The organism is Kribbella sp. NPDC104218, assembly GCF_055584105.1.
Genome location: NZ_JBVJMQ010000005.1, coordinates 297,322 through 352,037 on the forward strand (window position 1 = coordinate 297,322; position 54,716 = coordinate 352,037).

Consider the following 54,716-nt stretch of genomic DNA (forward strand, 5'->3'; position numbering starts at 1 on the left):
TTCTCCAATCCAGCGACGCACCCCCCCCCCCCCCCCCCCCACCCCCTCCCCCCCCCCCCCCCCCCCCCCCCCCCCCCCCCCCCCCCCCCCCCCCCCCCCCCCCCCCGCGGCCATGACGGCGGGGGCGTGCATGCGGCCCGGCTGGCGGGACAGGCGCTCGATCGGGCCGGAGACCGAGACGGCGGCGATGACCTTGCCGCTGGGGGAGCGGACGGGCGCCGAGACCGAGGCGACGCCCTGTTCACGTTCGCCGACCGAGTGCGCCCAGCCGCGGCGGCGGACACCGGCCAGGGCGGCGGCGTTGAACGTCGCGTTGTGCAGACCGCGGTGCATGCGCTCCGGGTCCTCCCACGCAAGCAGTATTTGGGCAGCCGACCCGGCCGCCATGGTCAGCTGACTGCCGACCGGGACGGTGTCGCGCAGACCGGACGGCCGCTCGGCGGCGGCGACGCAGACGCGGTACTCACCCTGCCGGCGGAACAGCTGCGCCGATTCGCCGGTGATGTCACGCAGCCGCGCGAGCACCGGGCCGGCGGTGGCGAGCAGCCGGTCCTCGCCGGCGGCGGAGGCCAACTCGCTCAGTCGCGGGCCGAGCACGAAGCGTCCCTGCATGTCGCGACCGACGAGCCGGTGGTGCTCGAGAGCGACCGCCAGCCGGTGTGCCGTCGGGCGCGCGAGCCCCGTCGCCGCCACGAGTCCGGCCAGGGTCGCCGGCCCGGATTCGAGTGCGGACAGAACGAGAGCTGCTTTGTCGAGCACGCCGACTCCGCTAGAGTTGTCCATGAGACGATATTGCCGTCTCGAATCGTGGAACGCAAGTCGCTCGTGAGCCTCGATCGGGCGCACTGTGAGCGAGAGCACTCACACCACAGCAAACCTCAAAGGAGAGTCTGATGGGTAGGACGTTGTCGGAAAAGGTCTGGGATGCGCATGTGGTGCGCCAAGCAGACGGTGAGCCCGACCTCCTTTACATCGACCTCCACCTGGTGCATGAAGTCACCAGTCCACAGGCTTTCGACGGGCTTCGCCTGGCGAACCGGCAAGTCCGTCGTCCCGATCTGACGATCGCGACCGAGGATCACAACGTCCCGACGTTCGACGTGGACAAGCCGATCGCGGACCCGGTGTCGCGGACGCAGGTCGACACCCTGCGCAAGAACGCCCAGGAGTTCGGGATCCGGATCCACACCCTCGGCGACCCCGACCAGGGCGTCGTCCACGTGATCGGCCCGCAGCTCGGCCTGACCCAGCCGGGGATGACCGTGGTCTGCGGTGACAGCCACACCTCCACGCACGGCGCGTTCGGCGCGATCGCCTTCGGCATCGGCACCAGCGAGGTCGAGCACGTACTGGCCACCCAGACGCTGATGCAGGCCCGCCCGAAGACGATGGCCGTCACCGTCGACGGCGTCCTGCCGGACGGCGTCTCGGCCAAGGACCTGGTGCTCGCGCTGATCGCGCAGGTCGGCACCGGCGGCGGCCAGGGTTACATCGTCGAGTACCGCGGCGAGGCGATCCGCGCGCTGTCGATGGAAGCCCGGATGACGATCTGCAACATGTCGATCGAGTGGGGCGCGAAGGCCGGCATGATCGCGCCGGACCAGACGACGTTCGACTACCTGCAGGACAAGCCGCACGCGCCGCAGGGCGCAGACTGGGAAGCCGCCGTCGAGTACTGGAAGAGCCTGGCCACCGACGCCGACGCGACGTTCGACCGTGAGGTCGTCATCCGCGCCGAGTCGATCGCGCCGTTCGTGACCTGGGGCACCAACCCGGGGCAGGGGCTGCCGCTGTCGGCGAACGTCCCGTCGCCGGACGACTTCGAGACCGAGACCGACAAGGTCGCGGCCGAGCGCGCGCTGGAGTACATGGGGCTGACCGCCGGGACGCCGTTGCGCGAGATCAAGGTCGACACCGTCTTCCTGGGCTCGTGCACCAACGGCCGGATCGAGGACCTGCGCGCCGCCGCCGGCGTGCTGGCCGGGCGGAAGGTTGCCGAGGGCACCCGGATGCTCGTCGTCCCGGGCTCGGGCCGGGTCCGGCTGCAGGCCGAGGCCGAGGGCCTGGACGCGATCTTCAAGGACGCCGGCGCCGAGTGGCGCGGTGCGGGCTGCTCGATGTGCCTGGGGATGAACCCGGACACGCTGGCCCCCGGCGAGCGCAGCGCCTCGACCTCGAACCGCAACTTCGAAGGCCGGCAGGGCAAGGGCGGCCGGACCCACCTGGTCTCGCCGCTGGTCGCCGCGGCCACCGCGGTCACCGGGACGCTCGCCGCGCCCGCCGACCTGCAGCCGCTGGACGTCGCCGTCCCCGAGAACGTCTGAGGAGCTCGACAATCATGGATGCCTTCACCCAGCACATCGGTACGGCGGCCCCGCTGCGGCGCAGCAACGTCGACACCGACCAGATCATCCCGGCCGTGTACCTGAAGCGGGTCACCCGGACCGGTTTCGAGGATGGCCTGTTCGCTGCCTGGCGCAACGACCCCGAGTTCGTCCTGAACCAGCCGGAGTACGACGGCGTCTCGATACTCGTCGCCGGGCCGGACTTCGGCACCGGATCGTCGCGTGAGCACGCGGTCTGGGCCCTGCTCGACTACGGCTTCCGCGTCGTCGTCTCGGCCCGTTTCGGTGACATCTTCCGCGGTAACTCCGGGAAGGCCGGCCTGCTGGCCGCGCTCGTCACCGAAGAGGTCGTCGAGCAGCTGTGGGCCACCGTCGAGAAGGACCCGGGCACCAAGGTGACCGTGGACCTGGAGGCCAAGACGATCTCGGCCGGCGAGCTCTCCGCGCCGTTCGAGATCGACGACTACACGCGCTACCGGCTGCTGAACGGCCTGGACGACATCAGCATCACGCTGACCAACGAGGCCGATATCGCTGCCTACGAAGCGACTCGGCCGGCCTTCAAACCGGCCACGCTGCCGGCGAAAGCCTGAACAACCGGAGTGATCGCCCCCGTAACGCCGACGGCGCCGGGGGCGATAACCCTGGTGTTACCCTTACGTGGTTGTCAGAACAAGGCTTGCGAGACCGAGGAGGTGAGGCGCTGATGAACAGCGATCCCTCCAGACATACCGGTCTCGCTCGACCCTTGTGAGGCTGACCTAGCTTTCCTCCTCCAGTAGTAGCGGTCGGGCAGACGTGTGCCGTCACCTCACCCGTACCACCGCACCTGGAGGACCCATGTCCGACCTTCGCCTGCGCACTTTGCGCGCCTTCACCGGCGCTGCCCGTAAGCACGCCGCCGCCTCGCCGCCGACACCGCCGCCGGCCGACCAGCCGCGCGAGCAGCACGCCGACGCGCTGCCCAAGGGGCACAGCGTCGTCGACAGCGCGATCTACTGCGGCGGCCGTCGTGTCGCCTCACCCGACTCCCTCGCCGAGACGTATCGCGTCCTGCGCAAGGCGCCGCGGGGGATGGCCTGGATCGGCCTGTACCGCCCGGACCGGCGCGAGCTGTCCTCCCTGGCCCAGGAGTTCGACCTGCACGAGCTGGCCGTCGAGGACGCCATCCAGGCCCATCAGCGGCCGAAACTCGAGCGGTACGGCGAGACGTTGTTCGTCGTCCTCAAAGCGGCTCGGTACCGGGACGCGACCGAGGAGGTCGAGTTCGGCGAGGTGCACCTGTTCGTCGGCCCGGACTTCGTGGTGACGGTCCGGCACGCCGAGGCGCCCAACCTGGCCGCGGTCCGGCGCCGCGTCGAACACGATCCCGACCTGCTGAACCTCGGCACCGAGGCCGTGCTCTACGCGATCCTGGACAAGGTCGTCGACGGTTACGCACCGGTGGTCGCCGGTCTCGAGAACGACATCGACGAGATCGAGACCGAGGTCTTCCGCAACGACCCCAAGGTGTCGCGACGGATCTACGAACTGTCGCGTGAGGTGATCGAGTTCCAGCGCGCGACCCGGCCGCTGGCCGGCATCCTCGAGGCGTTGCGCGGCGGTTTCGACAAGTACGGCGTCGACGAGGAACTGCAGCGGTACCTGCGCGACGTGGCCGACCACGTCACCGAGGTGGTCGAGAAGGTCGACGGATTCCGCGAGCTGCTGCGCGACATCCTGACCGTCAACGCGACGCTGGTGGCCCAGCAGCAGAACGAGGAGATGAAGTCGCTCGCACTGGCCGGCAGTGAGCAGAACGAAGAGGTGAAGCGGATCTCTGCCTGGGCGGCGATCCTGTTCGCGCCGACCCTGATCGGCACCGTCTACGGGATGAACTTCGACACCATGCCGGAGCTGCACTGGCAGTTCGGATACCCCTTCGCGATCGGCCTGATGGGCTTGGTGTGCGTGGGTCTGCATCAGGTCTTCAAACGCCGCGGATGGCTCTGAAACCCCGCTGGAACACCGATTCGGGCGAAATTGTGGCCCGAATCGCCCAAAAACAAGCCGAATTGCCGCGTTGGTGTTTGGCAACGGCCTGTTCAGTCCATAACGTTCCTGTGAGATCGAGCGCTGTGCTCGACGCCTAGTTCACGGAGGGAAGCAGTGAACAAGAGCCAGTTGGTCGAAGCGCTCGCAGTGCACTTCGACGGAAACCGCCGCCAGGCTCAGCACGCGCTGGAATCGGTGATCGACACCGTCCAGCGTGAGCTGACCAAAAAGGGTGGCAAGGTCGCCATCACCGGTTTCGGTGCCTTCGAGGCCATCGAGCGTGGGGCGCGCGTCGTGCGCAACCCGCGCACCGGCGAGCGTATTCGGGCCAAGAAGACGGTCATCCCCAAGTTCCGCGCGGGTGCGGAGCTGAAGGCTGTCGTCTCCGGTGCGAAGAAGCTGCCGAAGCTGGTTGCGCCGAAGGCCACCGCGACCGCCACCAAGGCGGCCGCCCCGGCCAAGAAGGCTGCTCCGGCCAAGGCCGCGGCGACCAAGACCGCCGCCGCCAAGAAGGCGACGCCGGCCAAGACCGTGGCGAAGAAGGCCCCGGCCAAGACCGTGGCCAAGAAGGCCGCTCCGGTCAAGACGGTCGCCAAGAAGGCGCCGGCCAAGAAGGCCCCCGCCAAGAAGGCCGCTCCGGTCAAGACCGTGGCCAAGAAGGCGCCGGCCAAGAAGGCCCCCGCCAAGAAGGCTCCGGCCAAGCGCGCCGCGCGCTGATCGAAGCACTGCAGCACCAGTAACACAGCGAAGGCCGGTTACTCCACTCCAGGAGTGACCGGCCTTCGCTTGTGCCCGGCAACTGCTCTACAGCACGGTGCCGAAGTCCACCTCGGTGATGGTCAGGCTCGCGCCGGAGCCGGTGGTCTCGATGCGGACGCGCTGGCCGACGCGGAAGTGCCGGACCGGAGTGTCCGCGATCGCATGCACGCTGAAGGGCAGCTCGATCCCGGTGTCGGTCAGCACCGACCCGGAGAAGTTGTCGCCGTCGTACTTGCTCACAGTGGCTTGCACGCAACCACCGTACTTCAGCAGGCGAGGCCCTCGGAGCCGGTCGCGGCGCCGAGTACCAGCGACATCACGTCGGCCGTCGCGGGGCCGACACCGAGCTGGACGGCGTGCGCGAGATCGGCTGCCGTGTCGACGTCTCGGCGGACGGAGTCGATGCCGGCCAGGCCGATCGGAATCGCGCCGGACGCCTGGTGCGCCAGCGCGGAGCCGACGCCGAACCGTGGATCGAGCGGGACGCCGGGCGCCGCCGCGAGCAACGTCGTACCGGTACCGGGCAGGTCGACCACGAACGAACGCGGCGCCGTACAGGCAGCGAGGACGGCGGTCAGCTCGGCCGGCCGCAACGCCGGCAGGTCAGCCGACAGCGCCGCCACACCATGCCCGGGGAACTCCTGGGCGGCCACGGACGCGCCGTGCAGCAAGGCCTCGTTGAGCCCGGCCGCGGGCAGATCCGGGACGGCGTGCGCGCCGGCGGCGGTCACGTCCGCGGCGACGACCGGGTCGTCGGTGACGACCAGAACCGCGCGGACGAGCCCCGACTCCAGGGCGGCCGCAGTAGTGTCGACGGCGAAGGCGCGCGCGAGCTCCGGGCGATGCTGCGGGTAGGCCGCAGCGAGCCGGCTCTTCGCGATCGCCGTACGCTTCACCGGGATCGCCAGGATCCAGGGAACGACCTGTAGGTCTGCCATCAGGCAGGATTCTCCCATGACGCACGGCAGTGAGCAGCACCAGGAGGTAGCAGTGGACGACCCCAGGCCACGTCGGGGTTTCTGGTTCGGCGTGATCGTCATTCTCGTGAAGCCGTTCATGCTGACCTTCACCAAACCGCGGTTCACCGGCCGGGAGAACATGCCCCGCACCGGCGGCGTGGTCTTCGTGCCGAACCACATCTCGCATTTCGACCCGTTCGTCCTCGGCTTCTTCATCTGGGAATGCCGCCGGATCCCGCGGCTGCTCGGCAAGGCGTCGCTGTTCAAACTGCCGATCCTGGGCCGGATCATCACCAGCGCGGGGCAGATCCCGGTGCACCGCGGCTCGGCCCTGGCCGCGGACGCCTTTCGGGACGCCGTCGCCGCGGTCGAGGCGGGTGAGTGCGTGGGCGTCTACCCCGAGGGCACGATCACCCGTGATCCCGACCTGTGGCCGATGACCGGTAAGACCGGCGCGGCCCGGATCGCGTTGATGACCGGCGCTCCGGTGATCCCGGTCGCGAACTGGGGCGCCCAGGAGGTGCTGCAGTCCTACACCGGCAAGTTGCGGATCCGCCTGCTGCCGCGCAAGGTCGTGCAGGCCCGGGCCGGTCGGCCGGTCGACCTGAGCGCCTTCGAGGGTAAGCCGATCACCAACGAGCTGTTGCACGAGGCAACCGAGGTGATCATGGCCGCGCTGGCCGAGACGCTCGGCGAGCTGCGCGGTGAGACCCCGCCCAAGGAGTTGTTCGATCCCCGCAAGGCCAGGAGTGAGGAGAAGGAATGACGACGAAGGTCGCGGTGTTCGGTGCGGGTTCCTGGGGGACGGCGTTCGCCACCGTGCTCGCGGGCGCGGGCAATCAGGTGTCGGTGTGGGGCCGGCGGGAGTCGTTGTGCGAGGCGATCAACACGCAGCACGAGAATCCTGATTACCTGCCGGGGATCCGGCTCGCCGACTCGATCACCGCGACCCACGATCCGGCCGCCGCGGCCGACGGCGCCGAGGCCGTCGTACTGGCTGTGCCCAGTCAGTCACTGCGGGAGAACCTGCGGGACTGGGCCGATGTGCTGCCGAGCGCCGTCCCGCTGGTGAGTTTGATGAAGGGCGTCGAGGTCGGGACGACGTTGCGGATGTCCGAGGTGATCGCGGAGCTGACCGGCGCCGGGCCGGAGCGGATCGCCGTCGTCTCCGGGCCGAACCTCGCGCGCGAGATCGCCGAGGGCCAGCCGGCCGCCGCGGTGGTCGCCTGTGCTGACGAGGGGACGGCGAACCGGCTGCAGAAACTGTGTCACTCGGGCGCGTTCCGTCCCTACACGAACACGGACGTGATCGGCTGCGAGCTCGGCGGCGCGACGAAGAACGTGATCGCGCTCGCGGTCGGGATGGCGGTCGGCTTCGGGTTCGGCGACAACGCCCGGGCCTCGGTGATCACGCGCGGCCTGGCCGAGACCGCGCGGCTGGGCGCGGCGCTGGGCGCCGACGAGCACACGTTCTCCGGCCTGGCCGGCCTCGGCGACCTGGTCGCCACGTGTTCGTCGCCGCTGTCGCGGAACCGGACGTTCGGCGAGAAACTCGGTCAGGGGATGACGGTCGCCGAGATCGCCGGCGCGACGCGACAGGTCGCCGAGGGCGTGAAGTCCTGTTCGTCGATCAGTGAGCTGGCGCACCGGCATGATGTCGAGATGCCGATCGCAGAGCACGTGACGAAGGTCGTAGCCGGAGAGATGACTCCGAAGGACATGTTGTTCAGTCTGGTCTCACGCTCGGCCAAGGCGGAGCGCTGGTGATCCCCGCGGCCTTCGCGACGGCGACTGCCGAGCGCGAAGGCGAACGTGGGGTGGTCTGGCTGGATCGTCTGCCCGGCATCGTGGCCGGGCTGATCGACCGCTGGGGCTGCGTGCCGGACGGCGAGTGGATGCATGGCGGGGTCGGCGTGATCGTGCCGGTCCGCCGGGCCGGTGCGGCGCTGGTGCTGAAGGTCTCGTTCACGCATCCGGGTAACGTGCACGAGCCCGATGCGTACGCCGCTTGGGCCGGGCGGGGCGCCGTCCACCTGTACGAACGGTCGGACGCCGATTACGCGATGCTGCTGGAGCGCACGCACCGGACGACGTTGTGCGACTCCGGCGCCGAGGTCGCGGTGATCGGCGGGCAGCTGAGCCGCCGGTTGGCCATCCCGGCGGTCGACGGGCTGCCGCGGTTACAGGACCGGGCCGACGAGTGGGCCGCGGAGCTGCAGCAGAACGCCGCGGAGTTCGCGGGCGTGCTGCCGGATGCGGTGGTCGGCGGCGCGCTCGCGGCGATCGACGACGTGGTCCGGGTCCAGCCCGATGTCGTGATCCACGGCGATCTGCACCATCGCAACATCCTGCGCGCGGATCGCGAGCCGTGGCTGGCCGTCGACCCGAAGGGCCTGGTCGGCGATCCGGCGTACGACGCGGTCACGTTCCTGAAGGCCCGGACGCTGGTGCTGGTCCACGGGGATCTGAAGGCGGGCCTGCTGCGCGAGCTGGCGGCATACTGCGAGGCGGCGGAGCTCGACCCGGCGCGGGCGGGCCGGTGGATCCAGCTCGAGCTGGTGCGGGCGACGTACTGGGGCCGGCGGTTCGGGCCGGGTGCGAGCCGCCGCGGGCAGCCGCTGGACCCGATCCTGCGGACGCTCGAGGAGCTGGCCGTCAGCTGGCGCTGATGGTGGCCGAAGGCAACGACCAGGGACTTCCGCCGTCAGCGGCTGGACTTTTGCTTGACAGGGTTCAAAAGTGTCACATAGCGTCCTGCGACGTGGCCACCAGTGCGGAAAAGCTCAAGGTCGGGATCGTCGGCGGCGGTTTCATGGGCCGGGTGCACGGGCGGTCGGCGCTCGTCGCCGGCGCCCGGATCGTCGGTGCGGTCGGCTCCAGCCCGGCCCGCGCCGAAGCGGCGGCGGAGGCCTCCGGGGCCGAGCGCGGGTTCGGCACGCTCGAGGAGCTGTTACCCGAGGTCGACGTCATCCATGTCTGTACGCCGAACAACACGCACCGTGAGGTGACGTTGCAGGCGCTTGCCGCCGGCAAACACGTCGTCTGCGAGAAGCCGTTGGCGACGTCAGTGGCGGATGCGACCGGTCTGCAGGCCGCTGCCCATGAGGCCGGTCTGGTCGGCGCGGTGCCGTTCGTCTACCGCTACCACCCGATGGTGCGCGAGCTGCGGGCCCGGATCGCCGCGGGTGAGGCCGGAGTGATCACCAGCCTGCACGGCTCCTACCTGCAGGACTGGCTGGCCGGCGAAGACGACCAGAACTGGCGCGTCGATGACGAGACCGGTGGCCCGTCGCGGACCTTTGCCGACATCGGCTCGCACTGGTGCGACCTGACCGAGTTCGTCACCGGCGACCGGATCAGCGCGATCAGCGCCCAGCTGCGGACCGTCCGTTCCGAGCGTGGCGGCAAGGCCGTCCGGACCGAGGACTTGGCGACCGCGCAGTTCCGCACCGAAGCTGGTGTCGTGGGCACCATCGTCGTCAGCCAGGTTGCCGCCGGGCGGAAGAACCGCCTCTACCTGGAGGTCTCCGGGACGGAGTCGAGCTTCGGTTTCGACCAGGAGGACCCGGACCGCTTGTGGCTCGGCAGGCGCGCCGCCGCGCAGCTGCTGACCCGCGACCCCGACACCCTCAGCCCGGACGCCGCCCGCGTGAACCGGCTGCCCGCCGGGCATGCGCAGGGCTACCAGGACGCGTTCGACTCGTTCGTGGCCGACAGCTACGCCGCCGTCCAGGGGGACCGCCCGGACGGCCTGCCCGATTTCGCCGCCGGTGCGCGCTCAGCGCAGCTGGTCGACGCCGTACTGCGCTCGGCCGCCGCCGACAGCGCCTGGATCACTGTTTAACAAGGAGCCGTCATGCCACGCCCGATCACGTTGTTCACCGGTCAGTGGGCCGACCTGCCGTTCGAGGAGGTCTGTCAGTTCGCGTCGGAGGCCGGCTACGACGGGGTGGAGATCGCCTGCTCCGGCGACCACTTCGACGTCCAGCAGGCGATCGACGACGAGTCGTACGTGCAGACCCGCAAGGACATCCTGGCCAAGTACAACCTGGAGGTCTTCGCGATCTCCAACCACCTGGTCGGCCAGGCGGTCTGCGACAACCCGATCGACTTCCGGCACCAGGCGATCGTCCCGTCCCGGATCTGGGGCGACGGCGACGGCGAGGGCGTCCGGCAGCGTGCCGCCGAGGACCTGAAGAACACCGCCCGGGCCGCGCGCAAACTCGGCGTGGACACCGTCATCGGGTTCACCGGCTCCTCGATCTGGCAGTACGTCGCGATGTTCCCGCCGGTCCCGGCGGAGACGATCGCGGCCGGCTACCAGGACTTCGCCGACCGGTGGAACCCGATCCTCGACGTCTTCGACGCCGAGGGCGTCCGGTTCGCGCACGAGGTGCACCCGTCCGAGATCGCCTACGACTACTGGACGACGACACTCGCGCTGGAGGCCGTCGACCACCGCCCGGCGTTCGGCCTGAACTGGGACCCGTCGCACATGGTCTGGCAGGACATCGACCCGGCCGCCTTCCTGTGGGACTTCAAGGACCGGATCTACCACGTCGACTGCAAGGACACCCGGATGCGCGTCGGCGGCGGCCGCAACGGCCGCCTGGGCTCGCACCTGCCCTGGGGCGACCCGCGCCGCGGCTGGGACTTCTACTCCACCGGCCACGGCGACGTGCAGTGGGAGGACTGCTTCCGCGTGCTGAACTCGATCGGCTACACCGGCCCGATCTCGGTCGAGTGGGAGGACGCCGGCATGGAGCGCAAGGTCGGCGCCGCCGAGGCCGTCAACGTCATCCGCGCGCTGGCCTTCGACAAGCCCGCCGCCGCCTTCGACGCGGCCTTCGCGACCGACAAGTAGATACTTGGTCGCATGACCGACTTCGAGACACTCCGGGCGCTGGCCGACGAGGGCAACGAGCAGGCGATGGACAAGCTTGCCGACCTGGCCGACCAGCGTTCGGATCTCGACACCCTGAACGAGTTGCTCGACGAGGGCAACGACCGCGCGGGCGAGCACCTGACCCGCCGCGCGGCCGCCGCCAAGGACCTGCTGGAGCTCCAGCGGATCAGCGACGCCGGCTACGACGAAGCGGCCGACGTCCTGGCCAAGCTCCTGTAGTCGCGCCCGGCCGCGATGCCGATCCCGATCTGGACGGCGGACAGGGTCGCGAACACGAGCAGCGTCGTCCGCCACGAGCCCGTCTGCTCGGTGAGGAAGCCGGCCAGGACCGGGCCGCCGGCGGCGAGCAGGTAGCCGACCGACTGCGCCATGCCGGACAGCTGGGTCGTCTCGTGGTGCGTGCGGCCGCGCAGGCTGATCAGGGTGAGGGCCGCGACGAGGGCCGCGCCTTGGCCGAGGCCGGCGATCATCGCCCAGCCGACGGCCAGCTCCGGCGCGATCAGCAGACCGAGCAGCGCGACCAGGATCGGGACGCTGGCGGTGACGGCGCCCGCTCGCTGGCTGACCGGGTTCTTCATCAGCCGCGGGATCGTCAGGCCGCCGATCAGGCCGAAGCCCTGGAACAGGAACAAGTGGACGCCGGCCGTCCGCTCCGAGACTCCGGTCGAGATCTCGATGGTCGGCAGCCAGTTCACGAGCAGGTAGAAGCTGGTCGACTGCAGGCCCATGAAGCCCGTCACGAGCCAGGCCATCGGCTGCCGCCAGACGCTGACTGGCGCCGCTTCGTCGTCCACTCGCGTGGGCGGGACGGGCTCGGGGTGCAGTGAGCGGGGAAGCCAGACGAGCGCGATCAGGACGGCGAAACCGCCCCAGATCGCCAGCGAGAGTCGCCAGTCGGCGGCGTCCGCGATCGGGACCGCGACGATCGACGCGATCGCCGCGCCGCCGGTGATGAAGGCCGTGTAGACGCCGGTCGCGCGCGAGACGTGGGCGGCGTAGTCCCGCTTGATGATCACCGGGACGAGGACGTTGCCGACGGCGATCGCGGCGCCGACCACGGCCGTCCCGATCCACAGCCCGGCCACGCCCGTGTAGGGCCGCGCGGCGGCAGCGACGGCGAGGACCAGCAGCGAGACCAGAACCGCGCGTTCCATGCCGAACCGCTTGGACGCGAGGTGCACCAGCGGTGAGGCGACTGCGAAGGCGAGCAGCGGCAAGGTGCCGAGCAGGCCCTGGGCCGCCTCGCCGAGGTTCTCGTCCAGGCCGATCCGGGGCAGCAGCGGCCCGACCGCGGTCAGCGCGGGCCGCAGACTGAGCGCGACCAGGAACGCGGTCGCGGTGATCAGCGCCGTCCGGGTGAGCTTGGTCATGCGGACGTCTTCGTCGCCTCGCGGGGGCGCAGGACCGGTGCGAACAGGATCAGCGCGATCGCGAGCACGGTGACGATCAGGAACGAGACGGTCAGGTTGCTGGCCTCGGCGATCCCGCCGATGATCGACGGCGCGACCAGCCCGGAGGCGTAGGTGATCGTCGCGACGCCCGCGATCGCCTGGCTGGCGGTCGAGCCGCTGCGCGCCGCGGCCACGAAGGCGAGCGGGACGACGACCGCGACGCCGATGCCGATCAGCCCGAACCCGGCCATCGCGGTGACCGCGTTCGGCGCGAGGACGACGAGCGCCCCGCCGGCGACCGCGATCACGCCGCTGGTCCGGACGGTCCGGACGGCGCCGAACCGGTCGATGATCGCGTCCCCGGAGATCCGCGCGATCGCCATCGTCAGCGCGAACCCGGTCGTCGCGCCGGCCGCGACGCCGGGTGAGCTGTCCAGGACGTCGCGCAGGTAGACGGCCGACCAGTCCAGGCTCGCGCCCTCGGCGAAGACCGCGCAGAACCCGACCGCGCCGATCAGCAACGCCGAGCGCGGCGGCAGCGCGAAGCGCGCGGGCGGCTCCTCGTCCTCCTCGGGATGAATGTTCAGCACGAACTGGCAGACCGCGAGACCGGCGACGGTGAGCACGATCGCCGCGGCCAGATGGTGGACCTGGGCGCTCACGTCGGCGTGCGCCGCGACCGTTCCGATCGCGGAGCCGAGCAGGGCGCCGACGCTCCACATGCCGTGCAGGCCGGACATGATCGATTTCCGGAGCCGATGTTCGACCTCGACGCCGAGCGCGTTCATCGCGACGTCGGACATCCCGGCGGTGCCGCCGTACACGAGCAGCGCGGCGCAGAGCGTCAGCAGGTTGGGCGCCAGCGACGGCAGGATCAGGCTGAGCGTCCAGAGCGCGAGCAGGCCGCGCAACGCCGTCCGCGTCCCGAGCCGGTGGCTGACGCGGGCGGCCAGCGGCATCATCAGCGCCGCGCCCAGCGCGGGGAACGCGAGCGCCAAGCCGAGCTGGCCGGCCGAGACGCCGGAGTGCTCCTGGATCCAGGGCACGCGGGTCGCGAACGACCCGGTCACCGATCCGTGGACCAGGAAGACGGCGGCCACGGCGTACCGGGACCGGGTGATCAGGCGGGTGTCGTCAGCCACAAGTAAACAATCAATCTGTTCGAACGATCAGATGGATGGTAGTTTTTTGCACGTGAGAAGTGCAGAACGGCATCAAGTGATCGTAGAACGCCTACGGGGCGCACAACGAATCACTGTCCAGGAGCTGGTGGAGGTGACGGAGTCGTCGGATATGACGATCCGCCGCGACCTCGACTTCCTGGCCGCGCAGGGCGTCCTCAAGCGGGTCCACGGCGGCGCCGTCCCCGCGATGCCGTCCGGCGTCGAGCCGCCGTACTCGCTGCGCGCCCAGGCCGCGCTCGCCGCCAAACAGGCGATCGCCCGGGCCGCGGCGGCGCAGATCGAGGACGGCCAGACGATCGTGCTGGACAGCGGGACGACGGCGCTCGAAGTCGCCCGGCTGCTGCATCAGCGCGCGGTGACGGTGATGCCGCTGTCGCTGCGCGTCGCGCACGAGCTGGCCGACGGCCCGCGGGTCCGGCTGCTGATGCCCGGCGGCGAGGCGCGTAAGGGCGAGCTGTCGCTGGTCGGTCCGCTGACGGTCGCCTCGCTGCGGGCGCTGCGCTTCGACATCGCCGTCCTCAGTCCCTGCGCGCTCAGCCTGGAGGCCGGGCTCACCGCGTTCGACCTCGGTGACGCCGAGGTCAAGCAGACCGCGATGGCCGTCGCGACCCGCTCGATCGTGCTCGCCGACGGCGCCAAGTGGGACCGCGCCGCGCTCGCCCACGTCTGCGCGGCCGACCGGCCCGACCTGATCATCACCGACCCGTCCGCCCCCGAGGACCAGCGCACGCTGCTCAGGCAGCGCGGCGCGCTGGTCGACGTTGTGGAGCTTTCTTGACCGCCATTGATCTGCCCACCGCACCACCCCGCGCCGCGCGCGTCGCCACCTGGCTGTACTTCGGCCTGAACGGTTTCGCCGTCGGCATGTGGGTCGTCCACATCCCCAGCATCGAGCACGCCACCGGCATCACGCACAGCACGCTCGGCCTGCTGTTGCTCGTCCTCGGCGGCGCGGCCTTCATCGGCATGCAGGTCGCCGGTCCGCTCGTCGACCGGATCGGCCAGCGCCGGCTGGTGCCCGCGGCCGGCGTCCTGCTCGGGATCGCGTTGTTCGCGCCCGGCCTGGCGAACAGCTGGTGGACGCTCGGGCTCGCGCTGATCGCGCTCGGCTTCGGCAACGGCTCGATCGACGTCGGCATGAACGCCCAGGCCGTCGTCGTCGAACGCGGCTACCCGCGCCCGATCATGGCCTCGTTCCACGCGGTCTGGTCGATCGGCGGCGCGATCGCCGCGCTGATCGGCGCGGCCACGCTGCACGCCGAGATCCCGACGCAGGTCACGCTGAGCGCGGCCGGCGTCCTGTGCATCGTGATCGCTCTGGCGGCCGGGCGGTTCCTGCTGGAAGCCGATGAGCCGGCTGCCGAGGAGGAAGCGCAGGAGGAGCGGGCCAAGCCGCCCGCCAAGCTGGTCTGGGCGCTCGGCGGGCTCGCGTTCGGCCTGATGCTCTCCGAGGGCGTCGCGAACGACTGGGCCGCGCTGCACTTCCGCGACGTCCTCGGCACCTCGGTCAGTACGGCGGCCTACGCGTACGGCGCGTTCGCGGTCGCGATGACCGTCGGCCGGTTCCTCACCGACCGGGTCGCGGCCGTCGTCGGCCCGGCCGCCATCGTCCGGTACGGCGCCGCGCTGGCCGCGGTCGGTCTGACCGTCGTCATCGTCGTCCCGTGGGTCTCGGTCGCGCTAGTCGGCTGGGCGCTGTTCGGCCTCGGCCTGGCGGGCGGCGTCCCGCAGCTGTTCACCGCGGCCGGCAATCTGGACCCGCGAGCCGCCGGCGCGCTGATGGCGCGCGTCGTCGGTCTCGGGTACGTCGGCCTGCTCGCCGGCCCGGCGGTGATCGGAGGCCTCGCGCACTGGATGCCGCTGAACCTCGCGTTCATCCTGCCGCTCGCGCTGTGCGTGCTGACGTTCCTCGGCGGGAACATCCTCAAACAGCGGTCTTGAGCGCCCGCTCCAGATCGGCCCACAGATCCGCCGGGTGCTCGATCCCGACCGACAACCGGATCAGATCCTCCGGGATCGACGGCACCTCGATCGGCCAGCGGCGGCGTCGCTCCAGCAGCGACTCGACGCCGCCCAGGCTGGTCGCGTGCACCCACAGCTCGGTGCGCTCGCACACCCGCTGCGCGTACTCGGCATCGCCGCCGAGCTCGAAGGACAGGATCGCGCCGAAGCCGGACATCTGCGCCTTGGCGCGGGCATGGCCCGGATCGTCGGGCAGACCGGGGTAGCGCACCCGGCTGACCCGCGGATGGTCGAGCAGCCGCTCGGCCAGGAAGGCCGCGTTGGCCTGCGCGCGCTCCAGCCGCAGCGCGAGCGTGCGCAGCCCGCGAAGGCCGAGCCAGGCCTCCATCGGCCCGGGAATCGCGCCGAGGCTGCGGCGCCGCAGCTCGAGCGCCGACCACAGCTCGTCGTCCGCGGTGAGGACCGCGCCGAGGACGACGTCCGAGTGGCCGGAGATGAACTTGGTCGCCGAGTGCATCACGATGTCCGCGCCCATCCGCAGCGGCTGCTGCAACAGGGGAGTGGCGAACGTGTTGTCGACGACCACGGTCGCTCCGGCCGCCCGCCCAGCCGCCGCGATCGCGGGCAGATCCGCGACCTCCATCGCCGGGTTGGTCGGGGACTCGACCCAGAGCAGGTCGGCCCCGGCCACAGCCTGGACGACGGCGTCCGTATTCGCGATGTCCACCCGATCGACCACGACCCGCCCGGTCGCCGCCTGCTGATCGAGCAGCGCGAGCACACCGGAGTACGCGTGAATCGGCGCCACCACCCGCCCACCAACCGGCACCAGATCGCACACCGCCGCCACCGCCGCCATCCCGGACGCAAACGTCAACCCACGCCCACCCTCCAGCGCACCCAGCGTCTCCTCCAGCGCCGTCCACGCGTCGTTTCCGAACCGCCCATACCCACGATCGCCCCCAGCGACGTACGTTGCGCTGAACACCGGCGAATCGCTCACCGGCGCATTCGGCGTCCGCTCCGGGCGACCGGCATGGACAACAACAGTGGACGGATCGAGTTCAGGGGCCATGACGCCATTCTCGCCCGGCCGGCTCAGCGCCGGGCGAACGTGCCCACGCCGCCGCCGGGCAGACCGGCCGTGATGGCGTCCGCGGCCGGGTCGTAGGTCAGCTGAAAGGCTTCCTGGTAAGGCCCGGCGCGGAACTCGTAGGTGTTCGCCCGGCGGCTCCGGGTGAGCCGGTGCTGCCCGGAGTACGTCACGGCCTTTCCGTCGAGCGTCATCTCGAGATCGGCCGTCACGGTCATCGCCGGCGTCGCCGGGTCATCGGCCCGGTGCCGGCCGGCGCCGCCGAAGTTGTCGGCCGCCAGGTACCAGGCGCCGGTGATCCCGCGCGGCGGCTCTGGCCGGGGCGACGGCGACGGCCAGGCCCGGCGATCGTCGTACGACCACTCGCGGCTGAACCAGTCCCAGTTCACCGGTTTCCAGGTCTTGGTCGCGGGGTTCTTGCCGAGTTTGTCGAGGATCGGGTTCCGGACGCCGAACGCGACGTCCGCTCCGAGTCCCGCGGTGTAGGTGATGGTTCGGCGCCGGAGGTCGTTGGTGACCTCGTGGCGGACGTAGAGGAAGTCGTCGACCGCGATCGACACATCGGTCGGCGATCGGCCGGAGCCGATCCCGATCTCGGCCTGCGTGGTGAGGCCGATCTTCAGCTGGACGCCGACACTGCCCTGACCCAGGTCGAACTGCGGCGGCCGGACGTCGCCCTGATCGAGCCGGACCGCCGGTTTGGTCCAGTCCCCGTTGTCGAAACCGGTCGTGAGCGTCGCCTTGGTCGTCTGGTAGGCGCCGAGGTCGAGCGCGGTGTGCGCCTTGACGTCGAGGGTGAGCTCAGGCCCGGTGTAGCACTTCGCGAACACCTGCATGCTCTTGGCGACGCCCTTGATCGCGGCGTCGCAGATCGCGTCGGTCGCGGGCGCGACGTTCAGCGTGATCGGCGTGCACACCATGCCGACCTTGTCGCCCCAGATCCGCCACCCGGCGTCGAAACTTGCGGTGATGGTCGGCTTCACCTCGATCCGCAGCGGTTTGCGGAAGTTGATCCGGGGCAGCTGCGCCCAGCGGACGTCATCGGCCGACACCGGGCTCTGGGCGTCGATGTGCAGGACAACGCGTGCGTCGACCTTCGGATTGCCGACACCGGCGAGGATCTCGGGCGGCTTGCCCTCCGCGCAGTTCATCGCGCTGGTGTCGAGCCGGGTCATCGAGGGCGCTGCCTGAGCGCCGGTCCGGGTGGGCCGGGTGCTGCTGTTGGTGACCACGACCATCCGGGGAATGGCTGTGGTCATCGGAGCGGGCTCCACCTGCGCGGTGACCACGCCGTTGCCGGTCCGGACGGCGGTGATCCGGACGGAGAGCGTGTCCGGCGTCGTCGGCGTCCGCCCGGCCACGACGAACATCCCTGGCGCCAGACCACGTGCATAGGCACCGTCGCGCAGTACCACGGTCCGGTCCGTGACAGCGAGGACTGTGCGGTCGTCAGGCACGATTCGGGTGTCGTCCGGGATCGTGGCGAAGTAGTCGACCGTCACCACCTTCCGCTCCCCGGGTGCGACCGTGACGGTCTGGACGTCGTCAGTGGGTGCATGCGTCGCGTGCGTCGTTTTCACCGGCCGCGCCGTGATCGTGTAAGTCCCGGGCTCGGACAGCGTCGTGGCCTCGTCGAGCTCCCGCCGTCCGCCCGGTCCGTCGACCGACGTCTCTGGCGGCGTACCAGCCGGCAGCCCAACGACCCGCAGCCGTAGCTCGGCATCCGGCTCGTCGAGTGCCTGCTGCCGACTTGCGACCACCGCAATCACCGCCACAACGCCCACGGCCGCACCGAAGACCTGCCACCGCTTCACGCCGCCCCCATCCGCCCGGCCTGCAGCCACACCCGCCCCGCCTGGGTGAGCTCAAGGCGATCCGATTCGACCGTCAGGAGTCGCCACGCGACAGCAATCAGCACGGCAGTCTCCAGCCCGGGACGTGCGACGGGCTGGGCCAAGAGATCCGGCAGCAGACGCGACTCCGGCTCGGCCGGACACGGTCCGGACGGGTTGGTGCAGAACGGCCGCTCCGGTGCGTCGTACGGCAGGTACGTCCGCTCCCGCTCGGACTGCGGCGCCTGCCGACGGGTGTGCAGGATTCGGCGGCGCTCCGCGATCGGCCAGGCCGCCGTCCCGCCGTCCGCAGCAGCGGCGACGAAGCGCGGGACCAGGGCCTGGGTCTCGAGGTAGCGCGCAACCAGCAGGAAGTCGGACCAGGTGGTCCGGGCGCCGATCAGCTCGCCGGGCACGCTGGCCAGGACCGGGTCGGTGCCGACGTACCCGACGACGGCGCCGCGCGCATCGGTCCGGAAACTGGTGTCACGGGTCGTGACGTCGACGTAGTCGCCCGGGACGATGTCTTCGGGGTAGGCGAGCCGGACGTTCGGGCTTGGGCTGTGGGAGTGCTCGGTGTAGGCGTAGCCGGTGGGGATCTCGACCGGGTCGGGGGTGCGGACGCGGGTTCGGCGCCGGGTGAAGAGGCGCGTCTCGCGGGTGTTCTGTTGCTGGTCGAGGGCCTGCCACCAGCAGGCTAGGTCGGCGGCCGGTAGCCGCGCTGCTTTCGTCACTGGCGCAGCGTCGCCGGAGTTGTGCGCAGGTGTTGTCCAGGTTGTGCAGCGGGATGTTCAAGTGTCGGTCTGACCTGCGGAAATGGTAGTTTCCCGGGCCGTGGACCCCAGTGGTATCCGGACCAAGGCCGACCTGGCGGAGCAGCTGACGGCGTTGCGGCAGCTGGCCGGAAACCCGAGTTATGACCGGCTCGCCTACCTTGCGTACCCGCGGCCGGGGACGGGCCGGCATCCGAGCCACAACACCGTCCGCAACTGGTTCACCGGAACGCACGCCCCTCGCGACGGCAGCGAGCCGGTACGCCGGTTGACGCAGCGGCTGGCCGAGCGCGCCGGACTGGAGGACCCGGCCGCGATCGCTGCGGGCTTTGTCGAGGCGTTCGAGCGTATTGCCGACACCCGTGAGCAGGGCCGCCGTGAACAGCTTGCCGGACTCCGTACCGCTCCCGAGTCGGACCAGACCGACGTACCGCCGGTCCCGGAGCCGGTGCGCCGCCGGAAGTACTTGCCGTATGCCCTCATCGCGGTCGCCGTGGTCATCGGAGTGCTCGCCGGGATTGCGCTCTCGCGCCAGTTCCTGCGGCCGCCGTCGGTCAGCGCGTTTCCGCCGTGCGCCGACGGAGTCCGCGCGGATCACGCGCATGGGACCGTCGTCCTGAACACCGGCTACGGCCCGCCCGGCGTACCGCGACCGGGTCAGGAGGTCGAGCTGCGCATGCAGCAGGACTCACAGCGCGGTCTGATCCTGTTCGCCTATCTGAACAAGGCGATGTCGGCCGAGGACACGGTGTGGCTCGAATGGGGTTATCAGCAGGACCCGCCGGATGCGTCGCAGTACCGGACCTGTCCGGGTGAGCTGGTCAATAAGGTCGCTCAGAGCGCCGGAGTCCCAGCTCGCGATGCCGACGGCTGGCCCCGGTGGTTCCGGGCCTGTGCGCAGGTGCCGCAGCAGTTCCAGGTCCCCGGTCGCAGTGCCGGCAACTGCACGAGCTGGAACCGGCCCGATGACTAAACGCCGACTGGGACTCGGCTGTGCGCTCGGCCTGGTTCTCGGGTTGTGCGTCGGCGTCGGCGTCCACTACCTCTTGCGGGGGCCGCACCAGTCGCGCACTGATTCTCCGCTGCTTGCCTACGACCGCTGTGCGGAGGCGCTGACACCCGACCGCGCAGGCGAGTTCTCCGTGCTGGCGTGGTCCGAAGCAGCTCGGACGCCGATCCGGAACCGCCGTGTGGAGCTGCGGCTGCAGCAGCACCCTGTGCACGGCCGCCTGGTGTGGACGCAGCTGGCCGCATCGACGTCCGACCTGGATCGCCTCTGGATCGACTGGAGCTACCGGAGTCACCCCGGCAACGACCCCGAATGGCGCGAATGTTCGCAACCCGTCACCGCTGGGCGCGGCGGGCTCGCTCTCAAGGTGGTTGACGATTCCGGCCGACGCCGGACGTTCCGCGCCTGTGCGATCGTTCCGCCACTGGACCGCGGTCCGCGCCAGAAGGGGACGTTCTGCACGGACTGGGTCCGCCCGTAGCGGCGGTCAGCTGCCGGTAGGGAGCGGGACGCCGCCACCGCGCAACAGACCCATGGCCCGGCGGGCCAGGTCGGCCGGGTCGGTGCCGGTCGGGTCGTCGACCCACAGATGGACGACGGTCTCGATGATGTTCATCGTCGTGCCGGCCGACAGAGCCGCGGTGAACTTGACGCAGTGCGGGTCGGCGCCGGGCAGGCGCTTGACCAGCTCGTCGGCGAGCTCGTTGCGGAACTGCCAGATCAGCTCGTTGAGGTGCGCGCTGACCGAGGCGGTCTGACCGGCCAGGTCGAAGACGGCGCGGACTCGGTCGGGGTTGCGTTCGAGCTCGGCGAGGACGCGTTCGATGACGGCTTGGAGGGCGTCGGGGAGGTCGCGTTCGGGTTGGTCGCGGAACCAGGCGACGGCGCCCATCAGGCAGTCCTCGACGAACTCGAGGACGAGCGTCTCCTTGGTCGGGAAGTAGCGGTAGAGCGTGCTCGGGCCGACCTCCGCGGCGGCGGCGATCTGCTCGACCGTGGTTCGGCCGAAGCCGTGGTCGGTGAACAGCTCGAACGCCTTGTCCGCGATCAACCGGCGGGTGCGCTCCCGCTTCAGCTCACGCAGTCCCATCAGCCACCTCCGCGGGCAGAGTACCGGGTCGCGACTCTCCGGTAGTCGCTGCTGAACGGCAACTGCAGTCATATGGTAGTGACTACCAGATTCGATCGAAAGGGTGCGTGTATGACCGAGACCTCGAAGCCGGCCTTCCCGACGGAGCGACCGGCGGGCTGCCCCTTCGATCCGGCCACCGGTTACGCCGCGCTCCGCGACCATGCGGCGCCCGCGAAGGTCTCCACGCCGGTCGGCGTCGACGCGTGGGTTTTCGCTCGTTATGACGACGTCAAGACGGTGCTGCGCGACGGCCGGCTCAGCTCGCGGCTGGCGCCGTCCGATCACGTTGTGGTGGACGCCGATCTGGACCGGGTCGCCGAGAGCGGCTCGATCCTGCAGGTCGACGGCCAGGCGCACCGGCGGTTGCGGCGGCTGCTGGCGACCGAGTTCGCGGTCAAGCGGATGGAGGCGATGCGGCCGCGGATCGCGAAGCTGGTCGACGAGCACCTCGACGCGATGCTGGCCGCCGGGGGACCGGTCGACCTGGTGGAGATGTTCGCGCTGCCGATCCCGTCGCTGGTGATCTGCGAGCTGCTCGGCGTCCCGTACGCCGATCGTGCGGTGTTCCAGGAGCGCGGTGCGGTCCTGGTCGCGATCAACACCGACCCTGCGGTGATGGAGAAGGTTTCCGGTGAGCTGACCGAGTACATCGCCGGTCTGGTGCTGGCCAAGCAGGCCAAGCGTGAGGACGACCTGCTGTCCCGCGTGATCACCCGCGGCGAGGAGCTGGGCGAGAACGTCACCGTCGAGGAGCTGGTCTCGATCGGCTTCACACTGCTGATCGCCGGGCACGAGACGACGGCGAACATGATCGCGCTCAGCACGCTCGCACTGCTCCGCGAGCCCGGTCAGCTGGCCGCGCTGCGCGACCGGCCCGAGCTGGCGGCCGCTGCGGTCGAGGAGCTGCTGCGCTACCTGTCCGTCGTCCAGTTCGGGCTCTTCCGGCACGTGACCGAGGACATCCCGGCCGGGCCGGCGGCCGGTGAGTATCTGGTGGCGGCGCTGTCGGCGGCGAACCGGGACGAGTCCGTCTTCGAGAACCCCGACGAGCTGGATCTGGATCGGACCGGCGCGGCCCACGTCGCCTTCGGCTTCGGCCCGCACCAGTGCATCGGCCAGCAACTCGCCCGGGTCGAGCTGCAGGAGGTCTTCAGCCGGCTCTACACCCGCATCCCGACTCTGCGCCTGGCGGTGCCGTTCGAAGAGATCGAGTTCAAGAACAACAGCCTGGTGTACGGCGTCACCGCCCTCCCCGTCACCTGGAGCTGACGCTACAGTCGAGCGGGTGAGTGAACAGCGCAAGCCCCGGGTCGCGGTCGTTTTCGGCGGCCGGTCGAGTGAGCACGCCATCTCCTGCGTGACGGCCGCGAACGTGTTGCAGGCGATCGATCGGGACAAGTACGACGTCATCCCGATCGGCATCAGCACCAGCGGCCACTGGGTGCTGGAGAGCGGCGACCCGGACCGGCTGTCGATCACCGACGGCAAACTGCCGGAGGTCGACGTGACCGCGCTGCCGGTGTTGTTCGGCGCGAACCGCGAGCTGGTGGTCAACGACCCGGGCTCGGTGCCGGGCACGCTCGGCGAGGTGGACGTCGTCTTCCCGCTGCTGCACGGCCCGTGGGGTGAGGACGGCACGATCCAGGGCCTGCTGGAGATGTCCGACATCCGGTACGTCGGCTCCGGCGTCCTGGCCAGCGCGGTCGGGATGGACAAGCACTTCATGAAGGTGGTGCTGCAGGCCGCGGGGCTGGAGATCACGCCGTACGTCGTGATCCGGGACCGGGATTGGGCGCGCGACCCGCAGCCGCGCCGGGACGCCGTCGCCGCGCTCGGCTACCCGGTGTTCGTGAAGCCGGCCCGGGGCGGCTCGAGCCTCGGGATCAGCAAGGTGAACGGCGCCGACGAGCTGGACGCCGCGATCGCGGCCGCGCAGGTCCACGATCCGAAGGTGCTCGTCGAGGCGGCGGCCCGGAGTCCGCGCGAGATCGAGGTCGCCGTCCTGGACGGACCGGCCGGGCCCGAGGCGAGTATCTGCGGCGAGATCACGGTCTCCGGCGGCGGGCACGAGTTCTACGACTTCGAGACCAAGTACCTGCCCGAGGGTGACGATTTCGCCGCGCTGTCGATCCCGGCCGAGCTGCCCGCGGAGGTCGCGGCCAGGATCCGGGCGCAGGCGCTGACCGCGTTCGCGGCGATCGAGGGTGAAGGGCTGGCCCGGGTCGACTTCTTCCTCGAGCCCGACGGGCGGATCGTCGTGAACGAGATCAACACGATGCCGGGCTTCACACCGAAGAGCATGTTCCCGCTGCTCTGGGCGGCGTCCGGGCTCGACTACCCGGCGCTCGTCGACCGGCTGATCACGCTCGCGACGACCCGGCGTACCGGCCTGCGTTGACCTTGCGCAGCGCCTGTTGCAGGCGCTGCAGGGCCGCGCAGGCGGCCTGACGCGCGTCCTCCGAGCTCGGGCGCGTCGAGTAGCGCGCCTCGCGGTAGAGCGCGGCCAGGGTGTCCAGGTCGTCGTGGGAGACGTTGGCCGCGCCGAACACGCGGGCAGTGAACTCGGCCGGCGTCTCGGCGGGCCGCCGGTCCAGCTCGACCGCCGCGGCAGCTTGTTCGAGCGCGACCCAACAGGCGATCACGGCGTCGTCCGGACTGCCGGTCTCGACCCGCGTCAGGCCGGTCTCGACTGCTTCGGCGAGGCGCTCGGCCCGGACCCGCTCGACCTCGGCGACCTTGGCGGTGTCGCGGCGCCGGCGCAGCCCGGCGTACAGGGCCCAGCTGAGGAGCAGGCCGAACAGGACGGCGATCATCACCAGCCCAACGGTGATGACCAGGTTGAACCACTCCGGCATCGCGGCCGCGGTTTCCCGCGGCGGTGGGGTCGCCCGGTCCAGCGGCGTCCGGGGCGGCAGCGGTGGGCGCGGCGGACGCTCGTCGAGCGGATCGACCGAACCACTGGACGCGGCGAGGACGACGATCGCGGCCACGGCGATGCCCGCGGCGAGCACGGCGGCGCCCTTCCCCCTCATGCAGGCAGGGTAAGAGCTGGGTGGAGCATCCGCGGGCGGCTTGGCCGCAAGCTGCCTTTAGGTGCAGGGGAAGACGATGGCGTTGTGTTTCTGGACGACGTCGGAGACATCGGTGAGGGCGTTCGCTTCGGGGGCGTACTTGGTGGGGACGGCGATCTCGACGTTGAGCTTGCGGCCGACCGTGGTGAAGATGACCCCGTTCCCGACCTGCTTGGCGTACCAGCCGACGCCGTTCACCTCGAAACACTGCGACTGGGCGTCGGCCATCTCGGCCGGCTGGGCGACGCCGCAGGTCACCTCGATCGCCGGATCGCCGTACGCCGTGGTCAGCGGGCTGACGGGCTCGGTCGCGCGGCGCTGCGCGTCGAGGACCTTCGGCGGCATCGCCTTGACCAGCGAGTCACAGGCGGCCGCGACCTCGGGGCCGGGCGACGGCACCGGAACCGGTGCGGGGCCCGGGCTGCACCCGGCCAGCAGGAGCAGGCCGAGTGCAGCGGGGAAGAGCTTGGGCATGCGGACCGGCGACGCGTCCCTCAGATGTGGACGACCGGGCAGGTCAGCGTCCGGGTGATCCCCGGCACGTTCTGCACCTTGGCGACCACCAGCTTGCCGAGTTCGTCGACGTTGCGGGCCTCCGCGCGGACGATCACGTCGTACGGGCCGGTGACGTCCTCGGCCAGGGTGACGCCCTGGACCTCGGCGATCTGGGCAGCGACGTCGGCTGCTTTGCCGACCTCGGTCTGGATCAGGATGTAGGCCTGGACCACCACGTCGTTCTCCACTCAGTCGTCCTCAGCTGGGGCACCGGCCAACACGGTACTGCACGGCGGCCGGGCGTACTCTTCGTTGCCGTGTCACGGTACCGCCTAGACTCCCTGTGGCGATATGGGAGGTCTTGTTGACGTGACAGAGACGTTGGGGAGCACGGGTGAGTTCGGCCTGATCGAGGCCGTCACCAAGACGCTGTCCACCAGTGAGGACGTCTTGGTCGGGCCAGGTGACGACGCCGCCGTCGTTGCGGTGCCCGACGGCCGGATGGTGATCACGACGGACCTGCTGGTGGAGGGCCGCCACTTCCGCCAGGACTGGTCGTCCGCGTACGACGTGGGCCGCAAGGCCGCCGCGCAGAACCTGGCCGACGTCGCGGCGATGGGTGCGCGGCCGACCTCGCTGGTGATCGGTTTCGGCGGTCCGGCGGAGCTGACGGTCGCGTGGGTGCAGGAGTTCTACCAAGGGCTGGCCGACGAGTGCGAGCTGGTCGGTGCGGCGATCGTCGGCGGCGACACCGTCCAGTCGGACAAGATCGTCATCGCGGTGACGGCGTTCGGCTCGCTGGACGGCCGCTCGCCGGTGCTGCGGTCTGGCGCGCGGCCCGGTGACGAGGTGGCCGTGGCCGGCCGGCTCGGGTGGGCCGAGGCCGGCTACACCGTGCTGACCAGGGGTTTCCGGTCGCCGCGGACAGTTGTCGACGCGCATCGGCGTCCGCAACCGCCGTACGCCGAGGGGCCGCGGGCCGCTGCCGCCGGGGCGTCGTCGATGTGCGATGTCAGCGACGGGCTGCTGTCCGACCTCGGGCATCTCGCGGTCGCGAGTCAGGTCGTCATCGACGTCCACACGCAGGCGCTGGTGGTGCCGGAGCCGCTGCAGGCGGTGGCGGCCGCGACCGGCGCCGACGCGTTGAGTTTCGTGCTGACCGGCGGCGAGGACCACGCGCTGGTGGGCACGTTCGAGCCGGCCGACGTCCCGGAGGGCTGGACCGTCATCGGTTCGGTTGCCGAAGGCAATGAGGATCGTCCGGCCGGTACCGTCACCGTCGACGGCGCGCTGTACGCCGCCGCGACCGGCCACGCCCACTTCAGGAGCTGAGGATGAGTCGACCGCCACGAGTGCTCACCATCGCCGGATCGGACTCCGGCGGTGGCGCCGGGATCCAGGCCGATCTGAAGGCGATGCTGGCCAACGGCGTCCACGGGATGAGCGTCATCACCGCGATCACCGCGCAGAACAGCCTCGGCGTCCAGGGGGCCTGGGAGCTGCCGGAGGAGCAGGTGCGGGCGCAGTTCCGCAGTGTTGTGGACGACATCGGGGTGGATGCGGTCAAGACGGGCATGCTGGCGTCGGCGTCCATGGTGCGGGTCGTTGCGTCGCTGCTGCTGACGCTACCGCCGTCCGTGCCGGTGGTGGTCGACCCGGTGTCGGTGTCGAAGCATGGTGACTCGCTACTGGCTGCGGACGCGATGGAGGCGGTGCGGGCGGAGATCGTGCCGCTGGCGACCGTGCTGACGCCGAACCTGACAGAGCTCGGTCCGGTGGCCGGTGTGGAGCTGGAAACGGTGGAGGACCGCGATCGGGCCGCCAAGACGCTGCTGGCGGCCGGTGCGTCCTGGGTGCTGGTCAAAGGCGGGCATGATCTGGGGGCGGCGTCGGTTGATGTCTTGCACGGCCCCGGCGTCCGTCGGGCCTACAGTGCGGTGCGAGCCGACAATCGGCACACGCACGGCACTGGTTGTACGTTGGCCAGCGCGATCGCGTCGTACTTGGCCCGCGGGCACGACATGGAGAGCGCGGTCGGCGCCGCGAAGGAGTACGTGACCGGTGCGATCGCGGCCGGGTTCGCACTCGGCGGCGGGATCGGACCGGTCGACCACGCGTGGAGATTTCGAGGGAGTGGCAGTTGACGAAGCAGCAGCCCCCGGTTGACGGGTACTGCGAGCAGTGCGGCTTCAACTACGACACGGGTGATCTGCAGGGCACCGTGACCCTGCTCGTCCGGCAGTCGGCCGAATGCAGCATGGCGCTCACCAAGGCGGCCGCCGGGCCGGACGCGAGCGTCGTCCGCCTGCGTCCCGAGCCGGACGTCTGGTCGGCCATCGAGTACGCGTGCCACGTGCGCGACGTCCTCGAGGTCCAGCGGCTGCGGATCGCCCAGTGCCTGGCCGAGGACCGCCCGGTCTACGCCCCGATGGACCGCACCGGCCGGGTCAAACAGGCCAAGTACGAGGACCAGGACCCGATGGAGGTCGCCGCCGCGCTCGTCGGCTTCGCCCGCGAGTTCGGCGCCGCCGCCCGCGTCCTCACCCCGCCCCAGCTGGGCAAACTCGGCCTCTACAACTATCCCGTCCGGATGCCGCGCACCCTGGGCTGGGTCATCCGCCACACCGCCCACGAGATCCAGCACCACAAACACGACATCGTCACGATCCTGGCGAAGGTCGAGCCGCCCATCGTCCCCAAGCCCAAACCGGAGCCGGTCGAGGACGAGGCGGAAACGGCAACGGAAGAAGTAGCTACTGAGCAGCTGCCCACGTAGCGACCGTCTGCTCGCTCGTCAGGTGGTCGAGGGCCAGGGCGGCGGCTCCGCGGAGGGGCCCGTCGGCTTGGTGGGCTGCGGTGAGGACGGGTGGGGGAGTGGGGCGGCGGAAGGTCATGAGGCCGTCGAGGTAGGTGTGGTCGAAGGCGTGCGGAGCGGCGGCGCGGAGGGGGACTGCGAGGCCGCCGAGCGTTACGACGTCGGGGTCGTGGGAGTTGACGAGGCCCGCGATACCGGCGGCCAGGGCGGTCGCTACTTTTTCCACCGCGCGGCGGGCTGCTGGGTCGGTGCGGTCGAGGGTCGACCGGGTGTAGGCGTGCGGGTCGTCCGGGGCTGGGTCACCGAGGTGGTGGGCCAGGGCGTTGCCGTCGATTTCGAGGTTCCAGCAGCCGCGGGCGCCGCAGATGCAGTGGCGGGCGCGGTCACCGAAGGGGGTGTGGCCGAACTCGCCGGCCGCGCCTGAGGCGCCCAGAACGGGGACGCCGTCGATGAGAAGCGTTCCGCCGATCCCGGCCTCGATGATGAGGTGCAGCGCGGTTCCGGCGCCTACTGCGGCTCCGGTGCGGGCTTCGGCCACCCCGCTGAGCGTTGCGTCGTTTCCAGCGAGCAGGGGGACGCCGGTGCCTGATGTGACGGTTTGCAGGTCCATCTCGAACCACTCCGGTGCCGAGGCTTGCAGCAGTAGGCGGTTGTCCCGCAGCGTGCCCGGAACGGCCAGACCGACCGCCTGCAGCCGGTCGCCGTACTGATCCTGCGCCTCCAGCACGGAGCGGTGCAGATGGTCGAGTACGACCTCGGCCCGCCGAGTCCGGTGCCGCCGGTCCGTCTGGCTCAGGAAGGTCCCGTCCAGCGCCACGACCGCGCTACGCCAGTTGCTCTGCCGCAGATCGAGTGCGAGCGCGACCGGGCCCTGCGGATGGGCGCGGAGCAGCGTCGTCGGTCGGCCCCGGCCGTGACTCGGCGCCGGGACTTCCGCGAGCAGCCGCACGTCCCGCAGTTTCGCGGTCACCTCGGTCGCCGAGCTCGTGCTCAGCCGCAGCTCGCGCGCGACCGCGGCGCGCGTCAGCCCCGGCCGGCGACTCACCTGGGTGAGGATCTCGGCGGCCGTCTGCCATTGTCCGCGGCGGGCTGGAGTCATACGATCCTTCTATCTTATGCTCGGAGTACGAGTTTAATGGGAGGTGCTGTGAACGTCCGGGACATCCGCGCCGTGCTGTTCGACATGGACGGGACGCTGGTCGACTCCGACGGCGTCGTCGATCGGAGCTGGAGCACGTGGGGGACGGAGTACGGCGTACCGGTCGCCGAGGTGCTCGCGGTCGCCCACGGCAACCCGGCCGCCGCGACGATCGCGCAACTGCGGCCGGATCTGTCGGAGGCCGAGCGGGCCGCGGCCAACGCCCGGGTCCTGCAGCTCGAGGTGGACGACGTGTCGGACGTCGTCCCGACCGCGGGCGCGCTGGAGCTGATCGCGACGCTGGAGCGGATCGGTGTGCCCTGGGCGATCTACACGAGCGCCCCCGCGCAGCTGGCGAAGGTCCGGCTCGACGCGGCCGGGATCGCGCCGTCGATTCTGGTCACGATCGACGACGTCCGCCACGGCAAGCCCGACCCGGAGGGGTACCTGCGGGCGGCCGAGCTGCTGAGCATCCCGATCGCCGACTGCCTGGTCGTTGAGGACACCCCCGTCGGCCTGGCCGCGGGTAAGGCCTCGGGCGCCACCACTGCCGGTGTGAAGGGCATCCCGGCCGACATCCGGCTCCCGGACCTGCACCGGCTCGTCCAGCTGTTCAGCGAATGAGCGCCCGGGCCGAGGCGACCCAGATCGGGATCAGCCTGTCCGCGCTCGGCTACCTGCTCGCCGGGCTCGGCGCCTGCGTCGCGATCCTGGCCCGGGACCTGGACGAGCCGACCGGTCGGCTGGCTCTGCTGTCATCGGCGTTCGCGGTCGGCCTGGTCGTGATTGCAGTCGTCGGCCCGATGCTGCTGCGGACCCGGTCGATCTCCGTCGTCCTGCGGATCGGGTCGGTCATCTGCGCGGCCGGCGGCGCGCTGATCGCGCTGGCGCCGGCGTACCCGCTTGTAGTCGTTGGCGGGCTGTGCGTCGGTCTGGGCGGTGCGCTGCTGGTGCTGGTCGCGCCGCTGATGCTGCACGGCGCGACCGCCGCGGCCCGGCTCAGCCGGGTCAACGCCGTCGCCAGCGCGGCCGGCATCCTCGCGCCGCTGACGATCGGCGTCGTCGACGCACTCGGCGTCACAGGCCGGGTGGCGATGGTGGTTGCGGTACCGCCGCTGCTTGCGCTCGCCTTTTTCAAAGGTGCGGACAGCAAGCCGCCGGCGCTGGCCGAGGCGCCGACCGGACACCCGGTCGGGCGGACAGTCTTCCTGGCCTGGCTCCGGGTCGTGCTGGCTGTCGGCGTCGAGTTCTGCTTCGTCGTCTGGGCGGTCGCGCGGCTGGCCGCCTCCGGTCTGTCGCTTCCGGTCGCTGCACTGCTCGGGACGTCGTTTCCGGTCGGAATGGCCGTCGGACGGGCGATCGGGCCGATTCACTACCGCTCGCTGCCGCCCGTCGTCCCCAGTGGGGTTGTTGCCGTCGTCGGCACGCTGCTGGTCAGCCTGCCCAACACGCCGGTGGTCATCGCCGCCGGACTGGTCATCGCGGGCATCGGCGTCGCGCCCCTCTACCCGGTCACGCTCGCGGCCTTGGTGGCCACGCCGGGGCTCAACCCGACCCGGCTGGCCGCGCTGGGCGCGCTGGCATCCGGCACGGCCATCCTGATCACCCCGGCCGCTTTGGCCGGCCTGGCTCGGGTCGTCGACCTGCGGACGGCGTACCTGATCACCATCCCGTTGCTGGTGGTGCTGTTCGCGTTGAGTCGGCGTCCGGCGCCGGTACGGACACCTACCTTGGCAAGGTGAGGATCTCGGCGCCGTCGTCCGTGATGGCGATGGTGTGCTCGGTGTGCGCGGTCAGACAGCCGGTCGCGCTGCGCAGCGTCCAGCCGTCCTGGTCGGTGACGAGCTTGTCGGTGTCGGCCATCACCCACGGCTCCAGCGCCAGTAGCAGACCCGGCCGCAGCTGGTAGCCGCGCCCGGCCCGGCCGGTGTTCGACACGTGCGGATCCTGATGCATGGTCGACCCGATCCCGTGCCCGCCGAACTCGGTGTTGATCGGATAGCCGGCCGCACTCAGCACCGCACCGATCGCGGCCGAGAGGTCGCCGATCCGCGCGCCCGGGCCCGCGGCCGCGATCCCCGCCGCCAGCGCGCGCTCGGTCGCGTCGATCAACGCGAGACTCTCCGCGGACTGCGTCGGGCCGACCACGAAGCTGATCGCCGCATCCGCCGCGACGCCGTCCTTCAGCACGGCCAGATCCAGCGTCAGCAGATCGCCGTCGGCCAGCGCGTAGTCGAACGGCTTCCCGTGCAGGACGGCGTCGTTCACCGCCGTACAGATGTAGTGCCCGAAGGGCCCCTTCCCGAACGACGCCTCGTAGTCCACGTAACACGACGTCGCCCCCGCCGCCTCGATCAGCTCCCGCGTCCAGCGATCGACGTCCAGCAGGTTCACCCCCACCGCACACCGCTCCCGCAGCGTCGCCAGGATCCCGCCGACCACCCCGCCGGTCACCCGCCCCCGGTCCACTTCATGCGGACTCAGAATCTCGATCATGCCAACCCTCCGCCAATAACTATACCGGCCAAACTATACCGGTACTATAATTGGCCGCATGGTCCGGCTCCCCCTCACCCCCGCCGAGCTCGAACGCGGCCACCGCCTCGGCGCGCTGCTCCGCGAGGCCCGCGGCGCACGCTCGATACTCGACGTCGCCCTGGCCGCCGAGATCTCGCCCGAAACCCTGCGCAAGATCGAGTCCGGCCGCATCTCCACCCCGGCGTTCCCGACCATCGCCGCGCTCGCCGAGGTCCTCGACCTCTCCCTGGACGCCCTCTGGGCCCAGATCAACCAGCCGGCCGCCGTCGCGACCTGAACCGCCAGGCCATCACAACTGGCCTGAGCCGCGGTGTCCCCGCCTGGCGGGCGGGTGGCCGCGCGATTGTGATGGCCTGGGCGTTCGGGGCCTACGGCAGCGGGAGGCCGTGGTCGCGGAGGAGTGCCGCGAGGGTGGCCGCGTCGGCGGCGACGAGGTCGAAGACCTCGGCGTGGATGCCGACGGAGCGGGCGCCTTCGACGTTCGCGGGGACGTCGTCGATGAACAGGACCGAGGTGGCCGGTGCGCCGGTCGCCGCGAGGATGGCCTGGAAGTACGCCGGGTCGGGTTTCTTGAGGCCGAGGTCGCAGGAGTAGAAGCTCTGGTCGAAGAAGGCGTCGTACCCGCGTTCGACGGCCATGATCTCGCGCCGGTAGGCGTGCTGGTTGGTGGCCAGGTGGCAGGCGATGCCGGCGGCCCGGAGGCGCTGGATCAGGTCGAGCACCTCAGGATCGGCGGCGAACCAGTGCCACGGCTCCATCGCCGACTCCAGCGACTCGGTCACCTGCCAGCGCTCGAGGACGGCGGCCATCGCGTCCGCGAACTCCTCCTTGCCGACCAGAGCGGGCTGCTCGGAGGCCATCAGATCGTTGACGAAGGCCTCGCCGTCGGCCGGGACCATGGCGTGCAGGCGGGCGGCCCAGTCCTGCGTTCCGCGCTGGAGTACGCCGTCGGCGTCGAACAGGACCGTGGTGATCGCGGGCGTCATGCGCCCATCCTGTCAGCCCGCACCCCTTGACCGGTTCAGTCGGCATGCGCTTACCTAATGGCTACGTAAACATATCTGGACACCTTCCGGCGAAATCCAACAAGAAAGCGCCAGGTGAGGCGTATGCCGCTGAGCAGAAGGACGCTCCTCGCAGCCGGAACCGGCGCCGCCGTCGCCGGGCTGACCGGGTGTGGATCGCGCAGTTCGCTCGGGACCGCGAGTGAGCTGACCATGTGGACCTGGGTCGGGTCCGTGAACGACGACCTGATCGCCGAGGCCGAGAAGTCGATCCCGGGCCACGCCGGGCTGAAACTGTCGATGACCCGGATCGGCAGCAACTACAAGACCAAGGTGCTGACCGCGCTGGCCGGTAAGTCACTGGTCCCGGACATCGTCGCGATCAACGACGACGTCGCGACGTACTTCCCGAACTCCGACCAGTTCCACGACCTGTACGAGCTCGGCGCGAAGGAGCGCGAGAACGACTTCCTGCCCTGGAAGTGGAAACTCGGCGTCACCCCGCAGGGCAAGATGATGGCCTACCCGATGGACACCGGCCCGACCGCGCTCTTCTACCGCAGCGACATCCTCGCCAAGGCCGGGATCGACGTCGATCCGGCCGCCGTCGCGCAGCAGGCGCCGGACTGGGACAGCTACATCGCGCTCGGCAAGAAGATTCAGCAGGCCGTCCCCGGCGCCTCGATCACCGACAACGTGAACAGCGTCTTCGCCTACCGGATGGCGCAGCAACCCCAGCGGTACATGACCGCCGACGGCCGGTACATCGGCGACCAGGACCACGTCCGGGAGGCGTTCGACCTGGCCATCCGCGTGGTCAAGGAGGGCCTGTCGGCCAACGCGCAGGACGGTTCGACGGACGCCGACGCCGTCGTCACCAACGGGAAGCTGGTCGCGTTCAACGCTGCGGTCTGGTGGGCGCAGCTCGGACCGAAGAACGCGGCCCCGAAGACCAAGGGCAACTGGCGGGTGGCGGCGGCTCCCGGCGGCGCCGGCAACCGCGGCGGCTCGTTCCTCGCGATCACCAAGTACTGCAAGAACCCCGAGGCGGCGTTCGCGTTCATCAGCTGGCTGGAGTCCGCGCAGAACCAGGCCCAGGCCTTCCTCGATCCGGTGCTGTTCCCGTCGACGCCGGCGTCCTACACCGATCCGCGGCTGACCGCGCCGGACGAGTTCTTCGGCGGGCAGCGGATCGTCGACGTGTTCGCGGAGTCGGCCAAGAAGTACCCGGGCGCGTACTTCTCGCCGTACGACTCGATCGTCGGCGACCAGCTCAGCGCGCAGCTCGTCAACGTCGAGACCGGCGGCAAGGCGCCGGACCAGGCCTGGAACGACGCCCAGCAACAGATCGACCGCGAACTGACCCGGGCGGGAGCGATCTGAGATGGCTGTCAGCAAAGCGCTGCCCGCGGCCGCGCGCCCGGCCACGGCGTCCGCGGAGAAGCCGCCGAGCCGGTTCCGGCAGGCGTTCCCGCAGTACGCGGCGATCTCGCCGTTCTTCATCCTGTTCGCGATCTTCGGCGCGTTCCCGGTGCTGTTCTCGATCTGGATCTCGTTCCACTCCTGGGACGGCATCGGCCCGATGACCTGGGTCGGCCTGGAGCAGTACCACTACCTGTTCACGGATCCGAAGTTCTGGCAGACCATCGGCAACACGATGATCATCTGGCTGCTGTCGACGGTCCCGATGCTGCTGCTGGCGCTGGTGATCGCGAACGCGCTGCACAACGCGACCCGGTTCCGCACCTTCTACCGGATCGCCTACTTCATCCCGAACGTCACCTCGGTGGTCGCCGTCACGCTCGTGTTCGGTTCGATCTTCAGCAACAACTTCGGCCTGCTGAACGCGTTCCTGCAGTCGATCGGCCTGGGCAAGGTCGAGTGGCTGACCCAGCCGTGGGGGATCAAGATCGCGATCGCGACGATCGTCACCTGGCGCTGGGTCGGCTACAACGCGATCATCTTCCTGGCCGGTCTGCAGGCGATCTCGGCCGATGTCTACGAGGCCGCCAAGGTGGACGGCGCCAGCGCGCGGCAGACCTTCTGGCGGATCACCGTCCCGATGCTGCGCCCGGTGATCCTGTTCACCGCGGTCACCTCGACGATCGGCGGGCTGCAGATCTTCACCGAGTCCCGGGTGCTGTTCGGCGACACCAGCAACATCGGCGGTCCGGGCGACGCCGGGATGACGATCGTGTCGTACCTGTACCAGAGCGCGTTCATCAAGAACCAGTTCGGGTACGGCGCCGCGATCGGCTGGGCGCTGTTCATCCTGATCGTGCTGTTCAGCATCATCAACTGGCGGCTGATCGGCGGTAACGACGACGAACGCGTCACCAGCCGGGCCAAACGCCGGGTGGAGCGCCGGATCAAGCAGCAGAAGGAGAACGCCGATGTCCGTTGAGCGCATCCGCACCATCACCGGCCACATCGTCCTGATGCTCGGCGTCGCGGTCTCGCTGTTCCCGTTCTACTGGATGGTGGTGATGGCCTCCAACACCACGCCCGACATCTTCGCCTACCCGCCGAAACTGCTGATCGGCTCGCACCTGTTCGAGAACATGGGCAAGGTACTCGACAACGTCGACTTCTTCGGCTCGATGCTGCTCACGCTGGTGGCCGCGCTGTCGGTCACCGTGCTGGTGCTGTTCTTCGACTCGCTGGCCGCGTTCGCGTTCGCGAAGTACGAGTTCCCCGGCCGCAACGTGCTGTTCGGGCTGTTGCTGGCGACCTTCATGATCCCGGCCCAGCTGTCGCTGGTCCCGCAGTTCGTGACGCTGGCCCAGTTCGGCTGGATCGGCTCGCTGAAGGCGCTCATCATCCCCGGCGCCGCGAACGCGTTCGGCATCTTCTGGATGCGCCAGTACGCCAAGGGCGCGATCCCGGACGAGCTGATCTCGGCCGCCAAGGTGGACGGCGCCGGCTTCTTCCGCCAGTACCTGACCGTCGGCCTGCCGGTACTGCGGCCCGGCCTCGCCTTCCTCGGCATCTTCACCTTCATCAACGTCTGGAACGACTACCTCTGGCCGCTGATCGTGATGACGGACCCGAACCGTCTCACCCTCCAGGTCGCGCTCGACCAGCTGAACGGCATCTACGGCACCGATTACTCGATGGTGATGGCGGGCGCCCTGATGAGCGTGATCCCCTTGATCGGGGTCTTCCTGATCGGAGCCCGCTCGTTCATCGCGGACCTCGCGGCCGGCGCGATGAAATTCTGACCTCACAACCTGTGAAGAGGACTTGTTTTGACTGACAGCAAACTCCGCTGGGGCATCCTCGGGACCGGAAACATCGCGTCCCGGTTCGCCGACCAGGTGCCGACGTCGCCGGCCAACGAGGTCGTCGCCGTCGGCAGCCGATCGCTCGCCTCGGCCGAAGACTTCGGCAACCGCTTCGACATCCCCAACCGCCACGGCTCGTACGACGCGCTGCTCGCCGACAAGACCGTCGACGCCGTCTACGTCGCCACTCCGCACCCGATGCACCCCGAGTGGGCGATCAAGGCCGCGGACGCCGGTAAGCACGTGCTCTGCGAGAAGCCGCTGGCCATCAACCGGGACTGGGCGGAGGCGATCATTGAGGCCGCCGTCCGCAACGACGTCTTCCTGATGGAGGCGTACATGTACCGCTGCCTCCCGCAGACCAAGCTGGTCGCCCAGCTGGTCCGCGACGGAGAGCTCGGCAAGGTGCACCAGATCGAGGCGACGTTCGCCTTCAACGCCTCCTTCAACCCCACCAGCCGCATCTACGCCGACGAGCTGGCCGGCGGCGGCATCCTGGACGTCGGCGGCTACCCGGTTTCCTACGCCCGCTTGATCGCCGGCGCCGCCACCGGTCTCCCGTACGCCGAACCGGCCGCCGTCAACGCGGTTGGGACGGTCGGCGAGACCGGTGCCGACGAGTGGACCGCCGCGACGCTGTTCTTCGACGGTGGCGTCACCGCGCACGTCACCACCGGCGTCCGCCTCGGCGACCAGAACCAGTTGCGCATCGTCGGCAGCAAGGGCTACCTGATCGTCGAGGACCCGTGGTTCGGCGGCGACGGCAAGCCGACGCACGTCACGCTGCACCGGGTTGGCGAGGACGTGCGGGAGATCTCCGCCGAGCCCGCGCTGATCTACGCCGCCGAGGCCGAGGCCGTCGCGGCCGCGATCGCCGACCGTCAGGCCCCGGAGATGAGCTGGGCCGACACCCTCGGCAACCTGACCGTCCAGGACCAGTGGCGGGCCGCGATCGGTCAGCAGTACGCGATCGAGCGCGACGACGCCGCGATCCCGACCGCGAGCGGCCGCCCGCTGGCCAAACGGGCCGGCGCCCCGATGAAGTACGGGACCGTCCCCGGGCTCGACAAGCAGGTCTCCCGGCTCGTGATGGGCGTCGACAACCAGCACAGCCTGACCCACGCGGCCACGGTCTTCGACGACTTCGTCGAACGCGGCGGCACGACGTTCGACACGGCGTACATCTACAGCGGCGGGTACGGCGAGAAGCTGCTCGGGCAGTGGATGAAGACCCGCGGCAACCGCGACGACGTCGTCGTCATCGGCAAGGGCGCGCACACCCCGCATTGCGACCCCGAATCCATCACCCGGCAGCTGCACGAGAGCCTCGACCGGCTCCAGACCGACCATGTCGACCTCTACCTGATGCACCGCGACAACGAGGAGATTCCGGTCGGGGAGTTCGTCGACGTCCTCGACGAGCACTTCGCGGCCGGCCGGATCAAGGCGTTCGGCGGCTCCAACTGGACCACCGGCCGCTTCGACGAGGCCAACGCGTACGCCGCGGCGCACGGCAAGCAGCCGCTCACGCTGCTCAGCAACCACCTCAGCCTCGCCCGGGCGTACGACGTCCCGTGGGCCGGCTGCCGGCACGTGGCGGACGACGAGTCGCAGGCGTGGCTGCGGGAGCGGCAGGTCGCGCTGTTCCCGTGGTCGAGCCAGGCCCGCGGATTCTTCACCGGACGGGCGAAACCGGAGGACCGGTCCGACGAGGAGCTGGTCCGCTGTTTCTACTCCGACGAGAACTTCCGTAGGCTGGACCGGGCCCGGGAGCTCGCGACCGCCAAGGGAGTCGAGCCGACGGCGATCGCACTGGCCTGGCTGTTGCACCAGCCGTACCCGGTGTTCCCGCTGATCGGGCCTCGGCACCTCAGCGAGACGCGGACCTCCACCCCCGGTCTGAGCGTCGAGCTGAGCGACGAAGAAGTGGCGTACCTCACGGCCTGAGCTGAGCCGGTTGACCGAATTGGTCGAGCAGTGACACCCATGTAACATGGTCTGTCGGTGTCAAGACCCTGAACACGGAGAATCATGTCTAAGATTTGCGATGTCTGCGGCAAGCAGCCGAAGTTCGGCAACAGCGTTGCCCGCCTGGGTAAGGGCGCGATGATCCGGCGCGTGAAGGCTCGTACGCCGCGTCGTTTCAACCCCAACATCCAGCCGGTCCGGGCGATCATCAAGGGCACCCCGACCCGCATGAAGGTCTGCACGTCCTGCATCAAGGCCGGCAAGGTCCAGCGCGTCGTCGGCTAAGGCCTGCTCGCACCACCTTTCCGTGTAGGGCCTGACACAGGCGCCTCGGTCTCGTACCGAGGCGCCTTGTCGCGTTTCACCGCCGCTTGGCGACGACCGTGATCTCGTTCCGGTTGTGATGCAGCTGGCGGGCGTGCCGGACGTCGTACGCCGGGCGCAGCTCGGCGATCCCGCGGCGGGCGCCGTCCAGGGGGTTCTTGCCGCCGCCCTTGAGCGTGACGATCGCGAGGCCGCCGCGCCGGACGTGCTCGGCGGCGTCCACCATCATCCGCGCGCTCAGCACCTGATCCATCCGCATGTCGTTCACGACCACGTCGAAGCGGACGCGGTTGTCCGCGAAGAAGCGCCCGGCCGTGGTCGCCGCGTGATGGATGCCGCGGTCGCGGTGCAGCCGGTCGTCCAGGTAGCCGGGGTCGACCGACCAGACCTCCTGGCCGTGCAGGCGCAGGATCCGCGTCCAGCCGCCCGGTGAGGCGCCCAGGTCGACGGCCTTGCCGCCGGTCGGCAGCTTCAGCCCGAAGGTCGCGATCGCCTCCTCGAGCTTGAACTCCGACCGGGAGACCCGCTCCTCGCCGCGGGCCAGCCGCATCCGCCCGCCCGGCCAGTCCGACAGGCTGTCCGCGAGCCGGTTCACGCCGAGCAGGACCGCCCGCGGTCCCTCGAAACACGAGACGACCCACTCCTGCCCCGACCGCGTCACCTCTACGCCGCGCTCGGCCAGCGCTTCGGAGATCCGGTGGAAGTACGACCCGCCCGTCCCGGCCCGATCCGTCCACGCCTGTACCGCCAGCGCCTTCGGATACTCCGGCAACTCACCCAGGATCAGCTCCGCCAGCTCGTATGACGGCGGCAGCTCGTCGAACCCGCCGATCTCCCGGGTCAGATGCCGAACGAACATGATCCGCCCGTCACCACAAGCCGCCGCCAGCTCGGAGACGTCCGGCCCGCTCACCCGCCCGATATCCGCGCCCACCCGCTGCACAGGCACTTTCCCGAACTCGCTCCGGATCTCCCGAACGGCCCACTCATAACTGTCGGCCGCCGCCGAGAACAACACGCTCACACCGCTGACCGTATCGCGAGGCACTAACCTTCCCGAGGTGGAGGAACTGACGGTCGAGGTGTTGCGGGCCTGGGCGCGGACCGCGCTGGCGGAGCTCGGGCGGGCGCGCAGCGAGATCGACGAGCTGAACGTGTACCCGGTCCCGGACGGCGACACCGGCACCAACCTCTACCTGACCTGGGAGGCCGCCTGCGAGGCGCTGCCCAAGGGTGAGCTGACGTTCGCCGAGGCGGTCCAGGCCTTCGGCCGGGGCGCGCTGCTCGGCGCCCGCGGCAACTCGGGCGTCATCACCTCCCAGCTCGTCCGCGCCTGCGGCATGCGCCTGTCCGAGAACCTGCCCCGCGAGCAGGCGGACGGCGTCCTCGCAGACCCCCGGATGAGCGAGGCCGCGGCCTTCGCCGATGCCCTCACCTACGCCGCCGACGCCGCGTACGGCGCGGTCGCCGAGCCCGTCGAGGGCACCATGCTCACCGTCGCCCGGGCCGCCGCCACCGGCGCGATGACGGCCGCGAACGACGGCAAGAGCCTCGCCGACGTCTGCCTGGCCGCTGTCGCCTCCGCCCGGCACGCGCTCACCAAGACGACCGAGCAGCTCGACGTCCTCCGCCGCGCGGGTGTCGTGGACGCCGGGGGAGCGGGCCTGGTCGTGATCCTCGGCGCGATGGAGTCCGTCCTGACCGGCCGGACCGTGCACGTCGACGTACCGGCTCGTGTGCAGCCCCAGGACGCCGCTGGAGACCTCAGCGCGGACGGACCGGCGTACGAGGTCATGTACCTGCTGGATGCGCCGGACGACGCCATCGGCGCGTTCCGGCAGCAGCTGACCGGCCTGGGCGACTCGGTCGTCGTGGTCGGTGGTGACGGCTTGTGGAACGTGCACGTGCACACCGACGACATCGGCGCCGCGGTCGAGCGCGGGATCGAGATCGGCCGGCCGCACCGGATCCGCGTCACCCACTTCGAGGACCAGCACCACCACGAGACGCCGCCCGGCCGCGCGGTGATCGCCGTCGTCGCGGGCGAGGGCCTGGCCGGGTTGTTCACCGAGTCCGGCGCGCAGGTCGTCGTCGGCGGGCCGGGACGGCGTTGCTCGACCGGCGAGCTGCTGACCGCGATCGAGAAGTCGCAGGCGCTCGAGATCGTGCTGCTGCCGAACGACAAGGACACCATCGCGGTCGCCGAGGCCGCCGCCACCGCCGCCCGTCAGGACGGCCGCCGGGTCGCGGTGATCCCGACCCGGGCCCAGGTCCAGGGGCTGGCCGCGATCGCCGTCCACGACCCCGCCAGCAGCTTCGACGACGACGTCGTCCACCAGTCGGCGGCCGCCGGGCAGACCCGGCACGGCGCGGTCACGGTCGCGGTCAAGGACGCCTGGACGATGGCCGGCCGCTGCCGGATCGGCGACGCGCTGGGCGTGGTGGACGGCGATTTCGCGCTGATCACCGAGGAGCTGTCCGACGCCGCGATCGGCGTCGTCGACCGGCTGCTGGGCGGTGGCGGCGAGCTGCTGACGATCGTCACCGGCCGCGACGCGGACCCCGAGCTGGCCGCGACACTGGAGCGTCATGTCCGGCGGCAGCGCAAAGATGTCGATGTCGTGGTGTACGACGGTGGCCAGGAAAGGTACCCGTTGCTGATCGGGGTGGAATGAAAATCGACATGGACCGTAAGCTCCGCGACCTGGTCGGAGCCAAGACGGCCAAGACGTTCGCGGACGTGCTCGCCCTCGAGACCGTCGGCGACCTGCTGCGGCACTACCCGCGCCGGTACCTCAAGAAGGGTGAGCTGACGCCGTTCCGCGACCTCGAGGTCGGCGACCAGGCCACGGTCAACGGCCGGGTCAAGAAGGTCACCGTGCGCTCACTCGACACCAAGGCCGAGATCCCGCTCACCGACGTCCAGAAATGGAGCCGGCGCAAGACGCTGACCAAGGTCGTGGTCACCGACGGCGAACGCGACCTGGAGCTGGCGTTCTTCAACCAGCCCTGGCTCGCGACCAAGCTGACGCCGGGGACGGCCGCCCTGTTCTGGGGCGAGGTGACGATGTTCCGCGACATCATGCAGCTCAAGGGCCCGGGCACCGAGATCCTGGACGACGAGGACCTCACCGAGGCCGAGATCGAACGCCGCGCCCGCCCGTTCCGGCCGCTCTACCCGGCGACCGCGAAGTTGCCGACCGCAACGATCGAGCGCAGTGTGAAGATCGTCCTGGACAGTCTGGAGGACGAGCTCGACGACCCGATCCCGGAGCTGATCCGCCGGCAGGAGAAGCTGCTCGGCCTGGTCGACGCGCTGCGCAAGGTGCACCTGCCGGACACCGAGAAGGACATCGACGCCGCGCAGCAGCGCTTCCGGTTCGAGGAGGCGCTGGTGATGCAGACGATCCTCGCCCAGCGCCGCGCGGTCACCGACGCGCTGAACGCCGTCCCCCGGCCGCGCTCGGCCGGCGGCCTGCTCGACGAGTTCGACGCTCGGCTGCCGTTCGCGCTGACCGAGGGCCAGGCCGAGGTGGGCGAGGAGATCTTCGCCGACCTGGCCCGGCCGCACCCGATGCACCGGCTGCTGCAGGGCGAGGTCGGCTCCGGCAAGACCGTGGTCGCGTTGCGGGCGATGCTGTCGGTCGTCGACAACGGCGGCCAGGCCGTCCTGCTCGCGCCGACCGAGGTGCTCGCGACCCAGCACCACAAGACGCTGTCCAAGATGCTCGGCGACCTCGCCGAGGAGGGCATGCTCGGCGGCGCGGACCGCGCGACCAAGGTCGGCCTGCTGACCGGCTCGCTGAACGCGGCGTCCCGGCGGACGGCGATGCTCGACGCGGCCAGCGGCGCCGCGGGGATCGTCGTCGGCACGCACGCCCTGCTCGAGGACAAGGTCCAGTTCGCCGATCTCGGGCTGGTCGTGGTCGACGAGCAGCACCGGTTCGGCGTCGAGCAGCGGGCCGCGCTGAGCGCGAAGTCCGGGGAGAACACCCCGCACGTGCTGGTGATGACCGCGACCCCGATCCCGCGGACGGTCGCGATGACGGTGTTCGGCGATCTGGCCGTCTCGACGCTGACCCAGCTGCCGGCCGGCCGCTCGCCGATCCAGTCCTCGGTCGTCCCGGCCAAGGAGAAGCCGGACTGGTTGCAGCGCGCCTGGGCGCGGGTCCGCGAGGAGGTCGGCAAGGGCCACCAGGCGTACGTCGTCTGCCCGCGGATCGGCGACGACGTCAAGAACGCCGCTGACGAGGAGGGCGAGTTCGTCGCCGGGGACGACGAGGGCCCGAAGAAGCAATCCCGGCCGCCGATCTCGGTCCTGCAGGTCTCCGAGGCGCTGGCCGAGATCTTGCACGACCTGAAGGTCGAGATCCTGCACGGGCGGCTCCCGGCCGACGAGAAGGACGCCGTGATGACGCGGTTCGCGGCCGGTGAGGTCGACGTGCTGATCGCCACGACGGTGATCGAGGTCGGCGTCGACGTCCCGAACGCGTCCACGATGGTGATCATGGACGCCGACCGCTTCGGCATCTCCCAGCTGCACCAGCTCCGCGGGCGGGTCGGCCGGGGCAAGGTGCCCGGGCTCTGTCTGCTCGTCACCGACCTCTGGGCGGGTTCGAAGTCCTACGAGCGGCTCGACGCGGTCGCCTCCACGACGGACGGGTTCGAGCTGTCCCGGATCGACCTGGAGACGCGCCGCGAGGGCGACGTCCTCGGCGTCGCGCAGTCCGGCCGGCGGACCAGCCTGAAACTGCTCAGCGTGCTCCGCGACGAGGACGTCATCTTCGCCGCCCGCCACGTGGCGAACTCGATCGTCTCGGTCGACGCCGAGCTGGTCGAGTACCCAGCGCTGCGCGCCGTCGTCCGCCAGGCCCTGGAGTCCGCCTCGACCGAGTACCTGGAGAAGACATGAGTCGGATCATCGGGGGAGTGGCGGGCGGACGGCGGATCGCCGTCCCGCCGGGGACGGGGACGCGCCCGACGACCGATCGGGTCCGGGAGGCGCTGTTCTCGTCGCTGGAGACCGAGTTCGGCAGCTTCGACGGGTTGGCGGTGCTCGATCTGTACTCCGGGTCCGGGGCGATCGGGCTCGAAGCGCTGTCGCGCGGCGCGGCCCGGGTGCTGCTGGTCGAGTCGGATCGCAAGGCGGTCGACGTGATCACGGCCAATCTGAAGGTGGTCGGCCTGCCCGGGGCGAGCGTCGTCCTGCGGCCGGCCGAGAAGCTGGCGGCCGGCGAAGCCACGGCGCCGTTCGACCTGCTGTACGCCGACCCGCCGTACCAGCTGGAGACCGCCGAGCTCCAGGACATCCTGGTCGCGCTCACGGCCGCGGGCTGGCTCGCCGAGGACGCGATCGTCGTCGTCGAGCGCGGTAAACGGGAGCCGTGGGAGTGGCCCGAGGGCTTCGCGGCGCTCCGCGACCGCAAGTACGGCGAGGCCCGCCTTTGGTACGGTCACCGGCATGGCTAAGGCGGTTTTCCCGGGCTCCTTCGACCCGCCGACGATCGGGCACCTGGACGTCATCGAGCGGGCCGCCGCGGCGTACGAGGAGGTCGTCGTCGCCGCCGGAGTGAACTCGGCCAAGCGCCGGCTGTTCAGCGACGCCGAGCGGGTCGAGATGCTGACCGAGCTGGCCGCGCCGTTCGCCAACGTCACCGTCGGGACCTTCGAGGGGCTGCTGGTCGACTACTGCCGGGCGCAGGGCGCGAGCGTGATCGTGAAGGGCCTGCGGACGGCCGCCGACTACGACTACGAGCTGCAGATGGCGCACCTGAACCGCCGGCTGACCGGCGTCGACACGGTCTTCCTGCCGGCCGCCGCCGAGCACAGTTTCATCTCGTCGAGCTGGGTCAAGGAGATCGCCGGGCTCGGCGGCGACGTCACGTCCTTTGTGACGCCGGAGGTTCACGCACGGTTACGGGAGAAACACCGGTAAGGCCCCGAATTGGGTGTCGGGCCGGGTAGTTGATAATGTGGTCTACCGGTCTCGACGAGATCGATTTCTGCCTGCCCACGCCTGAAAGGGAAGCCCTGAGCGTCTTGGACCCGCGGTCCCCACTCGTGATCGATACCCACGAGCTGTCACGCCGCGCCGGGTCCCAGCGCGAAGTCTCCTTCCAGGCCGCGGCGCCGGCGGATCTCGGTATCGACGTGATCGGCGTCCCCGAAGGTGATCCGATCCAGTTCGATCTACGGCTGGAAGCGGTTGTCGAAGGGGTGCTCGTCACCGGAACGGCCAGTGGCCGGCTGGTCGGGGAGTGCGCGCGGTGCCTGGTCGATATCGAGGACGAGTTCCTCGCTGACGTCCAGGAGCTGTACGTCTACCCGGAAAGCGATGCCGAACCGGACGAGGCCAGCCGGATGGAGGGCGATCTGATCGACCTCGAGCCGGCGCTGAGGGACCAGGTGGTGCTCGCGCTACCGTTCCAGCCCTTGTGTACCGACGACTGCGCCGGTCTGTGCCCCGAGTGTGGGGTCCGACTGGCGGACGAGCCCGGTCACAAGCACGAGGACGGGGCCGATCCCCGCTGGGCCGCCCTCGGCGGACTGCTCCAGAACGACCAGCAGGACAACTGAAGACCGAACCACCCGTACACCAGCCGGCCGGGTCATCCAGCCCCCGGCCGAACCGAGGAGTCATAACCGTGGCCGTTCCGAAGCGGAAGATGTCGCGCAGCAACACCCGCAACCGCCGGGCCCAGTGGAAGACCACTGCCCCGTCGCTGGTGACCTGCGTGAACCCCGCCTGCCGCGCCAAGCACCTGCAGCACACCGTTTGCCCGACCTGCGGCCAGTACGGCGCCAAGGGCGAGCGTCGCCAGGTCGTCGAGAGCTAAGCGGCGCCCATCAGTGAATTCATCAGTCGACGAGACGGGGCTCTACGCCGAGCTGAACCAGCGGCTCGGCGTATCGCTGGCTGACAATTTGCTGGAGCACGCCTTCACCCACCGTTCGTTCGCGTACGAGAACGGTGGGTTGCCGACCAATGAGCGGCTGGAGTTCCTCGGGGACTCCGTGCTCGGCGTCATCGTCACGGAGTCGCTGTTCCGAAACCACCCGGACCTCTCCGAGGGCCGGCTGGCCAAGTTGCGCGCCGCGGTGGTCAACATGCGCGCCCTGGCCGGGGTCGCCCGCGACCTCAAGCTGGGCAAGTACCTGCGGCTGGGCCGCGGTGAAGAGGCCACCGGCGGCCGGGACAAGTCGTCGATCCTGGCCGACTGCGTCGAGGCGCTGATCGGCGCCGTCTACCTGGACCGCGGGTTCGAGGTGGCCGGCGGCGTCGTCCACACGCTGTTCGACGACCTGATGGAGTCCTCGGCCCGGCTCGGCGCCGGCCTGGACTGGAAGACCTCGCTGCAGGAGCTGGTCGCGCAGCTGGGCGTCGGCGTCCCGGAGTACGTGATCGCCGAATCGGGGCCGGACCACGCCAAGACCTTCGAGGCGCGGGTCCGGATCGGTTCCGACACCTACGGGCACGGCATCGGCCGGAGCAAGAAGGAAGCCGAGCAGCAGGCCGCCGAAACCGCCTGGAAGGCTCTGCGCGCCGCGCACCCCGACAGCACGGATCCCTCGCAGCAGCCGTAAGGTGCCCGAGCTTCCCGAAGTAGAGGTCGTCCGCCGCGGGCTCGCGGATTTCACCACCGGGCGGACGATCGACGCCGTCGAGGTGCTGCACCCGCGGCCGGTGCGCCGGCATCTGGCCGGTCCGGAGGACTTCGTCTCCCGGCTCAAGGGGCAGGTGTTCGCCGAGCCGGCCCGGCGCGGGAAGTACCTCTGGCTGCCGCTGACGTCGGGTGACGCGGTGCTCACCCACCTCGGAATGAGCGGCCAGTTCCGGGTCCAGCCGGTCGGCGGGCCCGACGAGGCGCACCTGCGGGTCCGGTTCCGGTTCGCCGACGGCGGCGGAGAGGTCCGCTTTGTGGACCAGCGGATGTTCGGTGGTCTGTCGTACGCCGAGGGCGGGGCCGAGTTACCCGCCGAGATCGCCCATATCGCCCGGGACCCGTTCGATCCTTTGTTCGATCCGGACGCCGCCGCCGCCAAACTCCGCCGCCGCAAGACCGGTCTCAAGCGGGCGCTGCTCGATCAGACCGTCGTCAGCGGGATCGGCAACATCTACGCCGACGAGGCCTTGTGGCGCGCCAAACTGCACTACGCGCGGGCCACCGAATCGCTGAAACCCCAGCAGGCCAAGGAGATTCTCCGGCACGCCCATGAGGTGATGGCCGAAGCGCTGGACGTCGGCGGCACCAGTTTCGACGCCCTGTACGTCAACGTGAACGGCGAGTCGGGCTACTTCGAACGCGGCCTGAACGTCTACGGGCAAGAGGATTCGCCGTGTCCGCGGGACGGCCGGCCGATCCGCCGGGAGCCGTTCATGAACCGTTCCTCGTTCCGCTGCCCGCGCTGCCAGCCGGTGCCCCGGCTGGTCCGCTGGTGAGCGAGGTATTGTTAATAAGTGTGGCCCAGGTTGACCGGCGGCGCTGCCGGTGTCACCCTGAAAGACGGTACACATTTTCAGCGCTCCCCATTGCGATCTGAGCTCACGGGGTGCGCACACCCGGCCAGAACCCTTCCGGAGGACAGCACAATGGCCAAGGCTCTTTTAGGGCACCTTGGAGGCACTGACCCGCGCATGCTCGAGCAGGTTCGTCTGCTCAACCGGCGTGTCGCCGATCTGGAGGCGCACGTGATGCGCCTGCAGGCAGAGAACGACCATCTCGTCGCACAGGTCCACGAGGGCCGGCTGCTGACAGTCGACGAGGCTCTGCGCGCCCCCGCTTCGGTCTGAGGACCCTAGCCGCGACCGCCTGGTCGCAGTAACTACCGACCGCACTACCACGGCGGCGGCCCCCGTCCGGGCCTCCGCCGGTTGTCTTTCTCCCGACATCTCCGTCCGCCTGCGCGGGATCGCCCGCAGGTGTTTGTAGACTCCCAGACGGAACTACTTCCCCGGGTAGCGACAGCGTTACGAGTTGCGACGGTTCCTTCGGTATCGTCTGTCCTTTCACGGGTTGGAGAGCATCGCTTTGTATCTGAAGAGCATGACGCTCCGAGGCTTCAAGTCCTTCGCGTCGGCCACGACGATGAACTTCGAACCGGGGATCACCTGCATCGTCGGCCCGAACGGCTCCGGTAAGTCCAACGTCGTCGACGCGCTGGCCTGGGTGATGGGTGAGCAGGGCGCGAAATCGCTGCGCGGCGGCAAGATGGAGGACGTCATCTTCGCCGGCACCTCCGGGCGCTCCCCGCTGGGCCGCGCCGAGGTCGTGCTGACCATCGACAACACCGACGGCGCGCTCCCGATCGAGTACGCCGAGGTCACGATCAGCCGGACCATGTTCCGCAACGGCGGTTCGGACTACCAGATCAACGGGCAGAGCTGCCGGCTGCTCGACGTCCAGGAGCTGCTCAGCGACTCCGGGATCGGCCGCGAGATGCACGTCATCGTCGGCCAGGGTCAGCTGGACTCGATCCTGCGCGCGACGCCCGAGGGCCGCCGCGGCTTCGTCGAGGAGGCGGCCGGCGTCCTCAAACACCGCAAGCGCAAAGAGAAGGCGATCCGGAAGCTGGAGGCGACCGAGGGCAACCTGCACCGCCTCGGCGACCTGATCACCGAGATCCGCCGGCAGCTGAAACCGCTCGGGCGCCAGGCGGAGGTGGCGCGCCGGGCGGTGACGATCCAGGCCGAGGTCCGCGACGGCCGGGCCCGATTACTGGCCGACGACATCGTCCAGGCGCAGTCCGCGCTCGAGGCCGAGCTGGCCGACGAGGCCCGGATGACCGAGCGGCGGACGGAGATCGAGGCCAAGCTGCGCGAAGCGCGTGACCTGGAGGCCGAGCTCGAGGAGGCGCTCCGCGAGGACGCGCCCGCGCTGCAGGCCGCGCAGGACACCTGGTATCAGCTGTCCGGGTTCGGCGAGAAGATCAAGGGCACCGCCCGGATCGCCGCCGACCGGATCCGCTCGCTGAACGACGGCGCCGACGACGGCCCGCGGTCGGGGCGCGATCCCGAGGAGCTGGAGCTGGAGGCGGCCCGGGTCCGCGAGACCGAGGCGCAGATCGAGGCCGAGGTCGAGGCGCATTCGGAGCTGCTGGCCGAGGCCGTCGAGCGCCGTCAGGTGCTGGAGAACCAGGAGGCCGAGGAGGAGCGCCGGGTCTCGGCGCTGATCCGGGCCGCGGCCGACCGCCGTGAGGGCCTGGCCCGGCTGACCGGCCAGGTGAACGCGCTGAAGAGCCGTTCGTCCGCCGCGGAGTCCGAGATCGGCCGCCTGGCGAACAACATGCAGGAGGCCGAGGCGCGCGCCGCCAAGGCGCAGCACGACTTCACCGCGCTGGAGACCCAGGTCGCCGGGCTGGATGCCGGTGAGAAGGGTCTCGACGACCAGTACGAGGCGGCGCAGGCCGTGCTCGACGAGATGGACGAGCGGCTGGCGAAGGTCCGGGCCGAGGAGCGGGACGCCGAGCGCGAGCGCACCGGCCTGACCGCCCGCAAGGAGGCCCTGGAGCTCGGTCTGAACCGTAAGGACGGCGCCGGCGCTCTGCTGGCGGCCTCCGAGCAGGTCAACGGGCTGATGGGTTCGGTCGCCGCGCTGCTCAGCGTGCGCTCCGGCTACGAGACGGCGATCGCCGCTGCCCTCGGCGAGGCTGCTGACGCGGTCGCCATCACGCATGCCGATGCCGCGCTCGCCGCCGTCGGCCACCTGAAGGAACACGATCTGGGTCGCGCGGGGATGCTCCTCGGGGATGCGCCCGCCGACGACTCCGCGATGTGGCCCGCGCTTCCGTACGGGGCGCAGTATGCCGTCGACGTCGTCGAATGCCCGCAGAACCTGCGCCCCGCGCTGCGGCGGCTGCTGCGCAAGGTCGCCGTGGTGGACGACGTCCAGGCGGCGCAGTCCCTGGTCCGGAGCCTGCCCGACGTCACCTGCGCCACCCGCGCGGGCGACGTCCTCGGCGCGCATTTCGCGTACGGCGGCTCGGACGCGGCGCCCAGCCTGATCGAGGTGCAGTCCGCGGTGGACGAGGCCGCGGAGAAGCTGATCGAGGCGACGGCGCGCAGCGAGCGGCTGCGCTTCGAGCTGGCGGGCCTGGAGGACGAGCGGGCCCGGCAGAAGGAGTCCGTCGAGATCACGCTGGCCCGGCTGCACGAGTCGGATGCCGCGATGGCGGCCGTGGCCGAGCAGCTCGCGCACTTCGGGTCGCTGGCCAAGGCGTCCCGCGGTGAGGCGCAGCGGATGGCCGAGGCGATCGCGGCCGCCGAGGAGGAGCGCGACAAGAACCTGTCCGGTCTGGCTGAGCTCGAAGAGCGGCTGACCGACGCGGAGATGTTCGACGACGAGGGTGACGAGCCGGACACCGCCACGCGGGACCAGCTGGCCGAGGCGGCGAAGGCCGGGCGTGCCGCCGAGATGGAGGCGCGGCTGGCGCTGCGGACCACCGAGGAGCGGGCCCGGGCGCTGTCCGGCCGTGCGGACTCGCTGGAGCGCGCCGCTCGGCAGGAGCGTGAGGCGCGCGCCCGTGCGGTCGCCCGTGCCGCCCGCCGGGCCCGGCAGGCAGAGGCGGCCCAGGCCGTCCATCTGGCCACCGGCCACGTGCTGGCGCGGTTGGAGACGTCGCTGCAGCTGGCGGCGTCCGAGCGGTCCGCCATCCAGGCGCAGCGCGCCGACCGGGAGCAGGCGCTGGCGCAGGCGCGCTCCGCCACCCGGAACCTGAGCTCCGAGCTGGAGCAGCTGACCAACACCGTCCACCGGGACGCGCTGGCCCGCGCCGAGCAGAAGATGCGGCTGGAGGCCCTCTACGAGAAGGCCCTCGGCGATCTCGGCATCGCGGTCGAGGCGCTGGTCTCGGAGTACGGCCCCGACCAGCTGGTGCCGCCGCTGCCGAAGGAGCCCAAGGAGGGCGAGGAGCCGCTCGAGCTCGAAGGTGAGCCCTTCGACCGCGCGAAGGTCGAGAAGCGCCTCAAGCAGGCCGAGCGCGCGCTCAACCAGCTCGGCCGGATCAACCCGCTCGCGCTCGAGGAGTTCGACGCGATGGAGGAGCGGCACCGCTTCCTGTCCGAACAGCTCGAGGACCTGCGCAAGTCCCGCCGCGACCTGATGGACATCGTCAAGGAGGTCGACGACCGCGTCGAGCAGGTCTTCACCGAGGCCTACCGCGACGTCGAGGTCGCCTTCCAGCACGTCTTCAGCCGGCTCTTCCCCGGCGGCGAGGGCCGCCTCGTCCTCACCGACCCCGACGACATGCTCGCCACCGGTATCGACGTCGAGGCCCGCCCGCCCGGCAAGAAGGTCAAGCGCCTCTCCCTGCTCTCCGGCGGCGAGCGCTCCCTGGTCGCGGTCGCCTTCCTGGTCGCCCTCTTCAAGGCCCGCCCCTCGCCCTTCTACATCCTCGACGAGGTCGAGGCCGCCCTGGACGACACCAACCTCGGCCGCCTCCTCGAGATCTACGAAGAGCTCCGCGAGAACTCCCAGCTCCTCGTCATCACCCACCAAAAACGCACCATGGAGGTCGCCGACGCCCTCTACGGCGTCACCATGCGCGGCGACGGCGTCTCCGCCGTCATCTCCCAACGCATCCGCGAACCCGAGCCCGTCTAGCGGTCACCGGCCCCGGGAAAGTTCCGGGGCCGTTCGCTTGAAAATGCTGAGACGACCGGTCATATTGGAGTCGTGGCCAGGCGGAGTATGCGGGAAGAGATTCTTGAGTCCGGGGTGGAGTTGTTCTTGGAGCGGGGGTTCAATGCCGCGGGGGTGAAGGACATCACCGATCGGGCGGGGGTGCCGAAGGGGTCGTTCTACAACCACTTCGAGAGTAAGGAGGCGCTCGCGGCGGTGGCGCTGGAGCGGTACGGGCAGACGCGGCCGGTTCCGTTGTTGCGGGATGCGTCGGTGTCGCCGGCGGAGCGGGTGCGGCGGCATTTCGAGTCGTTGGGGGCGGAGCTGTCGGAGTACACCAAGGGGTGTATGTACGGGAACTTCGCGGCTGAGGTGGTCGACCACAGTGAGCCGTTGCGGTTGCGGGTCAAGGGTGGGCTGGACGAGTGGTCGGCGGTGCTCGCGGAGGCGATCGCGGCCGGGCAGGAGGCCGGGGAGTTCCGGGCCGAGCTCGATCCGGAGCGGACCGCCCGCTACCTGACCAGCGCCTGGGAGGGCGCCATCCTGCGCGCCCGGGCGGACAAGTCCGGCGAGGCGTTCGAGATCTTCTTCGAGCTCACCTTCGGCGCGCTGCTGACCTGAGTCATCGCCGCCCCGAACCCGGGGCGGCTTTTCTGTGCGACGGTCAAGATGACCGACCGTCTTAAGGAGTTGATATGACCACATATCGCGCGATCGAGGCGCTGGACGGCGCCTTCACAGCGGTTGAGCGGGAGCTGTCCGCACCGGGCGCGGGCCAGGTGCGGATCCGGGTCGAGGCCTGCGGCGTCTGTCACAGCGACGTCCTGGGCGTGCACAACCTGAACGGCACCCGCCCCGCCGGTACGCCGATCGTCCCGGGCCACGAGGTGGTCGGGTGGATCGACGCCGTCGGCGCCGGGGTCGAGACCTGGAGTGTCGGACGCCGGGTCGGCGTCGGCTTCCTGGCCGGCCACTGCGGCGTCTGCGCGAACTGCCGCCGCGGGGACTTCGTCTACTGCTCGAACCAGCCGGTCACCGGCGACACGATCGACGGCGGGTATGCCGAGTACCTGACGGCCCCGGCCAGCGGGCTGGTCGGCGTACCGGAGGAGTGGGACGCGGCCGAGGCAGCGCCGCTGCTGTGCGCCGGCATCACAGTGTTCAACGGACTGCGCAAAGGCGCCCCCGCGCCGGGCGCGCTGGTCGCCGTCCAGGGCATCGGCGGCCTGGGGCACCTCGCGATCCAGTACGCCGCCAAGCTCGGACTCCGAGTCGCCGCGATCGCCCGGGGCGCGGACAAACGCGAGCTGGCGCTGAAGCTCGGCGCGACCGACTACATCGACAGCTCGGCGGTCGATCCGGGGAAGGCGCTGCAGGAGCTCGGCGGCGCGCAGGTGATCGTGGCGACCGCGGCCAGCGGCGCTTCGATGTCGCCGCTCGTCGAGGGGCTCGGCCGGCGCGGCAAGCTGATCGTGGTCGGCGCGGCCGCGGACCCGATCGAGGTCAGCACCGGCGCGCTGATCTTCGGCGGCCGGTCGATCGAGGGCTCGCTCACCGGCACCCCGGCCGAGAACGAGGACAACCTCGCCTTCGCGCTCGCGAACGACGTCCGCCCGATGGTCGAACGGGTGCCGCTCGACCAGGCGGCCGCGGCGTACGAGCGGATGATGTCCGGCGCGGCCCGATTCCGGATGGTGCTGACGACCGGAGCGACCCGATGAAGGTCGTCCTGACGGCGCTCGGCGACCTCGCGGCGAACACGGAACTGCGGGACACCTCCGAGCTGGTCGCCGGTCCGGACGACGTCGTCGTCGCGATCGAGGCGGCGACCGTCAACCCGGTCGACCAGATGCTTGCTTCCGGCAACTACAACTACCCGGTGCGGACGCCGTACGATCTCGGGACCGAGGGGGTCGGGCGGGTCGTCGCCGGTGCTGCCGAGTTGATCGGTCGCCGGGTGCTGATCCTCCCGAACTACGAGCAGGGCACCTGGGCCGACCAGGTGGTGGTGAAGGCGGCCAACGTCGTACCGATCCCGGATGGCGGTGACGTCGAGCAGTTGGCCATGCTCAGTACCAACCCGCTGACCGCCTACCTCGCGCTGACGCGCTTCACGGGACTGCAGCCGGGGGACTGGGTCGGGCTCAACCTCGGCAACTCGGCCGTGGCGCAGTACGCGACGGCGCTGGCTCAGCGCGCCGGTGCGCGGGTGTTGAGCGTCGTCCGCCGCCCCGAGGCGGCCGACGGGCTGACAGCTGACGTGGTCCTGGTCGACGGGGACGATCTCGCCGACCGGATCAAGGCCGAGCTGGGCGACGATCGGTTCGCGCTGATCCTCGATGGCGCCGGCGATGCGAGTGTCGGCGCGCTTGCCCAGACAGCCGCGTTCGGCGCGCCGGTGGTGGTCTATTCGTCGGTCACCGGCGCGGCGCCCGCGGTGGGGTTGGGCGATCTCGTCTTCAGCGAGCTGCGAGTGCATGGCCTGTGGATCCCGAACTGGCTGCGGACGACGCCGACGGTCGAGATCGAGCAGACGTACGGCGAACTCGCGCGGCTGACGATCGACGGGGTGCTGCATGCCCGTGTCGAAGCGACGTACGCGCTCGCCGAGCTCGAGAAGGCGATCGAGCACGCCGCCCGCCCGGGCCGCACCGGAAAGGTGCTCTTCAGGCCGTGATGGTCATCGAGGCGACCTGATCGCCCTGTACGTCGAAGGTGAAGTGGGACGGGCCGTTGAAACCGTCGCCGCCGACCTGGGTGAGCAGGGTGATCGGGTTGCCCGGTGTGGCGACCTGGGTGTCGGTGAAGGTGGCCCGCTTGCCGATCAGCTCGTTGTCGCTCCAGGAGCGGATCTGGTCGTGGCCGCGGAACTGGCGGCCCCAGTCGTCGACGTACCCGTCGGCGGCGAAGGCCGCCACGAACGCGTCGTTGTCCTGTTCGTCGATCGCGGTGAGCGCACGCTGGACCGCGGCCGGGATGTCTTGGCTCATGCTGCCGACGATAGCCGTTGAACCGGTTGCCGCGGCGGCACGTATGCCAGGTGTCGAAGGACATCCCGAGGAGGACCTGATGAAGCGTGTGGCCGGTGTGGTGGGAGCGATCGTGCTGGGGCTCGGTGCGCTGACTGCTTGTGGTGACGACAGTGCTGCGGGCGGTAGCCCGAGCGGTGCGGCGCCGGAGTCCGTTGCCCAGTTGAAGACCGCGGACAGCGGCCTGGGCAAGATCCTTGTCGACGGCAACGGCCGGACGGTGTACGTCTTCGACAAGGACACCGCGGGTAAGTCCAACTGCGAGGCGGACTGCCTGGCGAAGTGGCCGGCGGTCGCGGCCGGCGCGGGTGATGCGAAGCTCGACGGGGTAGAGCTCTCGACGATCACCCGCACCGACGGCAGCAAGCAGCTGGCGGTCGGCGGGCTGCCGGTGTACCTGTTCGCTGCGGACACCAAGCCCGGTGAGACCAAGGGGCAGGCAGTCGGCGGCGTCTGGTGGGTCGTCGGCGCGGACGGCAAGAAGATCACCGCCCAGCCCTCCTCCGGCGATGGCGGCTACGGCTACTGAGTACGTCGCCAGGTGGGCACCCCCCGGTACCGGTATCGTTCCGTCGGTGGGTGACTACCAGGGTGCGGACGCGGGGGAGACGTTCGTCCGTTCTCTGTACGCCGAACACGGGCGCAGCCTGCTGGCGTATGCGACCCGGCTGACCGGGGACCGGGCCGCGGCGGAGGACGTCGTCCAGGAAACGTTGGTGCGGGCGTGGAAGCACGCCGCCGATCTGAACCAGGGTGCGGGCTCGGTGCGGGGCTGGCTGCTCACGGTGGCGCGGAACATCGTCACTGACCGGGCCAGAGCGCGAGCGGCCCGGCCCGTCGAGGTAGCTGATGTGGTGGACCGCCCTCCGGTGGAGGGCGACCACTCCGAGGCAGTGGTGAACACCATGGTGGTGCTGGGCGCGCTGGATCAGGTGTCGCCCGAACACCGTGAGGTGCTGGTCGAGCTGTACTACCGCGGTCGTTCGGTGGCCGAGGCGGCGCAGGAGCTCGGCGTCCCGCCGGGTACCGTGAAATCGCGAACGTACTACGCCCT

58 protein-coding genes and 1 pseudogene (1 of these 59 running past the window's edge) are annotated in these 54,716 nt (G+C 70.3%); 42 read left to right on the plus strand and 17 right to left on the minus strand.

All coding sequences use genetic code 11. From position 1 onward, the window contains the following. Positions 1–105: 105 nt before the first annotated feature. Positions 106–783 (minus strand): annotated as a pseudogene (locus ACZ6ZD_RS34755) (IclR family transcriptional regulator); the annotation flags it as partial. 110 nt (positions 784–893) lie between these two features. On the opposite strand from ACZ6ZD_RS34755, the gene leuC reads away from it, so the two are divergent. The 4 genes from leuC to ACZ6ZD_RS34775 all read left to right on the plus strand — a co-directional run bounded on the left by leuC (position 894) and on the right by ACZ6ZD_RS34775 (position 5,096). Continuing rightward, positions 894–2,324, plus strand: a complete 1,431-nt coding sequence (leuC, locus tag ACZ6ZD_RS34760; protein WP_465678633.1) for a 3-isopropylmalate dehydratase large subunit — start codon at positions 894–896, stop codon at positions 2,322–2,324. A 14-nt stretch (positions 2,325–2,338) separates the two neighbouring features. Next, positions 2,339–2,938 carry a 3-isopropylmalate dehydratase small subunit gene (gene leuD, locus ACZ6ZD_RS34765; protein WP_465678635.1) on the plus strand — a complete coding sequence of 200 codons (600 nt, stop codon included), beginning with the start codon at positions 2,339–2,341 and terminating at the stop codon, positions 2,936–2,938. Positions 2,939–3,185: 247 nt separating this feature from the next. Next, positions 3,186–4,337: a magnesium/cobalt transporter CorA gene (gene corA / locus ACZ6ZD_RS34770; RefSeq protein WP_465678636.1), complete on the plus strand. Its 1,152-nt coding sequence runs from the start codon at positions 3,186–3,188 to the stop codon at positions 4,335–4,337. A gap of 156 nt (positions 4,338–4,493) precedes the next feature. Further along, positions 4,494–5,096 carry an HU family DNA-binding protein gene (locus ACZ6ZD_RS34775; protein WP_465678638.1) on the plus strand — a complete coding sequence of 201 codons (603 nt, stop codon included), beginning with the start codon at positions 4,494–4,496 and terminating at the stop codon, positions 5,094–5,096. Positions 5,097–5,183: 87 nt separating this feature from the next. On the opposite strand, the gene ACZ6ZD_RS34780 is transcribed toward ACZ6ZD_RS34775, so the two are convergent. Further along, on the minus strand, positions 5,184–5,390 hold the full coding sequence (locus ACZ6ZD_RS34780) for a hypothetical protein (protein WP_465678639.1): 207 nt from the start codon (positions 5,388–5,390) through the stop codon (positions 5,184–5,186). Positions 5,391–5,404: 14 nt separating this feature from the next. Further along, on the minus strand, positions 5,405–6,076 hold the full coding sequence (gene cofC, locus ACZ6ZD_RS34785) for a 2-phospho-L-lactate guanylyltransferase (protein ID WP_465678640.1): 672 nt from the start codon (positions 6,074–6,076) through the stop codon (positions 5,405–5,407). A gap of 16 nt (positions 6,077–6,092) precedes the next feature. On the opposite strand from cofC, the gene ACZ6ZD_RS34790 reads away from it, so the two are divergent. The 6 genes from ACZ6ZD_RS34790 (at position 6,093) to ACZ6ZD_RS34815 (ending at position 11,222) form a co-directional block, all read left to right on the plus strand. After that, positions 6,093–6,863, plus strand: a complete 771-nt coding sequence (locus tag ACZ6ZD_RS34790; protein WP_465678641.1) for a lysophospholipid acyltransferase family protein — start codon at positions 6,093–6,095, stop codon at positions 6,861–6,863. Further along, positions 6,860–7,864 (plus strand): NAD(P)H-dependent glycerol-3-phosphate dehydrogenase, encoded by a 1,005-nt coding sequence (locus tag ACZ6ZD_RS34795; RefSeq protein WP_465678643.1) that lies wholly within the window; start codon positions 6,860–6,862, stop codon positions 7,862–7,864. The genes ACZ6ZD_RS34790 and ACZ6ZD_RS34795 overlap by 4 nt, the downstream gene beginning before the upstream one ends. Further along, entirely contained in the window at positions 7,861–8,766 is a 906-nt protein-coding gene (locus ACZ6ZD_RS34800; protein WP_465678644.1) for an aminoglycoside phosphotransferase family protein, read from the plus strand. The genes ACZ6ZD_RS34795 and ACZ6ZD_RS34800 overlap by 4 nt, the downstream gene beginning before the upstream one ends. A 92-nt stretch (positions 8,767–8,858) precedes the next feature. Beyond that, positions 8,859–9,941 carry a Gfo/Idh/MocA family protein gene (locus tag ACZ6ZD_RS34805; RefSeq protein ID WP_465678646.1) on the plus strand — a complete coding sequence of 361 codons (1,083 nt, stop codon included), beginning with the start codon at positions 8,859–8,861 and terminating at the stop codon, positions 9,939–9,941. Between the two features lie 12 nt (positions 9,942–9,953). After that, on the plus strand, positions 9,954–10,961 hold the full coding sequence (locus tag ACZ6ZD_RS34810) for a sugar phosphate isomerase/epimerase family protein (RefSeq protein ID WP_465678647.1): 1,008 nt from the start codon (positions 9,954–9,956) through the stop codon (positions 10,959–10,961). A gap of 12 nt (positions 10,962–10,973) precedes the next feature. After that, positions 10,974–11,222, plus strand: coding sequence for a hypothetical protein (locus tag ACZ6ZD_RS34815; RefSeq protein WP_465678648.1), 249 nt, complete (start codon positions 10,974–10,976; stop codon positions 11,220–11,222). Here the strand turns inward: ACZ6ZD_RS34815 and ACZ6ZD_RS34820 are convergent. Next, positions 11,183–12,373: a CynX/NimT family MFS transporter gene (locus tag ACZ6ZD_RS34820; RefSeq protein ID WP_465678649.1), complete on the minus strand. Its 1,191-nt coding sequence runs from the start codon at positions 12,371–12,373 to the stop codon at positions 11,183–11,185. The two genes, ACZ6ZD_RS34815 and ACZ6ZD_RS34820, sit on opposite strands and share 40 nt — an antisense overlap. Then, on the minus strand, positions 12,370–13,536 hold the full coding sequence (locus ACZ6ZD_RS34825) for an MFS transporter (RefSeq protein ID WP_465678650.1): 1,167 nt from the start codon (positions 13,534–13,536) through the stop codon (positions 12,370–12,372). Before ACZ6ZD_RS34825 ends, ACZ6ZD_RS34820 begins: the two co-directional genes overlap by 4 nt. A 31-nt stretch (positions 13,537–13,567) precedes the next feature. Between ACZ6ZD_RS34825 and ACZ6ZD_RS34830 the strand changes: the two genes are divergently transcribed. Continuing rightward, positions 13,568–14,356: a DeoR/GlpR family DNA-binding transcription regulator gene (locus tag ACZ6ZD_RS34830; protein ID WP_465678651.1), complete on the plus strand. Its 789-nt coding sequence runs from the start codon at positions 13,568–13,570 to the stop codon at positions 14,354–14,356. Next, positions 14,353–15,519, plus strand: coding sequence for an MFS transporter (locus ACZ6ZD_RS34835; RefSeq protein ID WP_465678652.1), 1,167 nt, complete (start codon positions 14,353–14,355; stop codon positions 15,517–15,519). The genes ACZ6ZD_RS34830 and ACZ6ZD_RS34835 overlap by 4 nt, the downstream gene beginning before the upstream one ends. Here the strand turns inward: ACZ6ZD_RS34835 and ACZ6ZD_RS34840 are convergent. Genes ACZ6ZD_RS34840 through ACZ6ZD_RS34850 form a run of 3 tightly spaced genes read right to left on the minus strand, consistent with a single transcriptional unit; the run spans position 15,503 to position 19,199 of the window. Beyond that, entirely contained in the window at positions 15,503–16,615 is a 1,113-nt protein-coding gene (locus tag ACZ6ZD_RS34840) for a trans-sulfuration enzyme family protein (protein WP_465678653.1), read from the minus strand. The two genes, ACZ6ZD_RS34835 and ACZ6ZD_RS34840, sit on opposite strands and share 17 nt — an antisense overlap. Before the next feature lie 23 nt (positions 16,616–16,638). Continuing rightward, positions 16,639–18,447, minus strand: coding sequence for a hypothetical protein (locus ACZ6ZD_RS34845; RefSeq protein WP_465678654.1), 1,809 nt, complete (start codon positions 18,445–18,447; stop codon positions 16,639–16,641). Continuing rightward, positions 18,444–19,199, minus strand: a complete 756-nt coding sequence (locus ACZ6ZD_RS34850) for a hypothetical protein (RefSeq protein WP_465678655.1) — start codon at positions 19,197–19,199, stop codon at positions 18,444–18,446. Before ACZ6ZD_RS34850 ends, ACZ6ZD_RS34845 begins: the two co-directional genes overlap by 4 nt. Positions 19,200–19,299: 100 nt before the next feature. Between ACZ6ZD_RS34850 and ACZ6ZD_RS34855 the strand changes: the two genes are divergently transcribed. Both ACZ6ZD_RS34855 and ACZ6ZD_RS34860 read left to right on the plus strand, forming a co-directional pair. After that, a complete protein-coding gene (locus ACZ6ZD_RS34855) occupies positions 19,300–20,211 on the plus strand; it encodes a hypothetical protein (protein WP_465678656.1) in 912 nt (303 codons plus the stop codon). Then, positions 20,204–20,728, plus strand: a complete 525-nt coding sequence (locus ACZ6ZD_RS34860; RefSeq protein ID WP_465678657.1) for a hypothetical protein — start codon at positions 20,204–20,206, stop codon at positions 20,726–20,728. The genes ACZ6ZD_RS34855 and ACZ6ZD_RS34860 overlap by 8 nt, the downstream gene beginning before the upstream one ends. Before the next feature lie 6 nt (positions 20,729–20,734). On the opposite strand, the gene ACZ6ZD_RS34865 is transcribed toward ACZ6ZD_RS34860, so the two are convergent. After that, positions 20,735–21,337, minus strand: a complete 603-nt coding sequence (locus ACZ6ZD_RS34865) for a TetR/AcrR family transcriptional regulator (protein WP_465678659.1) — start codon at positions 21,335–21,337, stop codon at positions 20,735–20,737. Between the two features lie 111 nt (positions 21,338–21,448). On the opposite strand from ACZ6ZD_RS34865, the gene ACZ6ZD_RS34870 reads away from it, so the two are divergent. Together ACZ6ZD_RS34870 and ACZ6ZD_RS34875 are read left to right on the plus strand one after the other, a co-directional pair. Next, the gene (locus tag ACZ6ZD_RS34870) at positions 21,449–22,648 is read left to right on the plus strand and encodes a cytochrome P450 (protein ID WP_465678660.1); all 1,200 of its coding nucleotides are present in this window, start codon (positions 21,449–21,451) and stop codon (positions 22,646–22,648) included. Between the two features lie 16 nt (positions 22,649–22,664). Continuing rightward, positions 22,665–23,777, plus strand: coding sequence for a D-alanine--D-alanine ligase family protein (locus tag ACZ6ZD_RS34875; protein ID WP_465678661.1), 1,113 nt, complete (start codon positions 22,665–22,667; stop codon positions 23,775–23,777). On the opposite strand, the gene ACZ6ZD_RS34880 is transcribed toward ACZ6ZD_RS34875, so the two are convergent. The 3 genes from ACZ6ZD_RS34880 to ACZ6ZD_RS34890 are packed head-to-tail and all read right to left on the minus strand — an operon-like array spanning position 23,740 to position 25,181. Further along, positions 23,740–24,411 carry a DUF4129 domain-containing protein gene (locus ACZ6ZD_RS34880; RefSeq protein ID WP_465678663.1) on the minus strand — a complete coding sequence of 224 codons (672 nt, stop codon included), beginning with the start codon at positions 24,409–24,411 and terminating at the stop codon, positions 23,740–23,742. The two genes, ACZ6ZD_RS34875 and ACZ6ZD_RS34880, sit on opposite strands and share 38 nt — an antisense overlap. Before the next feature lie 57 nt (positions 24,412–24,468). Next, the gene (locus tag ACZ6ZD_RS34885; protein ID WP_465678664.1) at positions 24,469–24,924 is read right to left on the minus strand and encodes a DUF3515 domain-containing protein; all 456 of its coding nucleotides are present in this window, start codon (positions 24,922–24,924) and stop codon (positions 24,469–24,471) included. A 20-nt stretch (positions 24,925–24,944) separates the two neighbouring features. Continuing rightward, on the minus strand, positions 24,945–25,181 hold the full coding sequence (locus ACZ6ZD_RS34890; RefSeq protein WP_026163142.1) for an Lrp/AsnC family transcriptional regulator: 237 nt from the start codon (positions 25,179–25,181) through the stop codon (positions 24,945–24,947). A gap of 115 nt (positions 25,182–25,296) precedes the next feature. On the opposite strand from ACZ6ZD_RS34890, the gene ACZ6ZD_RS34895 reads away from it, so the two are divergent. Genes ACZ6ZD_RS34895 through ACZ6ZD_RS34905 form a run of 3 tightly spaced genes read left to right on the plus strand, consistent with a single transcriptional unit; the run spans position 25,297 to position 27,721 of the window. Further along, complete coding sequence (locus tag ACZ6ZD_RS34895) at positions 25,297–26,277, plus strand: thiamine-phosphate kinase (RefSeq protein ID WP_465678665.1); 981 nt, start codon at positions 25,297–25,299, stop codon at positions 26,275–26,277. 2 nt (positions 26,278–26,279) lie between these two features. After that, positions 26,280–27,089 (plus strand): bifunctional hydroxymethylpyrimidine kinase/phosphomethylpyrimidine kinase, encoded by an 810-nt coding sequence (gene thiD, locus ACZ6ZD_RS34900; RefSeq protein ID WP_465678667.1) that lies wholly within the window; start codon positions 26,280–26,282, stop codon positions 27,087–27,089. Then, positions 27,086–27,721 carry a DinB family protein gene (locus ACZ6ZD_RS34905; RefSeq protein WP_465678668.1) on the plus strand — a complete coding sequence of 212 codons (636 nt, stop codon included), beginning with the start codon at positions 27,086–27,088 and terminating at the stop codon, positions 27,719–27,721. The genes thiD and ACZ6ZD_RS34905 overlap by 4 nt, the downstream gene beginning before the upstream one ends. Here ACZ6ZD_RS34905 and ACZ6ZD_RS34910 read toward each other — a convergent pair. Beyond that, on the minus strand, positions 27,699–28,859 hold the full coding sequence (locus ACZ6ZD_RS34910; protein ID WP_465678669.1) for an ROK family transcriptional regulator: 1,161 nt from the start codon (positions 28,857–28,859) through the stop codon (positions 27,699–27,701). The two genes, ACZ6ZD_RS34905 and ACZ6ZD_RS34910, sit on opposite strands and share 23 nt — an antisense overlap. Before the next feature lie 48 nt (positions 28,860–28,907). On the opposite strand from ACZ6ZD_RS34910, the gene ACZ6ZD_RS34915 reads away from it, so the two are divergent. Further along, entirely contained in the window at positions 28,908–29,522 is a 615-nt protein-coding gene (locus ACZ6ZD_RS34915) for an HAD-IA family hydrolase (RefSeq protein WP_465678671.1), read from the plus strand. Next, positions 29,519–30,640, plus strand: coding sequence for an MFS transporter (locus ACZ6ZD_RS34920; protein WP_465678672.1), 1,122 nt, complete (start codon positions 29,519–29,521; stop codon positions 30,638–30,640). Before ACZ6ZD_RS34915 ends, ACZ6ZD_RS34920 begins: the two co-directional genes overlap by 4 nt. Here the strand turns inward: ACZ6ZD_RS34920 and map are convergent. Beyond that, the gene (map, locus tag ACZ6ZD_RS34925; RefSeq protein ID WP_465678673.1) at positions 30,624–31,394 is read right to left on the minus strand and encodes a type I methionyl aminopeptidase; all 771 of its coding nucleotides are present in this window, start codon (positions 31,392–31,394) and stop codon (positions 30,624–30,626) included. The two genes, ACZ6ZD_RS34920 and map, sit on opposite strands and share 17 nt — an antisense overlap. Positions 31,395–31,452: 58 nt before the next feature. Here map and ACZ6ZD_RS34930 point away from each other — a divergent pair, with 58 nt between their 5' ends. After that, positions 31,453–31,713: a helix-turn-helix domain-containing protein gene (locus ACZ6ZD_RS34930; RefSeq protein WP_465678675.1), complete on the plus strand. Its 261-nt coding sequence runs from the start codon at positions 31,453–31,455 to the stop codon at positions 31,711–31,713. 91 nt (positions 31,714–31,804) lie between these two features. On the opposite strand, the gene ACZ6ZD_RS34935 is transcribed toward ACZ6ZD_RS34930, so the two are convergent. Beyond that, complete coding sequence (locus ACZ6ZD_RS34935) at positions 31,805–32,422, minus strand: HAD-IA family hydrolase (RefSeq protein ID WP_465678676.1); 618 nt, start codon at positions 32,420–32,422, stop codon at positions 31,805–31,807. A 123-nt stretch (positions 32,423–32,545) separates the two neighbouring features. Here ACZ6ZD_RS34935 and ACZ6ZD_RS34940 point away from each other — a divergent pair, with 123 nt between their 5' ends. The 5 genes from ACZ6ZD_RS34940 (at position 32,546) to rpmB (ending at position 37,977) form a co-directional block, all read left to right on the plus strand. Next, the gene (locus ACZ6ZD_RS34940; protein WP_465678678.1) at positions 32,546–33,823 is read left to right on the plus strand and encodes an ABC transporter substrate-binding protein; all 1,278 of its coding nucleotides are present in this window, start codon (positions 32,546–32,548) and stop codon (positions 33,821–33,823) included. Position 33,824: 1 nt separating this feature from the next. Continuing rightward, positions 33,825–34,844, plus strand: a complete 1,020-nt coding sequence (locus ACZ6ZD_RS34945) for a carbohydrate ABC transporter permease (protein ID WP_465678679.1) — start codon at positions 33,825–33,827, stop codon at positions 34,842–34,844. Continuing rightward, on the plus strand, positions 34,834–35,661 hold the full coding sequence (locus ACZ6ZD_RS34950; RefSeq protein WP_465678680.1) for a carbohydrate ABC transporter permease: 828 nt from the start codon (positions 34,834–34,836) through the stop codon (positions 35,659–35,661). Before ACZ6ZD_RS34945 ends, ACZ6ZD_RS34950 begins: the two co-directional genes overlap by 11 nt. A 27-nt stretch (positions 35,662–35,688) precedes the next feature. Next, positions 35,689–37,671, plus strand: coding sequence for an aldo/keto reductase (locus ACZ6ZD_RS34955; protein ID WP_465678682.1), 1,983 nt, complete (start codon positions 35,689–35,691; stop codon positions 37,669–37,671). An 84-nt stretch (positions 37,672–37,755) separates the two neighbouring features. Then, positions 37,756–37,977: a 50S ribosomal protein L28 gene (gene rpmB / locus ACZ6ZD_RS34960; RefSeq protein ID WP_171677027.1), complete on the plus strand. Its 222-nt coding sequence runs from the start codon at positions 37,756–37,758 to the stop codon at positions 37,975–37,977. Between the two features lie 76 nt (positions 37,978–38,053). Here the strand turns inward: rpmB and ACZ6ZD_RS34965 are convergent, their stop codons facing one another. After that, positions 38,054–39,040 carry an SAM-dependent methyltransferase gene (locus ACZ6ZD_RS34965; protein WP_465678683.1) on the minus strand — a complete coding sequence of 329 codons (987 nt, stop codon included), beginning with the start codon at positions 39,038–39,040 and terminating at the stop codon, positions 38,054–38,056. Between the two features lie 37 nt (positions 39,041–39,077). Between ACZ6ZD_RS34965 and ACZ6ZD_RS34970 the strand changes: the two genes are divergently transcribed. From ACZ6ZD_RS34970 to ACZ6ZD_RS35030, 13 genes are all read left to right on the plus strand, one after another. Next, entirely contained in the window at positions 39,078–40,691 is a 1,614-nt protein-coding gene (locus ACZ6ZD_RS34970) for a DAK2 domain-containing protein (RefSeq protein ID WP_465678685.1), read from the plus strand. Beyond that, positions 40,688–42,928: an ATP-dependent DNA helicase RecG gene (recG, locus tag ACZ6ZD_RS34975; RefSeq protein WP_465678686.1), complete on the plus strand. Its 2,241-nt coding sequence runs from the start codon at positions 40,688–40,690 to the stop codon at positions 42,926–42,928. Before ACZ6ZD_RS34970 ends, recG begins: the two co-directional genes overlap by 4 nt. Further along, on the plus strand, positions 42,925–43,485 hold the full coding sequence (rsmD, locus tag ACZ6ZD_RS34980) for a 16S rRNA (guanine(966)-N(2))-methyltransferase RsmD (protein ID WP_465678688.1): 561 nt from the start codon (positions 42,925–42,927) through the stop codon (positions 43,483–43,485). The genes recG and rsmD overlap by 4 nt, the downstream gene beginning before the upstream one ends. Then, positions 43,478–43,951: a pantetheine-phosphate adenylyltransferase gene (gene coaD / locus ACZ6ZD_RS34985; protein ID WP_465678689.1), complete on the plus strand. Its 474-nt coding sequence runs from the start codon at positions 43,478–43,480 to the stop codon at positions 43,949–43,951. The genes rsmD and coaD overlap by 8 nt, the downstream gene beginning before the upstream one ends. Before the next feature lie 125 nt (positions 43,952–44,076). After that, positions 44,077–44,592 carry a YceD family protein gene (locus ACZ6ZD_RS34990; protein WP_465678690.1) on the plus strand — a complete coding sequence of 172 codons (516 nt, stop codon included), beginning with the start codon at positions 44,077–44,079 and terminating at the stop codon, positions 44,590–44,592. Positions 44,593–44,660: 68 nt separating this feature from the next. Then, the gene (gene rpmF, locus ACZ6ZD_RS34995) at positions 44,661–44,852 is read left to right on the plus strand and encodes a 50S ribosomal protein L32 (RefSeq protein ID WP_131355175.1); all 192 of its coding nucleotides are present in this window, start codon (positions 44,661–44,663) and stop codon (positions 44,850–44,852) included. Positions 44,853–44,865: 13 nt separating this feature from the next. Continuing rightward, positions 44,866–45,600 carry a ribonuclease III gene (gene rnc / locus ACZ6ZD_RS35000; RefSeq protein ID WP_465678691.1) on the plus strand — a complete coding sequence of 245 codons (735 nt, stop codon included), beginning with the start codon at positions 44,866–44,868 and terminating at the stop codon, positions 45,598–45,600. 1 nt (position 45,601) lies between these two features. Further along, positions 45,602–46,456 carry a bifunctional DNA-formamidopyrimidine glycosylase/DNA-(apurinic or apyrimidinic site) lyase gene (gene mutM, locus ACZ6ZD_RS35005; protein WP_465678693.1) on the plus strand — a complete coding sequence of 285 codons (855 nt, stop codon included), beginning with the start codon at positions 45,602–45,604 and terminating at the stop codon, positions 46,454–46,456. 195 nt (positions 46,457–46,651) lie between these two features. After that, the gene (locus ACZ6ZD_RS35010; protein ID WP_233712037.1) at positions 46,652–46,807 is read left to right on the plus strand and encodes a hypothetical protein; all 156 of its coding nucleotides are present in this window, start codon (positions 46,652–46,654) and stop codon (positions 46,805–46,807) included. A gap of 253 nt (positions 46,808–47,060) precedes the next feature. Next, complete coding sequence (gene smc / locus ACZ6ZD_RS35015; RefSeq protein WP_465678694.1) at positions 47,061–50,615, plus strand: chromosome segregation protein SMC; 3,555 nt, start codon at positions 47,061–47,063, stop codon at positions 50,613–50,615. A gap of 72 nt (positions 50,616–50,687) precedes the next feature. Next, on the plus strand, positions 50,688–51,254 hold the full coding sequence (locus tag ACZ6ZD_RS35020) for a TetR/AcrR family transcriptional regulator (protein ID WP_465678695.1): 567 nt from the start codon (positions 50,688–50,690) through the stop codon (positions 51,252–51,254). Between the two features lie 74 nt (positions 51,255–51,328). Continuing rightward, the gene (locus tag ACZ6ZD_RS35025; protein ID WP_465678697.1) at positions 51,329–52,354 is read left to right on the plus strand and encodes an alcohol dehydrogenase; all 1,026 of its coding nucleotides are present in this window, start codon (positions 51,329–51,331) and stop codon (positions 52,352–52,354) included. Beyond that, positions 52,351–53,310 carry a zinc-dependent alcohol dehydrogenase family protein gene (locus tag ACZ6ZD_RS35030; RefSeq protein ID WP_465678698.1) on the plus strand — a complete coding sequence of 320 codons (960 nt, stop codon included), beginning with the start codon at positions 52,351–52,353 and terminating at the stop codon, positions 53,308–53,310. The genes ACZ6ZD_RS35025 and ACZ6ZD_RS35030 overlap by 4 nt, the downstream gene beginning before the upstream one ends. Here the strand turns inward: ACZ6ZD_RS35030 and ACZ6ZD_RS35035 are convergent. Next, the gene (locus tag ACZ6ZD_RS35035) at positions 53,300–53,623 is read right to left on the minus strand and encodes a nuclear transport factor 2 family protein (RefSeq protein WP_465678699.1); all 324 of its coding nucleotides are present in this window, start codon (positions 53,621–53,623) and stop codon (positions 53,300–53,302) included. The genes ACZ6ZD_RS35030 and ACZ6ZD_RS35035 overlap by 11 nt on opposite strands. 79 nt (positions 53,624–53,702) lie before the next feature. On the opposite strand from ACZ6ZD_RS35035, the gene ACZ6ZD_RS35040 reads away from it, so the two are divergent. Continuing rightward, positions 53,703–54,191, plus strand: a complete 489-nt coding sequence (locus ACZ6ZD_RS35040) for a COG4315 family predicted lipoprotein (RefSeq protein ID WP_465678700.1) — start codon at positions 53,703–53,705, stop codon at positions 54,189–54,191. Between the two features lie 46 nt (positions 54,192–54,237). Then, positions 54,238–54,716: the 5' portion of a sigma-70 family RNA polymerase sigma factor gene (locus ACZ6ZD_RS35045; RefSeq protein WP_465678701.1), read on the plus strand. 52 nt of this gene lie beyond the right edge of the window; only the first 479 of its 531 coding nucleotides appear in the window; its start codon is at positions 54,238–54,240; the stop codon falls past the right edge of the window.

Coding starts and splice junctions, on each gene's coding strand:
- rpmB (WP_171677027.1), top strand. CDS start 37,756: ATGTCTAAGATTTGCGATGTCTGCGGCAAGCAGCCGAAGTTCGGCAAC.
- ACZ6ZD_RS34895 (WP_465678665.1), top strand. CDS start 25,297: ATGGGAGGTCTTGTTGACGTGACAGAGACGTTGGGGAGCACGGGTGAG.
- ACZ6ZD_RS34950 (WP_465678680.1), top strand. CDS start 34,834: ATGTCCGTTGAGCGCATCCGCACCATCACCGGCCACATCGTCCTGATG.
- rsmD (WP_465678688.1), top strand. CDS start 42,925: ATGAGTCGGATCATCGGGGGAGTGGCGGGCGGACGGCGGATCGCCGTC.
- ACZ6ZD_RS35040 (WP_465678700.1), top strand. CDS start 53,703: ATGAAGCGTGTGGCCGGTGTGGTGGGAGCGATCGTGCTGGGGCTCGGT.
- ACZ6ZD_RS35010 (WP_233712037.1), top strand. CDS start 46,652: ATGCTCGAGCAGGTTCGTCTGCTCAACCGGCGTGTCGCCGATCTGGAG.
- ACZ6ZD_RS34795 (WP_465678643.1), top strand. CDS start 6,860: ATGACGACGAAGGTCGCGGTGTTCGGTGCGGGTTCCTGGGGGACGGCG.
- ACZ6ZD_RS34810 (WP_465678647.1), top strand. CDS start 9,954: ATGCCACGCCCGATCACGTTGTTCACCGGTCAGTGGGCCGACCTGCCG.
- smc (WP_465678694.1), top strand. CDS start 47,061: ATGACGCTCCGAGGCTTCAAGTCCTTCGCGTCGGCCACGACGATGAAC.
- ACZ6ZD_RS34945 (WP_465678679.1), top strand. CDS start 33,825: ATGGCTGTCAGCAAAGCGCTGCCCGCGGCCGCGCGCCCGGCCACGGCG.
- ACZ6ZD_RS34880 (WP_465678663.1), bottom strand. CDS start 24,411: ATGAGGGGGAAGGGCGCCGCCGTGCTCGCCGCGGGCATCGCCGTGGCC.
- ACZ6ZD_RS35035 (WP_465678699.1), bottom strand. CDS start 53,623: ATGAGCCAAGACATCCCGGCCGCGGTCCAGCGTGCGCTCACCGCGATC.
- ACZ6ZD_RS34920 (WP_465678672.1), top strand. CDS start 29,519: ATGAGCGCCCGGGCCGAGGCGACCCAGATCGGGATCAGCCTGTCCGCG.
- ACZ6ZD_RS34840 (WP_465678653.1), bottom strand. CDS start 16,615: ATGGCCCCTGAACTCGATCCGTCCACTGTTGTTGTCCATGCCGGTCGC.
- coaD (WP_465678689.1), top strand. CDS start 43,478: ATGGCTAAGGCGGTTTTCCCGGGCTCCTTCGACCCGCCGACGATCGGG.
- map (WP_465678673.1), bottom strand. CDS start 31,394: ATGATCGAGATTCTGAGTCCGCATGAAGTGGACCGGGGGCGGGTGACC.
- thiD (WP_465678667.1), top strand. CDS start 26,280: ATGAGTCGACCGCCACGAGTGCTCACCATCGCCGGATCGGACTCCGGC.
- ACZ6ZD_RS34860 (WP_465678657.1), top strand. CDS start 20,204: ATGACTAAACGCCGACTGGGACTCGGCTGTGCGCTCGGCCTGGTTCTC.
- corA (WP_465678636.1), top strand. CDS start 3,186: ATGTCCGACCTTCGCCTGCGCACTTTGCGCGCCTTCACCGGCGCTGCC.
- ACZ6ZD_RS34885 (WP_465678664.1), bottom strand. CDS start 24,924: ATGCCCAAGCTCTTCCCCGCTGCACTCGGCCTGCTCCTGCTGGCCGGG.
- ACZ6ZD_RS34830 (WP_465678651.1), top strand. CDS start 13,568: ATGGATGGTAGTTTTTTGCACGTGAGAAGTGCAGAACGGCATCAAGTG.
- leuD (WP_465678635.1), top strand. CDS start 2,339: ATGGATGCCTTCACCCAGCACATCGGTACGGCGGCCCCGCTGCGGCGC.
- ACZ6ZD_RS34790 (WP_465678641.1), top strand. CDS start 6,093: ATGACGCACGGCAGTGAGCAGCACCAGGAGGTAGCAGTGGACGACCCC.
- cofC (WP_465678640.1), bottom strand. CDS start 6,076: ATGGCAGACCTACAGGTCGTTCCCTGGATCCTGGCGATCCCGGTGAAG.
- ACZ6ZD_RS34940 (WP_465678678.1), top strand. CDS start 32,546: ATGCCGCTGAGCAGAAGGACGCTCCTCGCAGCCGGAACCGGCGCCGCC.
- ACZ6ZD_RS34815 (WP_465678648.1), top strand. CDS start 10,974: ATGACCGACTTCGAGACACTCCGGGCGCTGGCCGACGAGGGCAACGAG.
- ACZ6ZD_RS34935 (WP_465678676.1), bottom strand. CDS start 32,422: ATGACGCCCGCGATCACCACGGTCCTGTTCGACGCCGACGGCGTACTC.
- ACZ6ZD_RS34865 (WP_465678659.1), bottom strand. CDS start 21,337: ATGGGACTGCGTGAGCTGAAGCGGGAGCGCACCCGCCGGTTGATCGCG.
- ACZ6ZD_RS35030 (WP_465678698.1), top strand. CDS start 52,351: ATGAAGGTCGTCCTGACGGCGCTCGGCGACCTCGCGGCGAACACGGAA.
- leuC (WP_465678633.1), top strand. CDS start 894: ATGGGTAGGACGTTGTCGGAAAAGGTCTGGGATGCGCATGTGGTGCGC.
- ACZ6ZD_RS35025 (WP_465678697.1), top strand. CDS start 51,329: ATGACCACATATCGCGCGATCGAGGCGCTGGACGGCGCCTTCACAGCG.
- ACZ6ZD_RS34910 (WP_465678669.1), bottom strand. CDS start 28,859: ATGACTCCAGCCCGCCGCGGACAATGGCAGACGGCCGCCGAGATCCTC.
- recG (WP_465678686.1), top strand. CDS start 40,688: ATGAAAATCGACATGGACCGTAAGCTCCGCGACCTGGTCGGAGCCAAG.
- ACZ6ZD_RS34870 (WP_465678660.1), top strand. CDS start 21,449: ATGACCGAGACCTCGAAGCCGGCCTTCCCGACGGAGCGACCGGCGGGC.
- ACZ6ZD_RS34820 (WP_465678649.1), bottom strand. CDS start 12,373: ATGACCAAGCTCACCCGGACGGCGCTGATCACCGCGACCGCGTTCCTG.
- ACZ6ZD_RS34930 (WP_465678675.1), top strand. CDS start 31,453: ATGGTCCGGCTCCCCCTCACCCCCGCCGAGCTCGAACGCGGCCACCGC.